The 57671-nt window shown below is 73.4% G+C and carries 29 protein-coding genes and 1 pseudogene (1 of these 30 running past the window's edge); 16 read left to right on the top strand and 14 right to left on the bottom strand.

The annotated features are described in order from the left end of the window. The 7 genes from ccrA to pssA all read left to right on the top strand — a co-directional run. Positions 1–527: the 3' portion of a crotonyl-CoA carboxylase/reductase gene (gene ccrA, locus IEY91_RS03765; RefSeq protein ID WP_189172837.1), read on the top strand. 811 nt of this gene lie to the left of the window's left edge; only the last 527 of its 1338 coding nucleotides appear in the window; its start codon lies off the left edge, out of view; its stop codon occupies positions 525–527. 17 nt (positions 528–544) lie between these two features. Next, entirely contained in the window at positions 545–2596 is a 2052-nt protein-coding gene (locus IEY91_RS03760; RefSeq protein ID WP_189172836.1) for an ethylmalonyl-CoA mutase, read from the top strand. After that, positions 2593–3576, top strand: a complete 984-nt coding sequence (locus IEY91_RS03755) for an HpcH/HpaI aldolase/citrate lyase family protein (RefSeq protein ID WP_164318761.1) — start codon at positions 2593–2595, stop codon at positions 3574–3576. Before IEY91_RS03760 ends, IEY91_RS03755 begins: the two co-directional genes overlap by 4 nt. A 5-nt stretch (positions 3577–3581) precedes the next feature. After that, the gene (locus IEY91_RS03750; RefSeq protein WP_164318763.1) at positions 3582–4136 is read left to right on the top strand and encodes a MaoC family dehydratase; all 555 of its coding nucleotides are present in this window, start codon (positions 3582–3584) and stop codon (positions 4134–4136) included. Beyond that, on the top strand, positions 4133–5338 hold the full coding sequence (locus tag IEY91_RS03745; protein WP_189172835.1) for an acyl-CoA dehydrogenase family protein: 1206 nt from the start codon (positions 4133–4135) through the stop codon (positions 5336–5338). Before IEY91_RS03750 ends, IEY91_RS03745 begins: the two co-directional genes overlap by 4 nt. Before the next feature lie 182 nt (positions 5339–5520). Continuing rightward, positions 5521–6177, top strand: a complete 657-nt coding sequence (locus IEY91_RS03740; protein ID WP_078621543.1) for a phosphatidylserine decarboxylase — start codon at positions 5521–5523, stop codon at positions 6175–6177. Next, positions 6164–7030 carry a CDP-diacylglycerol--serine O-phosphatidyltransferase gene (pssA, locus tag IEY91_RS03735; protein WP_164318767.1) on the top strand — a complete coding sequence of 289 codons (867 nt, stop codon included), beginning with the start codon at positions 6164–6166 and terminating at the stop codon, positions 7028–7030. Before IEY91_RS03740 ends, pssA begins: the two co-directional genes overlap by 14 nt. Positions 7031–7152: 122 nt before the next feature. Here the strand turns inward: pssA and IEY91_RS03730 are convergent, their stop codons facing one another. Further along, positions 7153–8274 carry a glycerate kinase gene (locus IEY91_RS03730; RefSeq protein WP_164328054.1) on the bottom strand — a complete coding sequence of 374 codons (1122 nt, stop codon included), beginning with the start codon at positions 8272–8274 and terminating at the stop codon, positions 7153–7155. Positions 8275–8577: 303 nt separating this feature from the next. Here IEY91_RS03730 and IEY91_RS03725 point away from each other — a divergent pair, with 303 nt between their 5' ends. The 6 genes from IEY91_RS03725 to IEY91_RS03700 are packed head-to-tail and all read left to right on the top strand — an operon-like array spanning position 8578 to position 18358. After that, a complete protein-coding gene (locus tag IEY91_RS03725) occupies positions 8578–9675 on the top strand; it encodes an ADP-ribosylglycohydrolase family protein (protein ID WP_189172834.1) in 1098 nt (365 codons plus the stop codon). Positions 9676–9723: 48 nt separating this feature from the next. Next, positions 9724–10164: a CU044_2847 family protein gene (locus IEY91_RS03720; RefSeq protein WP_189172833.1), complete on the top strand. Its 441-nt coding sequence runs from the start codon at positions 9724–9726 to the stop codon at positions 10162–10164. A gap of 2 nt (positions 10165–10166) precedes the next feature. After that, positions 10167–12629: a VMAP-C domain-containing protein gene (locus IEY91_RS03715; RefSeq protein ID WP_189172832.1), complete on the top strand. Its 2463-nt coding sequence runs from the start codon at positions 10167–10169 to the stop codon at positions 12627–12629. Beyond that, positions 12626–13786: an AAA family ATPase gene (locus tag IEY91_RS03710; protein ID WP_189172831.1), complete on the top strand. Its 1161-nt coding sequence runs from the start codon at positions 12626–12628 to the stop codon at positions 13784–13786. The genes IEY91_RS03715 and IEY91_RS03710 overlap by 4 nt, the downstream gene beginning before the upstream one ends. A gap of 20 nt (positions 13787–13806) precedes the next feature. Next, on the top strand, positions 13807–17838 hold the full coding sequence (locus IEY91_RS03705; RefSeq protein ID WP_189172830.1) for an SAV_2336 N-terminal domain-related protein: 4032 nt from the start codon (positions 13807–13809) through the stop codon (positions 17836–17838). A 25-nt stretch (positions 17839–17863) separates the two neighbouring features. Beyond that, positions 17864–18358: an NUDIX domain-containing protein gene (locus IEY91_RS03700; protein WP_189172829.1), complete on the top strand. Its 495-nt coding sequence runs from the start codon at positions 17864–17866 to the stop codon at positions 18356–18358. A 55-nt stretch (positions 18359–18413) separates the two neighbouring features. Here IEY91_RS03700 and IEY91_RS03695 read toward each other — a convergent pair whose 3' ends face one another. The 7 genes from IEY91_RS03695 to IEY91_RS03665 form a co-directional block, all read right to left on the bottom strand. After that, the gene (locus IEY91_RS03695; protein ID WP_189172828.1) at positions 18414–18917 is read right to left on the bottom strand and encodes a methylated-DNA--[protein]-cysteine S-methyltransferase; all 504 of its coding nucleotides are present in this window, start codon (positions 18915–18917) and stop codon (positions 18414–18416) included. 42 nt (positions 18918–18959) lie between these two features. Then, positions 18960–20513 carry an AlkA N-terminal domain-containing protein gene (locus IEY91_RS03690; protein ID WP_189173121.1) on the bottom strand — a complete coding sequence of 518 codons (1554 nt, stop codon included), beginning with the start codon at positions 20511–20513 and terminating at the stop codon, positions 18960–18962. A 526-nt stretch (positions 20514–21039) separates the two neighbouring features. After that, complete coding sequence (locus IEY91_RS03685) at positions 21040–21582, bottom strand: O-acetyl-ADP-ribose deacetylase (RefSeq protein ID WP_189172827.1); 543 nt, start codon at positions 21580–21582, stop codon at positions 21040–21042. A 417-nt stretch (positions 21583–21999) separates the two neighbouring features. Continuing rightward, on the bottom strand, positions 22000–23412 hold the full coding sequence (locus IEY91_RS03680; RefSeq protein ID WP_164328056.1) for a phytoene desaturase family protein: 1413 nt from the start codon (positions 23410–23412) through the stop codon (positions 22000–22002). A 106-nt stretch (positions 23413–23518) separates the two neighbouring features. Further along, positions 23519–24373: an inositol monophosphatase family protein gene (locus IEY91_RS03675; protein ID WP_189172826.1), complete on the bottom strand. Its 855-nt coding sequence runs from the start codon at positions 24371–24373 to the stop codon at positions 23519–23521. Between the two features lie 145 nt (positions 24374–24518). Beyond that, positions 24519–26387, bottom strand: coding sequence for a gamma-glutamyltransferase family protein (locus tag IEY91_RS03670; RefSeq protein WP_189172825.1), 1869 nt, complete (start codon positions 26385–26387; stop codon positions 24519–24521). A gap of 9 nt (positions 26388–26396) precedes the next feature. Next, positions 26397–27311, bottom strand: coding sequence for a helix-turn-helix transcriptional regulator (locus tag IEY91_RS03665; protein ID WP_164318787.1), 915 nt, complete (start codon positions 27309–27311; stop codon positions 26397–26399). A 430-nt stretch (positions 27312–27741) separates the two neighbouring features. On the opposite strand from IEY91_RS03665, the gene IEY91_RS03660 reads away from it, so the two are divergent. Further along, entirely contained in the window at positions 27742–29196 is a 1455-nt protein-coding gene (locus IEY91_RS03660) for a hypothetical protein (RefSeq protein ID WP_189172824.1), read from the top strand. A gap of 133 nt (positions 29197–29329) precedes the next feature. Then, positions 29330–52573 carry a non-ribosomal peptide synthase/polyketide synthase gene (locus IEY91_RS03655; protein WP_189172823.1) on the top strand — a complete coding sequence of 7748 codons (23244 nt, stop codon included), beginning with the start codon at positions 29330–29332 and terminating at the stop codon, positions 52571–52573. Positions 52574–52647: 74 nt separating this feature from the next. Here the strand turns inward: IEY91_RS03655 and IEY91_RS03650 are convergent, their stop codons facing one another. Next, on the bottom strand, positions 52648–53103 hold the full coding sequence (locus IEY91_RS03650; RefSeq protein ID WP_229696690.1) for an SsgA family sporulation/cell division regulator: 456 nt from the start codon (positions 53101–53103) through the stop codon (positions 52648–52650). Positions 53104–53290: 187 nt separating this feature from the next. Here IEY91_RS03650 and IEY91_RS03645 point away from each other — a divergent pair, with 187 nt between their 5' ends. After that, entirely contained in the window at positions 53291–54517 is a 1227-nt protein-coding gene (locus tag IEY91_RS03645; RefSeq protein ID WP_164318795.1) for a cytochrome P450, read from the top strand. A gap of 20 nt (positions 54518–54537) precedes the next feature. On the opposite strand, the gene IEY91_RS03640 is transcribed toward IEY91_RS03645, so the two are convergent. The 5 genes and pseudogenes from IEY91_RS03640 to IEY91_RS42285 form a co-directional block, all read right to left on the bottom strand. Further along, on the bottom strand, positions 54538–55821 hold the full coding sequence (locus IEY91_RS03640; protein ID WP_189172822.1) for a cytochrome P450: 1284 nt from the start codon (positions 55819–55821) through the stop codon (positions 54538–54540). Then, positions 55818–56435, bottom strand: coding sequence for a GTP-binding protein (locus IEY91_RS03635; protein ID WP_164318800.1), 618 nt, complete (start codon positions 56433–56435; stop codon positions 55818–55820). Before IEY91_RS03635 ends, IEY91_RS03640 begins: the two co-directional genes overlap by 4 nt. Further along, positions 56416–56772 carry a DUF742 domain-containing protein gene (locus IEY91_RS03630; protein WP_164318802.1) on the bottom strand — a complete coding sequence of 119 codons (357 nt, stop codon included), beginning with the start codon at positions 56770–56772 and terminating at the stop codon, positions 56416–56418. The genes IEY91_RS03635 and IEY91_RS03630 overlap by 20 nt, the downstream gene beginning before the upstream one ends. After that, positions 56769–57215 carry a roadblock/LC7 domain-containing protein gene (locus IEY91_RS03625; protein WP_164328057.1) on the bottom strand — a complete coding sequence of 149 codons (447 nt, stop codon included), beginning with the start codon at positions 57213–57215 and terminating at the stop codon, positions 56769–56771. The genes IEY91_RS03630 and IEY91_RS03625 overlap by 4 nt, the downstream gene beginning before the upstream one ends. A 175-nt stretch (positions 57216–57390) precedes the next feature. After that, positions 57391–57671: pseudogene (locus tag IEY91_RS42285) on the bottom strand (hypothetical protein); the annotation flags it as partial.

The raw sequence follows: 57671 nt of genomic DNA, 5'->3' as shown, positions 1-57671 counted from the left end.
ACGCGATCATCGACCGCAACGCCGAGGGCTACAAGTTCTGGAAGGACGAGCACCACCAGGACCCCAAGGAGTGGAAGCGGTTCGGCAACCGGATCCGTGAGCTGACGGGCGGCGAGGACGTCGACATCGTCTTCGAGCACCCAGGGCGCGAAACGTTCGGCGCGTCCGTCTACGTCACACGCAAGGGCGGCACGATCGTCACCTGCGCCTCGACGTCCGGGTTCCAGCACGAGTACGACAACCGGTACCTGTGGATGTCGCTGAAGCGCATCGTGGGCTCGCACTTCGCCAACTACCGCGAGGCCTGGGAGGCCAACCGGCTGGTCGCCAAGGGCAAGATCCACCCGACGCTCTCCAAGGTGTACTCCCTGGAGGACACCGGGCAGGCCGCCCACGACGTGCACCGCAACGTCCACCAGGGCAAGGTCGGCGTCCTCGCGCTCGCGCCCGCCGAGGGGCTCGGCGTGCGCGACCACGAGATGCGGGCCAAGCACCTCGACGCCATCAACCGCTTCCGCGACATCTGAGGGGCGAGGGCCCATACATGACTGAGCGTCAGAAGGACCGGCCGTGGCTGATGCGCACCTACGCCGGTCACTCCACGGCGGAGGCGTCGAACGAGCTGTACCGGCGCAACCTCGCCAAGGGCCAGACCGGCCTGTCGGTCGCCTTCGACCTGCCGACGCAGACGGGGTACGACCCGGACCACATCCTCGCGCGCGGGGAGGTGGGCCGGGTCGGCGTCCCGGTGTCCCATCTCGGTGACATGCGGCGGCTGTTCCAGGACATCCCCCTGGAGCAGATGAACACCTCCATGACGATCAACGCGACCGCCATGTGGCTGCTCGCGCTGTACCAGGTCGTCGCCGAGGAGCAGGGCGTCGACATCACCCAGCTCCAGGGGACGACGCAGAACGACATCGTCAAGGAGTACCTGTCGCGCGGCACCCACGTCTTCCCGCCGGGGCCGAGCCTGCGACTGACCACCGACATGATCACGTACACGGTGGCGCACATCCCCAAGTGGAACCCGATCAACATCTGCAGCTATCACCTGCAGGAGGCCGGGGCCACGCCGGTGCAGGAGATCGCGTACGCGATGAGCACGGCGATCGCGGTGCTCGACGCGGTGCGCGCCTCCGGGCAGGTGCCCGAGGAGAAGTTCGGTGACGTCGTCGCGCGCATCTCCTTCTTCGTGAACGCCGGTGTGCGGTTCATCGAGGAGATGTGCAAGATGCGGGCCTTCGGGCGCATCTGGGACCGCGTCGCGCGCCAGCGGTACGGCATCACCAACCCCAAGCAGCGCCGCTTCCGCTACGGCGTGCAGGTCAACTCCCTCGGCCTGACCGAGGCGCAGCCGGAGAACAACGTCCAGCGCATCGTCCTGGAGATGCTCGCCGTCACGCTGTCGAAGGACGCACGCGCGCGTGCCGTGCAGCTGCCCGCGTGGAACGAGGCGCTCGGCCTGCCGCGCCCCTGGGACCAGCAGTGGTCGCTGCGCATCCAGCAGGTCCTCGCGCACGAGAGCGACCTCCTGGAGTACGAGGACATCTTCGCGGGCTCCCATGTCATCGAGGCCAAGGTGGACGCCCTCGTGGAGGAGTCCCTGGAGGAGATGGACCGCATCGAGCAGATGGGCGGCGCGATGGCCGCCGTCGAGTCGGGCTATCTGAAGGCGGCGCTCGTGTCCTCGCACGCCGAGCGCCGGGCGCGCATCGAGGCGGGCGAGGACAAGATCATCGGTGTGAACGTCTTCAAGACGACGGAGCCGAACCCGCTCACCGCCGACCTCGACACCGCGATCATGACGGTCGACCTCAAGGTCGAGGCGCGCGTGGTGGAGGCCATCGGTTCGTGGCGCACCACCCGCCAGGAGTCCTCGGACCGCCAGGGCATGGGCGACCCGTTCCACTTCCCGACGGTCGGGCAGGCGCTCGACCGGCTCAAGGAGGTCGCGGCCGGCACCGGCAACCTGATGGAGGCCACCTTGGAGTGCGCGCGCGCCGGTGTGACGACCGGGGAGTGGGCGGGCGCGCTGCGGGAGGTCTTCGGGGAGTTCCGGGCGCCCACGGGCGTCTCAGGGGCGCCGGTGGCCGTCACGGCGGAGGCGGGCACGCCGCTCGCCGCGGTCCGCGAGAAGGTCGAGAAGACCGCCGCGGACCTCGGCACGGGCAAGCTGCGCTTCCTCGTCGGCAAGCCGGGCCTGGACGGGCACTCCAACGGCGCCGAGCAGATCGCGGTGCGCGCGCGTGACGCCGGGTTCGAGGTCGTCTACCAGGGCATCCGGCTCACGCCCGAGCAGATCGTGGACGCGGCGCTCGCGGAGGACGTGCACGCCGTGGGCCTGTCGATCCTCTCCGGCTCGCACGCGCAGCTCGTGCCGGACGTCCTGGTGCGGCTGCGCACCGCGGGCGCGCACGACATCCCCCTGATCGCGGGCGGCATCATCCCCAGCAGCGACGCCGAGGACCTGAAGGCGGCGGGTGTGGCCGCCGTGTTCACCCCCAAGGACTTCGGCATCACGGAGATCATCGGCCGTATCGTCGACGAGATCCGGAAAGCGAACCACCTCGACCCCCTGGAGGTCCCCGCATGACCCCGTCCCAGCAGCAGTCCGGCGCCGTGAACCGGCTCCGCCCGCGCCGCTCCTGCCTCGCCGTGCCGGGCTCCAACCCGCGCTTCCTGGAGAAGGCCCAGGGCCTGCCCGCCGACCAGGTGTTCCTCGACCTCGAGGACGCGTGCGCGCCGCTCGCCAAGCCGGAGGCGCGGCACACCATCGTCAAGTTCCTCAACGAGGGCGACTGGACGGGCAAGACACGGGTGGTGCGCGTCAACGACTGGACGACGCAGTGGACGTACCGCGACGTCGTGACCGTGGTCGAGGGCGCGGGCCCCAATCTTGACTGCATCATGCTGCCCAAGGTCCAGGACGCCCAGCAGATCGTGGCCCTCGACCTGCTGCTTACGCAGATCGAGAAGACGATGGGCTTCGAGGTCGGCAGGATCGGCATTGAGGCGCAGATCGAGAACGCCAAGGGTCTTGTCAATGTTGACGACATCGCCGCCGCCTCGTCACGTATTGAGACGATCATCTTCGGCCCGGCCGACTTCATGGCGTCGATCAACATGAAGTCGCTCGTCGTGGGCGAGCAGCCGCCCGGCTACCCGGCGGACGCGTACCACTACATCCTGATGCGCATCCTGATGGCGGCGCGCACGCACGACCTGCAGGCGATCGACGGCCCGTACCTCCAGATCAAGAACGTCGACGGCTACCGCGAGGTGGCGGGCCGCGCGGCCGCGCTCGGCTTCGACGGCAAGTGGGTGCTGCACCCGGGGCAGGTGGAGGCCGCCAACGAGGTGTTCTCGCCGTCGCAGGAGGACTACGACCACGCCGAGCTGATCCTGGACGCGTACGAGTACTACACGTCCGAGGCGGGCGGCAAGAAGGGCTCGGCGATGCTCGGCGACGAGATGATCGACGAGGCCAGCCGGAAGATGGCGCTCGTCATCTCCGGGAAGGGCCGTGCGGCCGGCATGCGGCGCACCGGCAAGTTCGAGGCTCCGGAGGCGTAGGGATCATGCAATTCGGCCGCACCTATGAGGAGTTCGAGGTCGGCGCCGTGTACAAGCACTGGCCCGGCAAGACGGTCACCGAGTACGACGACCACCTCTTCTGTCTGCTCACCATGAACCATCACCCGCTGCACATGGACAGCAACTACGCGGAAGCCACGACGGACTTCGGGAAGAACGTCGTCGTGGGCAACTACGTCTACTCGCTGCTGCTCGGCATGTCGGTGCCGGACGTCTCGGGCAAGGCGATCGCGAACCTGGAGGTCGAGTCGCTCAAGCATGTGGCGCCGACGTTCCACGGGGACACGATCTACGGCGAGACGACGGTCCTGGACAAGACGCCGTCGAGGTCCAAGTCGGACCGCGGCGTCGTGTACGTGGAGACCAAGGGCTACAAGCAGGACGGCACGCTGGTCTGCGTGTTCCGCCGCAAGGTCATGGTGCCCACGGAGACGTACATCAAGGAGCGCGGGGGCGAGCAGCCCGGCCGCCCGGAGTTGATCGAGCCCGCGGCGAGGAAGTCCGCGCCCGCGGCGCAGAAGACGGAGAAGCAGTCATGACGCGACTCGCGCAGACCGCCGGTCTGACCGACATCCAGCGGGAAATCCTGTCCACCGTCAGGGACTTCGTCGACAAAGAGATCCTGCCGGTCGCGACCGAGCTCGAGCACCGGGACGAGTACCCGCAGGCGATCGTGGACGGCCTCAAGGAGTTGGGCCTGTTCGGCCTGATGATCCCGGAGGAGTACGGGGGTCTGGGCGAGTCGCTGCTCACGTACGCGCTGTGCGTGGAGGAGATAGCGCGCGGCTGGATGTCGGTGTCCGGCATCATCAACACCCACTTCATCGTGGCGTACATGCTCAAGCAGCACGGCACGCAGGAGCAGAAGGACCACTTCCTGCCGCGGATGGCGACGGGTGAGGTGCGGGGCGCGTTCTCGATGTCGGAGCCGGGGCTCGGCTCGGACGTGTCGGCGATCACGTCGAAGGCGGTGCAGGACGGCGAGGAGTACGTCCTCAACGGCCAGAAGATGTGGCTGACGAACGGGGGGTCGTCAACTCTGGTCGCCGTGCTCGTCAGAAGTGACGAAGGACACCCTGAGGGCACCGCCCCGCACAAGTCGATGACGACGTTCCTGGTGGAGAAGGAGCCGGGCTTCGGCGAGGTGCGTCCGGGTCTGACCATCCCCGGGAAGATCGACAAGATGGGTTACAAGGGTGTCGACACCACCGAGTTGATCATGGATGGCCTGCGCATTCCGGCCAATCGCGTCCTTGGCGGGGCAACCGGCCGAGGGTTTTACCAAATGATGGACGGGGTCGAGGTCGGCCGCGTGAATGTGGCCGCGCGTGGCTGTGGTGTCGCACAGCGTGCCTTCGAATTGGGTGTCTCGTATGCCCAGCAACGTCACACTTTCGGCAAGCCGATCGCCCAGCACCAGGCAATTCAGTTCAAGCTGGCCGAGATGGCTACCAAGGTCGAGGCCGCCCATGCGATGATGGTGAACGCAGCACGCAAAAAGGACTCCGGGGAGCGAAACGACCTCGAGGCAGGGATGGCGAAGTACCTGGCATCCGAATACTGCAAAGAAGTCGTAGAGGACGCGTTCAGGATTCACGGCGGGTACGGCTTCTCGAAGGAGTACGAGATCGAGCGTCTCTACCGAGAGGCGCCCATGCTGTTGATCGGTGAAGGAACCGCCGAGATCCAGAAAATGATCATTGGCCGACGACTCCTCGAAGAGTATCGATTCCAGGGCTGAATGTCTGACTTGGGGTGATTCCTTCGAGATTTATTCGAGAAGAAGATCACACCCAGTCAGCACGCCCCTGCGGCCGACTCGGCTTCCTGGCTTGCCCAGTTGTGGCTCGCAACCGATACGATCCCGGGAAAGCCGCCGTCCCCCCGTATGCAGTGCGGCATCATCCGCTACGAAGGTCATCCATGCCCCACAGCCAAACCTCTGCACCTCGCGTCAGCTTCCTTGGTGGACGCCTCGCGCGCGGAGCATCGCCGTGGCTCCTGCCGACCGTCGCCACCGCGGCCCTCAGCCTGGCCAGGTCGCGCCGCTCCAAGGGCGCGGCCGCGATCGCCGTGCCCACCACCGCGCTCGCGGCGGGCATGCTGTGGTTCTTCCGCGACCCCGAGCGCGAGATCACCCGGGGCCGGGTCATCTCGCCGGCCGACGGTGTCGTACAGAGCATCATGCCGTGGAAGGACGGGCGCACCCGCGTCGCGATCTTCATGAGCCCGCTGAACGTCCACGTCAACCGCGCGCCGCTGGCCGGCACGGTGACGTCCGTCGAGCACATCCCGGGCGGTTTCGTCCCGGCGTTCAACAAGGAGAGCGAGAACAACGAGCGCGTTGTCTGGCACTTCGACACCGAGCTCGGCGACATCGAGATGATCCAGATCGCGGGCGCCGTCGCCCGCCGCATCGTGCCGTACGTCCCCCAGGGCACCAAGGTGGAGCAGGGCGAGCGCATCGGCCTGATCCGCTTCGGCTCGCGCGTCGACATCTACCTGCCGGAGGGTGTCGAGGTGGACGTCGAGGTGGGGCAGAAGACCGTGGCTGGGGTGACTCGCATTGACCGTGACTGATCCTGAGACACCGGCGGGCTGGGTGCCCGAGTCCGTGAACAACGCAGACCACGCCGACGACGCCGAAGAGGACATGCCGCTGTCGCTGCGCCTCTCGATAGCGGACACCCTCACGCTGGGTAACGCCACGTGCGGCTTCATGGCGGTGTACTTCACCACCACCGGCATCCTCATCCCGCACCTGTCGGGCGACGAGTCGGGCATGGCCCGCAACAGTGCCGCGACCGCGGTGATACTGATGCTGTGCGCGGCGGTCTTCGACCTCTTCGACGGCCTCGTGGCCCGCAAGCTGCGGTCGTCGCCGATGGGCGCGGAGCTGGACAACCTCTCCGACCTGATCAGCTTCGGCCTGGCGCCGGCGTACTTCGTGCTCGTGTACGGCATGGTCGCGAGAGACGCGCATGAGCGGGTCGCGGCGGTGGGCGCCATCGTGGTCCTGCTGGCGGTGGTGCTGCGGCTTGCGAGATTCTCCTGTGTCACGGTGCCGGACGGCACGTTCCAGGGCATGCCGTCGCCGTTCGGGGCGCTGACGGTGGTCTCGATCGTGCTTCTGGAGCTGCCCTTCGTGGCCACGCTCCTCGCGATCATCGGCACGGCCTGGCTGATGGTGAGCCGGGTCGAGTACCCCAAGCCGCGCGGGCCACTGGCGGTGGCCATGCTCGCCTGGATCGTCTCCGCGATGGGGCTGCTCGCCGCCTGGGCCTTCGACGCCCCCGGTGGCCAGCTGCTGCTTCAGACCGGCTGCGCGCTGCAGCTGGTGCTCGGCGCGGTGATCCCGCTGTTCGCCACGGCTCGCCGGGTGAACAACTTCCGGGACAACCGGCGTGAGGCGCGGGCCACGCAGTTGCCGTAGCGGATCTTGTACGTAGCGCTGAGGGCCCGGACCAATTGGTCCGGGCCCTCTGGCGTGCGTGGACAGCTCAGTTCAGCTGAGTTCAGCTCAGATCAGTTCAGCTCGGATCAGGTCACGCCAGGTCACGTCAGGAAGTCCGTGGCGATCTTGGCTGAGAGGCGCTCCAGGAGCGGCCCCGCCTCGGCCACGCAGCGGGCCACGTCGGGCTCGATGTCGGTGAGCGCGTACGCCCTGCGGATCCCGGCCGTGCCGAGCGCGGCGGGCGGCAGCGCGAGCCGCCCGCACACGGCGACGACCTCGACCCCGGCGGCGCGGGCCGCCGCGGCCACCCCGGCGGGCGCCTTCCCGTGCAGGGTCTGCTCGTCGAGCGAGCCCTCGCCGGTGATGACGAGCGTCGCCCCGGCCAGCGCGGGCGCGAAGCCGAGCACGTCCAGCATGACGTCGATACCGGGCCGGAACGACGCCCCGAGCCCCACAAGGGCCCCGTAGCCGATGCCGCCGGCCGCACCCGCGCCCGGCGCCTGCGCGTACTCCAGGGCCTGCGGCCCGACGTCCCGGGCGAGCACCCGCGCGAAGTGCGCGAGCGCGGCGTCCAGGGCTTCGACGTCCTCCGGTGTGGCGCCCTTCTGCGGGCCGTACACGGCGGGCGCCCCCTTGGGCCCCGTCAGCGGATTGTCGACATCGCTGGCCAGGACGACGTGTACGTCGCCGAGCCGCGGGTCGAGCCCGGTCAGGTCGGCGGACGCCAGCTCCCGCAGCGGCCCGCCGCCGGGCGCGACGGGTTCCCCGTCGGCGTCCAGGAACCGCGCGCCGAGTGCGGCCAGCATGCCCGCGCCGCCGTCGGTCGTGGCGCTGCCGCCGACACCGAAGACGACGGTGCGCGCGCCCGCGTCGAGGGCCGCGCGCAGCAGCTCTCCGCTGCCGTACGTCGTCGCCGTGAGCGGCGCGAACGTCCCTTCGGGCAGCAGTTGCAGCCCCGAGGCCTCGGCCATCTCCACGACGGCGGTGCCGTCCCGCAGCGCGTACGCCGCCACGACCTCGGCGCCGAGCGGCCCGGTGACCCGCACCTCCCGGCGTTCGAAGCCGGCCGCCACGGCGGCGTCGACCGTGCCGTCGCCGCCGTCCGCCACGGGCAGCGCCCGCACCGGCAGGTCCGGCGCCACGCTGTGCAGGCCCGCCGTCACGCGCTCGGCCACCTGCACGGCCGTGAGGGATCCCTTGAACTTGTCCGCGGCGATGAGCACATGGCCGCGGCCCGTGCCCCCGGCGCCGTGCCCCGCGCCGTCTCCCGCCGTCACTGCAGCGTCCGCCACCTTGCATTCCCCTTGCTTTCCGGGCCTTGCTCGCGTCAAGGCAGTCGCGCCGCTGCGACCATAACCGCAGGAGGGGGCCGCTGCCCATGGTCGGCTGCCGCACACCTTGATCACTTGCACCGACATATACGGTCATGTCGTGTGATATCGCCGAGGTCTGCGGCCAGGAATGATCGATCACCCGGGTGTGGAGGAGCCCGCGCGTCGGCGCCCGGATTTCGGTAGACCGGACGTATGACGTCGACGGCACCGGACTCCCGGCCCACGGAACCTCCGCCCACGGATCCCCGGCTCGCGGACCGCGTCCACGGCGGCTGGCTCGGCCGGATCGCCGGGAACATGCTCGGCAAGCCCGTCGAGCGCGGCGACTACTGGACCCGCGACCGCATCGACCGCTACCTGCGGCTCAGCGACGCGCTCCCCCTCACCGACTACCTGCCGGAGCCCCCGACGGGAGCGACGGACTTCGAGCTGCGCCCGGAGTGGCGTTCCTGCGTGCGCGGCCGCGTCGACGGGAGCTGCCGCGACGACGACGTGGACTACGCGATCCTCGGCCTGGAGCTCCTGGAGTCGCACGGTTTCGGCTTCAGCACCGAGGAGGTGGGCCGGCTGTGGCTGGAGCGCCTGCCCTATCTCCAGACGTTCACGGCGGAGCGGGCGGCGTACCGCAATCTCACGGCAGGACTCAGCCCGCCGCTGACGGCGACCTACGACAACCCTTACCAGGACTGGATCGGGGCGCTGATCCGCGCCGACATCTTCGGCTGGACCAGCCCCGGCGACCCGCGCCGCGCCGCGTCCCTCGCCCGCCGCGACGCGGTGCTCTCGCACACCGGCAACGGCGTGTACGCGGCGATGTGGGCGGCGGCGCTGATCGCGGCGGCCTTCACCGCGGGCTCGCCCCGGGACGCGCTGGAGGCCGGGCTCGGGGTGATCCCGGCGGGCTGCCGGATCGCGCGGACGGTACGCCGGGTGATGTCGCTGTACGAGGCCTCGCTGAGCTGGGAGGACACCCTGGACACGGTGGCGGACGAGACGGCGGGGCTCGGCTGGATCCACGCCGTGCCGAACGTCGCCGTCCTCACCGTCGGACTCCTGTACGGCGGCGGGGACTTCACGCACACGATCGCGCTGACGGTGCGCGGCGGCCTCGACACCGACTCCAACGGCGCGACGGCGGGGTCGGTGGCGGGCGTGCTGTGCGGGGCGTCGGCGATCCCGGCGCAGTGGCGGGAGCCGCTTCGGGACCGGGTGCGCAGCGCGGTGTTCGGGTACGACGGGGCCAGGATCAGTGAACTGGCGGCGCGGACGGTGCGGTTGATGGAGGGGTGAAGTGGCGAACCGTGCCGATGAGGGCGTGGTGATCGGCACAATGGGCGCATGCCCGAGTACCTGGAACTCGACCTGGCCGGCGCGGCGTTGCGCGTGGAGCTCGCCGACGTCGGTGACGCGCCCCCGAGCACGCCCCTGAGCACGCTCCCGGGCGGCGCCCCCGACGAGGACGGCCTGCCCGCGGAGTTCGGTGTGCCGAGCCCCGTCTCCGGCGGTGGCTGTCGCGCCGCCACCCTTGCCGCCGACACGCTGCGCGCCACCCTGCGGCCGCTCGGGCCGCTGCTCGACCAGGTGCACGCGTCGGTGGCGGGCGCCGAGCACCCGCCCGAGGAGTTCGGGGTCGAGTTCGGCATCGAGGTGGGCAAGGACCTCAAGCTCGGCATCGTAGGGGTGAAGGGCACGGCCACCATGACGGTGTCGGCCACGTGGCGGCGTAACGAAGTAGACGAAGTACGCGACGGTCGAGACGCCGCGGGCACCGGGAGCTGAGCGTGGACCGAAGGCCGCACTCGCCGCACGGCGCGCCCTCGGTCGTCGCCGTGCTCGCGCGGGCGGGCGAGGCGGCCGCCGGGGCGGGCGCGCTGCTGTCCGCGCACCGCGTCCTGACGTGCGCACACGTCGTCAACGAGGCGCTCGGCCTGGCCCCGCTGAGCGAGACGCGGCCCGTCGACGACGTCGTCCAAGTGAGCTTCGAGCGGCGGACGGTGCGGATCAAGGCGCAGATCGAGGTGTGGGTGCCGCCGCGCCGGGGCGGGGGCGCCGCGTGGCACGGCGATCTGTGCGTCCTTTCACTCAGTGAGCCCGCGCCGCCTGCCGTGGCGCCGGTCGCCTGGACGGAGATGGTGGAGGGGCAGCGGCTGCGGGCCTGGCACGGGTTCGGCGATCCGATCGGGTTCGCGGACACGCGGTTGAAGGTGCTGGACGGCCCGCTGGGCTATCTGGACGGGGAGTTGTCGGGTGCGGCGATCGGCCCGGGGTTCAGCGGTGCGCCGTTGTGGACGGAGTGCGGGACGGGGGCGGCGGGGCTGGTTGTGGGGCGGCTGGGGCATCCGGAGCGCCCGGTGAATTCGGGGTATTCGGGGCATCCGGGGGCCGGTGGTGGCGGTGGTGACAGTGGCGGCGGCGGCAGTGGTGGTCACAGTGGGCACTCCGGTCCCACTGGTCCCACTGGGCACCTCGGTTACGCCGCCCACTCCGGGCAGACGCTGCGCCGCACCTGGGCGCTCTCGTGGCAGGCGATCCGCGAGCAGTTGTACGCCGCCGGGGCGGGTGCCGTCGTCGACGAGTGCCGTACGGCGCGGCCGCCGCGGTCCGACGATCCGCTCGCCGTCGAACTCGTCGGCCTGCTGCGGTCGTTGCTGCCCGACCCGGCCGTGCGCGCCGACCATGTGCGCAGGCTGGACGCCGAGTTGGGGCGGGCTGCCGGTCCGACCGCGTACGGGGCACCCGCGCCGCCGTCCGTCGAGGCGCTCGCCGCGGATCTCCTCGCCACGCCGAGGGCGCTGCCCACGCTGAGCGAGTCCCTGGTGGCGGCCGGGCCGTACGGGGCGCGGCCCGAGCAGTTGACGCCGCTGCTCGCCGTCGGCCGGGCCGTCGCTGCGGCCGGGCTCCTTTCGTACGCCGAATTCGCCTTCCTGGAGCGTGTGTTGAGCCAGGTCGTGGTGGCCGACGCGACGCTGCCCGCGCGGGCGGCACGGGAGGCGCTGCGGTTCACGCCGCTGCCGCAGCCGCTGTGCACCGCGCGGCTCGGGGAGCTCGCGGTGGCGCGGGTCATCGGGGAGCTGGAGGACTTCCACGATCCCGTGCGGGACTCGGGCTCGCCGCCGGTGCCCTCGCTCGTGCATCTGGTCGAGTTCGTCGCGGCGGCCTGCGGCACCGATTCGGGCGAGGAGTTGCGCGGCTGGAGCGACCGGGTGTGCGCGCGGCTCGGCGTGCACGCCGCGGCCCGTGACCAGCGGCGCGCCGACGCCGCGCGCTGGGCGGCGTCCCGGGCGGCTCCCGTGGTCCGGCTGCTCGCGGAGCTCACCCGGGACGGCACGCCGGGGCCCGAGCGCTACCGCTGCCGGCTGTGGCAGCGGCTCGCGGACGGTGGCGTACGCCGTGTGGAGACCGGCACGAACGACGAGGCGCTCGGCCCGGAGCAGGTGGGCGCCCTCATCCGTGAGGCCGCGGACCTCTCCGCGCCCGCGGGCACCCCGCTGGCCGTGGACGTCGCCGTGGACCGCGCCGACCTGCACCTGCCCGTCGACGAGTGGGAGACGGGCAGCCCGAACGAGTTCGAGCCGAGCCTCCCCCTAGGCGTGCACTACCCGCTGACGCTGCGCTGCCCGGAGATGAGCCGACGGGTGCCGAAGCGCGAGGCCGAGCACCGCCGCCGCTGGGCCGACGGACACGGCCGCCCGCTGGTCGTCGACGCCGCGCAGGCCGACGGCCGGCAGGTCACCGCGCTGCTGCGGGCCGGTCACCACGACACCAACCAGGTCGTCCTGCACGGCCCGCCCGAGGTGCGCGCCAGGCTCCTGGAGATCTGCCTCGCGCTCGGCGTGCCGGTCGTGCTGTGGGACCGCGACGCCCGCGACCACGGCGACGCGGCCCGCCTCGACGCACTCCACCCCACGGGGCTCATGCCTCAACTCCCGGACCGGGTATGGGAGTTCCGTGGGCAGGCACTCACCTCGGAGCGCGCGCCGCGCCCCGGGCGCCCGGCCCTCGTGTGGGAGGAGCCGGCCGCCTGGGGCGGCGATCACGCCCCGGCCGCGTGGGAGACCGCGGCGGCCTGGCAGGGCCCTCGTACGGAACTGACGGATCCGGATGTACCACCGCCACGCGCGTATCCGGACGCACCACCGCCCTTGACGGATCCGGACGCACCACCACCGTGGGCCGCCGCCGGCCCCGTCCGGCCCGCGGCGGCCCCGAGCAGCACCCCCGCCCAAGGAGCAGGCACCGTATGACAGAGCAGAGGGATAAGCAGCCGCGGCCGACCGGGGGCGCCGAGCGGGCGTCCGGGGACTGGCGGCTGTTCCGTGGGGACGGCGCGACGCGCCATGTGACGTTCCCGGAGGCGCCGCCGTGGCGCCGCTTCACGCCGGAGCCGGAGCCGGATTCGGCGCCCTCGCCGGGCGGGGGCGCAGGTGTGGCCTCGTCGGACGCGGCCGGTCAGGGCACGCGGGCGGCCCGCCCCTACCTCATCGGCCCGGACGAGTCGGAGATCGTCAACGCGGCGCTGCTGCTGCGGCGCCCGCTGCTCGTCACCGGCCACCCCGGCACGGGCAAGTCCTCGCTCGCGCACGCGATCGCGCACGAGCTGAGCCTCGACCGCGTCCTGACCTGGCCGGTCAACAGCCGCTCCACGCTGCGCGAGGCGCTGTACGGGTACGACGCGATCGGGCGGCTGCGGGAGTCCAATCTGCGTACGGAGCGGGAGGGGCAGGAGGGGCAGGAGGGGCGGGAGGGACATGAGGGAGCGGAGACGGGGGCGACGGACCGGTCCGACGGGGACGCCCCCACTCGCACACCGGGTTCCCCGAGGGCTCACGGCACCGACATCGGTTCCTACGTACGTCTCGGGCCGCTCGGCACCGCGCTCGTCCCCGGTGAGCGGCCGCGCGTCCTGCTCGTCGACGAGCTCGACAAGGGGGACGTGGACCTGCCGAACGACCTGCTGACCGTCTTCGAGGAGGGCGAGTTCGAGATCCCGGAGCTGGCGCGGCTGCCGGAGGAGGAGTCGCGGGTCGAGGTGCTCACCGCCGACCCGCAGGTCAGGGCGCCCGTGGTGCGCGGGCGCGTGCGCTGTACCGAGTTCCCCGTCGTCGTCATCACCAGCAACGGCGAGCGCGAGTTCCCGCCCGCGTTCCTGCGTCGCTGCGTACGTCTCGATCTCGCGGAGCCGGACGAGCAGCGGCTGCGCGACATCGTCGAGGCCCACCTGGGGGACGCGGCCCTGGACGGGGTCGACGACCTCCTGCGCACGTTCCTCGCCCGCCGCGCCCCCGGCGAACTGGCCACGGATCAGCTCCTGAACGCCGTGTTCCTGCGCAAGGGCGGCGTGGACCTGCCGCCCGGCGCCCTCCTGGACGCCGTGCTGCACCGGCTGGGCGGGGCGGTTTAGGGGTGGGCCTTGAGGTGGGGGTGGGGCCGCCCGAGGACGCGGCCGGTGACTCGGCCGAGGGCGGGGCGGAGGGCTCGGCCAGGGCTCCTTCCCCTCTCCACGACGTCCTCTCCGCCCTCGCCGCGAGCGGTGTCGAGCTCTCCCGTGAGGAGCTGGTCGACGCCCTGTGGCTGGCGGCTCGGCTGCCCGCGGACGCGTCGGCGCCGCTCGCGCGGGCGACGGGGCTGACGGCGCCACCGGCTGCGGACTCGGCGGAGGACGTCGAAGACTGCGCGGACTTCGAGGACTTCGAGGACTGCGACGAGGCGGCCTGTGCGGACGAAGCGGAGGACTTCGAAGCCGAGCGGCGGTCGGCGCAGGGCTCCGCCGCATATGGCACCCTGCACGGCACGGTGAGTGTGGCGGCAGACGCCGCGCGGACGTCCGCCCCGTCGTACTCGATGCCGCGCGGCCCGCACGCCGCATCCCAGCACCGGGACGACGCCCCCGCCCAGGCCGCCCGCATCGCCACCACCCCGCTCTACGCGGGCGCCGTCGCCCCGCGCGTCGCCCCGTCGGCGGCCGGACGCGTCCGGCCGGTCCGCACTCCCGGCGCGAAGGCCCTGGGTGCCCGGCAGCTCCAACTGGGGCGCGCGCTGCGCCCGTTGAAGCAGAGCCGCCCCGACCGCCGCCGGTGGGAGCTGGACGAGGTCGCGAGCGCCGACTCGGCCGCCGAGAGCGGGCTCGCGGACGCCGTGCTGCGGCCGGGCCGCGCGCGCTGGCTGGATCTGGCGCTGCTCGTGGACGACGGCGTGTCCATGCTGCTGTGGCAGCGGCTCGCCGCGGAGACCCGGCTGCTGCTGGAACGCAGCGGCGCGTTCCGCACCGTGCGCGTACACGGCCTTGACACCCGCAGCGCCGCCGCGCCCCTGCTCGGCCGCGCCTACAGCCCCGGCACGGCCGTGCTGCCGCCCGCCACCGTCACCGACCCCGGCGGCAACACCCTCGTCCTCGTCGTCAGCGACGGCGTCGGCGCGGCCTGGCGCGACGGGCGGATGCGTACGCTCCTCAAGCAGTGGGCGCGCTGCGGCCCGACGGCCGTGCTGCACGCCCTGCCCGAGCACCTGTGGGACGGCTCGGGGCTGCGCGCCGAACGGTGGCAGGTCACCACGCGGCGCCGGGGCGCGCCCAACCTCACCTGGGACGTGGCCGATCCGGTGCTGCCGCCGGAGCTCGCGGCGTTCGACGGCATCCCGGTGCCGGTCCTCGCGCCGGAGCCGGACGCGGTCGGCGCGTGGGCCGCGCTGGTCGCGTCGCCGGGCACCAGCGCGGTGCTGCCGCTGCTTGCGGCGCCGGACCCGGTCGCGGCGCGCGCGTCGCGTACGGACGCGGGAGCGCGGCCGCGTACGGCGGCATCCGGCGTTCCGTCCGGGGCGTCCCGTCCGTCCTGTCCGTCAGGCGAGGGCGCCGCGAACGCGGTGCTGCGGTTCCGCGACACGGCGTCCCCGCAGGCGTACCGCCTCGCCGCTCAACTGGCCGCGCTCGCACCGCTGTCCGTGCCGGTGATGCGGCTCACGCAGGGTGCGCTGGGCCCGGATGTGACGACGGGTCACCTCGCGGAGGTGTTCCTGAGCGGGCTGATGCATCGTACCGACGGCACCTGCTCTGCGGCCGAACTCCCTCCGCAGCACCGGGGGTTCGACTTCGACGACCAGGCGCGGGAGCTGCTGCTGAGTGCGGCGCCGGTGCCGGAGCTGGTACGCACCGGTCGCGCCGTGAGCCGACGGCTCGCCGAACTCGCGGGCCGTTCGGCGGACTTCCCCGCCTGGATGGCGCATCCCGCGGGCACGGAGTGGGCCGACGCGGGGGCGCGGCCGTTCGGGTGGGTGGACGAGCGGATGCTGCGGCGGCTGGGGGTGGGCGGCGCTCCGGCTTCGTCCGCGCGCGGCGGTCGGCCCGTCGCGGCGCCCGGGGCCGCCGCGGCCAAGGGTGTTCCGGTCGAGGATGTCGCGGTCGAGGACGTTCCCGCGTACGTCGACGCGCCCGGGTCGGACTGGCGGTCGCTGGTGTCCGGGAATCCGCGGTGGGCGGGGCCGTGGCGGCTGTTCGCCCAGCACGACACGGCGCGCACGACGAGCGGCCTCTTCCTCGGCCGGCTCGACGGCACGGGCGATGTCGCGGCGCTGCGCCTGACCCGGCCGGGGTCGGTCGCGCGGATGTCGCTGCCCCGGCAGGCGGCGGCGCTGCGCTCCCTCGGCGGTGAGCGGGCCCCCTTCCTGGTCGCGCTCGACCCGGCGGAGGAACCGGCGTGGATCGCGACGGGCATCACCTGGGCGGATGGCCGTCCCGCGCCCGACCTGGGGCGGCACGTGGCGGCGTCGGGGCGCATCGACGACGCCGCGGAGTTCGCCCGGTTCGGGCGGCGCCTCGCGGGCGCGCTGGCGTGGGCCCACTCGCGGGGGATCGCCCACGGCGACCTGGTGGCGCGGCGGATCCTGGTCGCGGACGGCGACGTGTGCGTGACGGGGTGGCGCGTGGAGGAGCACGCGGACGGGGCCGCCCACGACGTGAGCAAGTTGGGCGAGGTGCTGGCGTCCGTGGCGGGCCAGGGCCTGCCGCTCGCGTACCACGACCTGCTCAACCTGTGCGGCAGCCCGCTGCTGCACGTGAGGCCCTCGGCCGCCCAAGTCTTCGCACACTTCGATGAGTTCATCCGCGACGGCGTGGGGAGGCTCGCGCTCCGCGCGAGGGTGGGTCGGACGGTCACCGCCGGGCACATCAGAACCGAACTCGTCCTGGACTTCGACAGCATGGGACCGCACGGCGGCATCCGGGGCACCCCGGACCAGCAGGCCGCGGTACTCGAGACGCTCGTCCGCGACATCGGCACCCACCGCTCCCCCACCGACGTACAGATCGTCCTGGTCGGCGAGGCCACCCGGTGTGTGAGCCCGCGGACGGCGGCGAGTCTGCCCCATGTCGTCCTCGCGCCCCACACCCCCGACGCGACCCATGCCCTCTACCTGGAAGTGCGCCGCCGCCGGACCCGTGCCGACGAGGCACGGGACGCCGGGGCGCCCCCGCCCGCGGAGTCCCGTCTGATCGCCGTCCTCGGCCGGTCGGCGGCCGAGGAGGTGCGGAGCTGGCCGGTCCAGGTACACCACGGACTCGGCGTGCACCTCGTGTTCCTCGACCCGGACCTCATCGCGCACAGCGCGGACGTCCTCGGCTTCGTGATCGACGCCGTCGACATGGGGCACCTGGGAGGGCAGGGAGTCCTGCGGCACGCGGGCGAGGCCACGCACTTCACCCTCCTGCCCACCCCGCCGCTGCCCCCGCCCACCGAAGCACCCCCCGTCACCGCCCCCTCCATCGAGCCCACCCGCCAGGCCCAACTCGTCGTCGAAGCACGCAACGCCGTGGCCGTGGGCCGCGCCGGGCACCCCGAGCAGGCCCTCGCGGACCTGGTCCACATCGCCGAGAACCAGCGGCTGCTGCTCGGCCCCGACCACCCGGAGACCCTCGAAAGCGTCTACGAACTGGCCTCCCTGCACGCCCAGTTGGGCAGGCAGCCCGACGCGCTAGCCCTCTCCACCGACACCGCCGAGCGCCGCGCCCGCGCCCTCGGGCCGCGGCACCCCGACACTCTCACCGCCCAGCAGCAGTGCGCGTTCGTCCTCGGGCAGCTCGGCCGCCACGAGGAGTCGTACGCCGCCTACCGCCGCGTCCTGTCGTCCTGGGAGGCCACCCGCGGCCCGGCCCACCCCAGCACGCTCCTGTGCCGCCACAACCTGGCCGTCGCGCTGATCCTGCTGCGCCGGTACGAGGAGGCCGCCGATCAGGCGCGCCTCGCGCACAGCGGCCGCGTCCTCGTCCGCGGCGCCGAGCATCCGGACACGCTCGCCAGCGCGCACGAACTCGCCGTCGCGCTGCGCGGGTCGGGGCACGACGCGGAGGCGTACGCCGTGGCCACGGACGTACACGCCGCGCGCCTGCGCGTGCTCGGGCGCGACCATCCGGACACCCGCGCCACCCAGGCCCTGCTCACCTCACCGAAGCGCCCCGGCGGGTGATCCACCGGAGGTTACGCTTCCTGCCGTGACCACTCTCGACTACGCCACCTACATCGCGGGCCTGCCCCGCGTCCTCGCCGGGGCCGCCAGCGTCATCCGCGACCGCGCCGGGCGTGTCCTGCTCGTGCAGCCCAACTACCGCGAGGGCTGGGCCCTTCCGGGCGGCACCGTCGAGTCGGACGAGGGCGAGAGCCCCCGGCAGGGCGCCCGCCGCGAGACCGTCGAGGAGATCGGCCTGGACGTCGCGCCGGGCGGGCTGCTCGCCGTGGACTGGGTGCCGGGCACCGCGTCTCGGCCTCCGCTGGTGGCGTTCCTGTACGACGGCGGGGTGCTCGCCGACGACCGGTTCGAGGAGATCCGGCTCCAGGAGGACGAACTGCTCGCCTGGCGCCTCGCCACCCGCGAGGAACTGCCGGAGTACCTGTCGGCGCCGCTCGCGCGCCGGGTCCTTGCCGCGCTCGACGCGCTGGACGCGGGCACGGGCGCCGTGGAGCTGGAGAACGGCCGCCGGGTCGGCTGACGACGCCGTCGGCGGGGCCGGAACAGGGCGGCGGGGCAGGAACAGGGTGGCAGGGTCAGAACAGGGTGGATTCGCTCTCCGGACCGGTGCCGCCCTCGAAGACGAGGAGCCGCTTCTTGCGGTCGAGGCCGCCGCCGTATCCGGTCAGGCTGCCGCCCGCGCCGATGACGCGGTGGCAGGGGACGATGACGCTGATGGGGTTCTTGCCGTTGGCGAGGCCGACGGCGCGCGACGCGGCGGGCTTGCCGAGGGCCTCGGCCAGTTCGCCGTACGTACGGGTCTGCCCGTACGGGATGTCCAGGAGCTGTTGCCAGACCGAGCGCTGGAACGGGGTGCCGTCCAGGCGCAGCGGCACGTCGAACTCCTTGAGCGCGCCCGCGAAGTAGGCCTCCAACTGGTCGATCGCCGGGCCGAAGGGCGCCGGGTCGCGGTCGCCGAAGGTCTCCTCGGCGGGGCGGTGACGCTGCTCGGTCATGTAGAGGCCGCTGAGGGTGCCGTCGGTGGCGACGAGGGTGAGCGGCCCGTAGGGGCTGTCGATGACGGTGTGCTGACGATGCATGGTGGACGCCTTCGTACGGTGAATGCCCTGGGGTGAACGCCCTTAGGCGGGGAGGTTGTTGATGGCGTGGTCGTCGGTGGCCCACAGGTACTGGACGGCGTAGGCGCGCCAGGGGCGCCAGGCCGCGGCGCGCGCGGTGAGGGCGGCGGGGGTGTGCGGCAGGCCGAGTGCCTGGGCGGCGCGCCGGATGCCGAGGTCGGAGGGCAGGAACGCGTCCGGGTCGCCGAGGGCCCGCATCGCGATGACCTCCGTCGTCCACGGTCCGAAGCCCGGCAGGGCGGTGAGCTGGGCGCGGGCCCGCTCCCAGTCGTTCTCGACGCCCAGTTGGAGCGTGCCGTCGGCGAGGTGGCGTACCAGTGTGGTGAGGGTCGTGCGGCGGCTGCGGGGCAGCGCGAGGGACTCGGGGTCGAGGGCGGCGAGGGCCTCCGGTGCGGGGAAGAGGTGGGTGAGGCCGCCCTCCGGGTCGTCGACGGGTTCGCCGTGGGCGGTGACAAGGCGTGCGGCGTGGGTGCGGGCGGCGGCCGTGGACACCTGCTGGCCGAGGACTGCGCGCACGGCGAACTCGTCCTCGTCCACGGTGCGCGGCACCCGCCGCCCCGGCGCCTTCGCGACGAGCGGGGCGAGCAGCGGGTCGTCCGCGAGCAGCCCGTCCACGGCGACCGGGTCGGCGTCCAGGTCCAGCATGCGGCGGCAGCGGCTGATGGCGAGGGTGAGGTCGCGCGGGTCGGTGAGGGTGAGGCGGCAGCCGATGTGGTCGGGATGCGGGGTCAGCGCGACGATGCCGTGCCCGTAGGGCAGCCGCAGCGTGCGGCGGTACGCGCCGTCGCGCCACTCCTCCACCCCCGGCACGGCGGTGGCGACGAGGTGCCCGAAGAGGTTGTCGGGGTTGAGGGGGGCGCGGAAGGGGAGCCGGAGGGAGATGGTGCCGAGGGTGGGGGTGGGGGCGGCGGTGCTGTCGGGGGTTGCGGCGGGAGTGCTGCCGGGGGCGGGCGGGGTTGTGTACGCGGGTGGGTTCCTCCTGCTCCCGCCCCGCTTGGCCGCCCGGGTGCGGAGTTCGCCGGGGGCGAGGGCGAAGACCTCGCGGACGGTGTCGTTGAACGCACGGATCGAGGAGAAGCCCGCGCCGAAGGCGATCTGGGCCATGGGCAGGGTGGTCGTCTCGATGAGCAGCCGGGCGGTCTGGGCGCGCTGGGCGCGGGCGAGGGCGAGGGGGCCCGCGCCGAGTTCGGCGAGAAGCTGCCGCTCGACCTGGCGGGTGCTGTAGCCGAGGCGGGTGGCGAGGCCGGGGACGCCCTCGCGGTCCACGACGCCGTCGCCGATGAGCCGCATGGCGCGGGCGACGAGGTCGGCGCGCTCGTTCCACTCGGGCGAGCCGGGGCTGCTGTCGGGGCGGCAGCGCTTGCAGGCCCGGAAGCCGGCCTGCTGGCAGGAGGCCGCGCTCGGGTGGAAGGTCATGTTCTCGGGCTTGGGCGGCACGACGGGGCAACTGGGCCGGCAGTAGATCCGGGTCGTCAGCACCGCGGTGAAGAACCACCCGTCGAACCGGGCGTCCTTGGACTGCACGGCACGCACACAGCGGTCGAAGTCCCCATGCATCCCTGCGGGCGCGGCTGCTCGACCGGGGCCTGGGCTCGGGTCCGGCTGCCGTGCGGGGCGCGACGCCGTCCGGCCGGTGGCCTGCGGCTCCGCCTGCCCGGCGGGGTGGGGCTCCGCCGGGCCGGTGCCGACGGGCCCCGCCGGGCGGGTGCTCTCGGGTGCCGCCGGGCGGGTGCCTTCCGGCTCCGCCGGGTGGGTGCTGGCACGCCCTGCCGAGCCAGTGCTCTCCGGCCCCATCGAGCGGGTGCCTTGCGGCGCCGCCGCTGGACGGGTGCCTTCCGGTGCCGTGGGGCGGGTGCCGCGCGGCGCCGTCCGGCCGATGGCCTGCGGCTCCGCCTGCCCGGCGCTGTCACGGCCGGACCGGTCGGCGCCGGTCGGCCCCGCCGGGCCCCTGCTCTCCGGCCCCGTGCCCGCGGCCATGCGGGGAGTGGCCGTGGCCTCCGGGGTCCGGGACGTGGTGTGCGAAGCGGTCTGCATGGTTCAAGGATCCGGTATCCCGACCCCGGGGGCTGGCGAGAATGCGACATCAACCTGTGGCGGCCAGGGCCTCCTCGAACACCTCGTACGCCGCCTCGTCGAACAGGACGAAGCGGACCTCGTCCGGGGCGAGGGCCGGGCCCGGGGCCGCCGTCAGGGCTTCGCGGACGGCGCGTACGGCGATGTGCGCGGCGTCGGCGAGGGGCCACCCGTACGCGCCCGTGGAGATCGCCGGGAAGGCGACCGTGCGGGCGCCCAGGTCGGCCGCGACGCGCAGCGACTCGCGGTAGCAGGAGGCGAGCAGCGCCGACCGGTCCTCCGTCGCCGACCACACCGGCCCGACCGTGTGGATGACATGGTCCGCGTCCAGGCGTCCGGCGGTCGTCGCCACGGCCTGACCCGTGGGCAGCCCCTTGCCGTGGTGCGAGGCCCGCAGGGCGCGGCACTCGGCGAGGATGTCGGGGCCGCCACGGCGGTGGATGGCACCGTCGACGCCGCCTCCGCCGAGCAGCGAGGAGTTCGCCGCGTTCACGAGGGCGTCGGCGCGCTGCCGGGTGATGTCCCCCTGGACGAGGGTGATGCGGGCGGTCATGCGTCCACCTCCTGGAAGAGCACGGTCATTCGGGCCTCGGTCCGCAGCGGTGCGGTCCCTTGGAGCGCGGTCCCTCGGGGGTGTGGTCCCAGGGGGGTGTGGTCCCCCGGGATGCGGTCCCTCGGGGGTGTGGTCCCTCGGGATGCGGTCCCCTGGGGCGCGGGCCCCAGAGCTCGGTCGCCCGGCACGCAATCCCCCGGGGCACAATCCCCCGAGATGCGCCCCCTGGAAGCGCGGTCTCCCGGAGCACGGTCCCTGGGGCTGCGGCTCCTGAGGCTGTGGTCCCCTCGGCCCCTGAAGATGCGGTCCCTAGGGGCGCGGTCCCCCGGAGCACAGCCCCTGAAGACGTGGCCCCTAGGGGCGCTGCCCCCGGGAGCACAGCCCCTGAAGACGCGGTGCCCCAAGCCCAACCCGCCCTCACGCCCCCTCCCGCAGCCGTCTCCACACCGCCTTCGCCGCGTTGTGCCCGGACATGCCGTGCACGCCGGGGCCCGGCGGGGTCGCGGAGGAGCAGAGGAAGACGGCCGGGTGGCGGGTGCGGTAGGGGAAGGCGGTGAGGCGGGGGCGGAGGAGGAGTTGGAGGCCGCTGGCGGCGCCGCAGGCGATGTCGCCGCCCACGTAGTTGGCGTTGCGGGTGGCGAGCTGGGGCGGGCCCGCGGTGGCGCGGGCGAGGACGCGGTCGCGGAAGCCGGGCGCGAAGCGTTCGAGCTGGCGCTCGACGGCGTCGGTGAGGTCGCCCTGCCAGCCGTTCGGCACGTGCCCGTACGTCCAGAAGACCTGCTTGCCGTCGGGCGCACGGGTCGGGTCGACGACGCCGGGCTGCACCGAGATCAAAAACGGCGCGTCCGGCGCCCGGCCCTCGCGGGACGCGGCCCGCAGCGCGGCGCCGATCTCGCGGCTGCTCGCGCCGACCTGGACCGTACCGGCGACGCGGGCCTGCGGCGCCGTCCACGGCACCGGTCCGTCGAGCGCGTAGTCGATCTTGAAGACGCTCGCGCCGTACCGATACCCGTCGTAGTACCGCCCGAGCCCCGCGATGCGGGCCAGCGCGGTGGGCGAGGTGTCGAAGACGTACGCCCGCGCGGGCGGCAGGTCGTCGAGCCGCTTGACCGTGTAGTCGGTGTGGATGATGCCGCCGAGGTCCGTGAGGTACGCGGCGAGGGCGTCGGAGATCGACTGCGAGCCGCCGCGCGCGACGGGCCAGCCGCGGGCGTGCGCGGCGAGCGCGAAGACCATGCCGACGGCGCCCGTGGCGAGGCCGCTCAGCGGGGCGATGACATGGGCGACGAGCCCGGCGAACAGCGCCCGCGCCGGCTCGTCGGAGAAGCGCCGCATCAGCCACGTCGACGGCGGCAGACCAGCGAGCCCGAAGCGGGCGAGCAGCACCGGGTCGCGCGGCAGCGCGGTCAGCGGCAGCGACATGAAGTCCCGCACCAGGGTGTCCCAGTGGGGCAGGAAGGGCTCGACCAGCCTGCGGTACGCCCCGGCGTCACGCGGCCCGAAGGAGGCCGCCGTCTCGGCGACGGAGCGGGCGAGCACGGCGGCGCGGCCGTCGAGGAGCGGGTGCGCCATGGGCAGCTCGGCGTGCAGCCACCGAAGGCCGTACCGCTCCAGAGGCATGGCGCGGAACGCGGGTGAGTTCACCCCCAGCGGGTGCGCCGCCGAGCACGGGTCGTGCCGGAAGCCGGGGAGGGTCAGCTCCTCGGTGCGGGCGCCGCCGCCGACGGTGCTCTCGGCCTCGAACACGGCCACGGAGAAGCCGCGGCGGGCCAGCTCCACGGCGGCGGTCAGACCGTTCGGTCCCGCCCCCACGACGACGGCATCGAGCATCGACGGCACCTTCGGACTCCTTCGTCAGCCGATGGCCAGTGCCGCACAGGATATGCCGGGGCGCCGGCAACAACCGGGCCCCGGCCGTCCGTGGCAGTGCGCGCGGTCAGACCGCGCCCGCGAGCGCCCCCGCGATCCGGTGGGCCGTGGCCTCGTCCCGCGCCGCGGTGAACGGCAGGGCGTTGCCCCCGGTGACGGCGAACGGCACGCCGTCACGGGTGGCGTGCGCGCCGCCCGCCTCCTCGACCAGGAGCAGGCCCGCGGCGTGGTCCCAGGCCAGCTCCCAGCTGAAGGCGACGGCGTCGAGGGCACCCCGGGCGATGGCCAGGTACTCCAGGCCCGCCGAGCCGCACGGGCGCGGCGCGAAGCCCTCGCCGTACACCCCGAGGAGGGCGCGCTTCTGGTCCTCCGTCGTGAAGTCCGGGTGGGACGTGGCCACCGTCAGGGGGCGGCCGGGCTCGGGGGTGCCCGCACGCAGCGGCGTGCCGTTCAGCGTGGCGCCCTTGCCGCGGACCGCGATCGCGAACTCGTCGAGCGCGGGTGCGTACGTCCAGGAGGCGAGGACCACGCCGTCCAGGGCGAGCGCGACGAGGGTGCAGAAACCGGGGTCTCCGTGCACGAACTGGCGTGTCCCGTCGACGGGATCGACGATCCAGACGGGGGCAAGGCCCGATATCGCCTCGTACCTCGACGGGTCCGCGTGCACCGCTTCCTCGCCGACGACGACCGAGCCGGGCAGCAGTGCCGTGAGCTCGCGCGTCAGGAACTCCTCCGCGAGGCGGTCGGCGACGGTCACCAGGTCGTGCGGGCCGCTCTTCTGGACGACGTCGCCCTCGGCGAGCTGGCGGAACCGGGGGTTGATCTCTTCCGCGGCCGCCTTGCGGATCACGCTCTCCACGTCAGCGGTCTGTCGTGCGAGAAAGTCGTCGATGCTTTCCTTGATTGCCTGTGTTTCGATCATGCCTCCATGAGAGCACGTACCACTGACATCGCGGACTCGCGGGGTGAACAACGGATGGAATCCGGATGAAAGGGGACACCCGGATCGCCGGAATCCGCCACTCCGGAACCTGTGCCCCCGGTCCCCCGCCACCGGCCCCCAGCCCTCACCGCCCCACCGCGTACCCCTGCATCCCCCGCGGATTCGCCGCCGCCGAGAGCACCCCGGTCCGCGGATCCCGCGCCACCGCGCACAGCCGCCCCTCCGACCAGGCGCCGCCCACGGTCACGTCGTGGCCGCGCCGCCGCAGCTCCGCCACGACCTCCGGATCCATGCGGGACTCGACGACCACGCGTCCGGGCCGCATCCCGCGCGGGTAGAACGACTCCGGGAAGGACTCGGTGTGCCAGTTGGGGGCGTCGACGGCGCCCTGCAGGTCGAGTCCGCCGCGTACCGGCGCGCGCAGCGCCACCGCCAGGAAGAAGTGGACCTGCCACTGGTCCTGCTGATCGCCGCCCGGGGTGCCGAAGGCCATGACCGGTGTGCCGTCCCTGAGCGCGATGGACGGCGTCAGGGTGGTGCGGGGGCGGCGGCCCGGGGTGAGCGTGTTGGGGAGCCCCTCGTCCAGCCAGGCCATCTGCAGCCGGGTGCCGAGCGGGAAGCCGAGCTCGGGCACGACGGGGTTGGACTGCAGCCAGCCGCCGGACGGCGTCGCCGCGACCATGTTGCCCCAGCGGTCGACGACGTCGAGGTGACAGGTGTCGCCCCGGGTCGAACCGTCCGCCGCGACCGTCGGCTCCCCCGCTCCCGCGACCGTCGACGACCCCGCGCCCGCCACCGTCGGCTCCCCGGCCCCCACGGCCACCGCCCGCTCGGGCACACCCGCCCCGGCCTCCCCCGCGGCAACAGCCCGCGCGTGAGCGGAAAGCCGCGCCTCCCGCCCGCCCGGCCGCCCCGGCCGCAGCTCGAACGAGGCCTTCTCGCCGATGAGTTCGCGCCGCCGCGCGTTGTAGCTGTCCGAGAGCAGTGCGGCGAGCGGCACTTCGGCGGCGTCGCCGTACCAGGCCTCCCGGTCCGCCATGGCGAGCTTGCAGCCCTCGATCAGCAGGTGCGTGTAGGCGGCGGAGCCGGGGGCGGGCACCTCGCCGGGGAGCAGGGCCAGTTGCTGGAGGAGGGTGGGGCCCTGGCTCCAGGGGCCCGCCTTGCACAGGGTCCAGCCGTTCCAGTCGTACGTGACCGGGTCCTCGTACGTCGCGGACCAGCCCGCGAGGTCGGCGGCCGTGAGGGTGCCCGTGTGGTGCTCGCCGCTGGTGTCCAGGGTGGGCCGCGCGGACTGGCGCACCAGCGCCTCGGCTATGAAGCCGGTGCGCCACACCTCGCGGGCGGCGTCGATCTGCGCTTCGCGGTCGGCGCCGCCCGCGGCTTCGGCCTCGGCGATGAGGCGCCGCCAGGTGGCGGCCAGGCGCGGATTGCGGAACAGCTCGCCGGGCGCGGGCGGCCTGCCGCCGGGGAGGTACACCTCCGCCGACGAGGCCCATCCCGTCCCGTCCGTCGCGAACAGCTCCCTGACCGTCTCGACGGTCTCCGTGACGCGTTCCACGGGCGGGTGCCCGTCCTCGGCGTACCCGATGGCGTACGTGAGGACCTCGGCGAGCGTCTTCGTGCCGTGGTCGCGAAGGAGCAGCATCCACGCGTCGAAGGCGCCCGGCACGGCGGCGGCGAGCGGCCCGGTGCCGGGCACCAGGCCGAGGCCGAGCGTGTCCCGGTAGTGGGCGGCGCTCGCGTCGGCGGGCGCGACGCCCTGACCGCACAGGACACGTACGCCGCCGCCCGCCGGCGCGAGAACGATCGGCACCTCGCCCGCGGGCCCGTTCAGATGGGGCTCGACCACGTGCAGCACGAAGCCCGCCGCGACGGCGGCGTCGTAGGCGTTCCCGCCGTCCTCCAGGACGGCCATCGCGGACTGCGAGGCGAGCCAGTGGGTGGACGACACCATGCCGAAGGTGCCCTGGAGCGTGGGGCGCGTCGTGAACATGACCGCAGGCTAGCCCCGGGCCCCGCCCCCTGTACCACCCCCCGCGTGCGCCCCCGCGGGCGCGGGGATCAGGCCGTGCGTCTGCGCGCGCAGCACGGTGGTGACGCGGTCCCGGGTGCCGAGCTTCCGGTAGATGCTCTGGATGTGCTTCTGCACGGTGTGCACCGAGATGCCGAGGCGGCGGCCGATGACCGCCGCGGTGAGGGCATCGGCGAGCAGGGTGAGAACGGTCAGCTCCCTCGGCGTGAGGTCGCCGAAGACCTGCCCCTCGGGGTCCGGGGCGGCCTCGGCACGCGCGACCGGCGGGTTCGCCGCCCGGCCGGACCCGGCCCGCTGGGCCGGCAGTCCCGCCGCCGCCTCGCGCCGCCACCGGCTGAGCAGTTCGGCCTGCTCGTCCACGCCCACGAGCAGCGGCTGGATACGGCGCGCGTAGGCGAGGTGGGCCGCGGTGAAGTCGGCTCCCGAGCGGCAGATGAGGAAGTACCGGCGCGGCCCCGAGGCGTCCGGCAGCGGCAGCACCAGGAGGTGGTCCGTGCCGAGGGTGCCGCGCAGCAGTTCCGCCGTCCGGCTGCCGTGCCACGCACTGTCCCCGAGGATCTCGGCGGCGGTCCGCGGGGTCCGGTCGCCGGAGGAGGCGAAGTAGTCCCCGAAGGGCTGGCTGCGGCGGATGCCGTCGCGCAGGTTCTCGTCGAGCCGGTGGTCGGCGGCCCCGTCGGCGGTCCAGAAACGGATCGGGCCCCCGTCGCCCGACCGTTCGTCCCGCTCCGGGAATTCGTCCTGCTTCAAGAAAAGAAACTCGCCCCCGCAGGCACTGAGTAATTCCGTCGCCACCGGCGGCCACAGCCGGCCGGGATCCGGCTCCCGGAGCGCCTTGATCGCGAGGTCGAGCATGCGCTCGTAGTGACGCACGGATATTGCGGACATTCCTAGCACTGAGTCTCCCCGTTCTCCCCGATTTTTTTGTTGTGCCCTTAACGCTCATCCCCGAGGCCGGTACGCACTTTTACCCATACCACTGGGCGACCGGAGTGAGCGAGTCTGGAGCTACCCAACCGGCACAGGGGCACGCGCCTTCCCCCGCCAGGCGGGTGAACGACGTCGAGAAAATCGGGAAGGGCCGCCCCACCAGCCAACTTCCACGGCCGGGCGGCAAGTTCCCCGCCGGGAGACACAACATCGGGCATTCCGACGCCAGTTGTCCCGTCGACATGACAGGCAACCCTTCAGTTTATCGCTGCGGCCCACATCTCACTAAGACGTACGAGATCCATATACGGCGTACGACAGACGACATCGACGACCATTCGGGCAACGGCCCCCAATGGCGCGTCAATCGCCCTTGAGGGAGAGTCTCTTGGACCTCACGACTGCCGCCGATCGCACTGCGGCACACGACCCCCACACCCCTCACCACGCCACCACTGCCACTGCCGCCGCCGAGGCCTCCGAGGCCTCGGCGCGCAACGAACGCGGCGTCATCGCCGAGCACTACTACGCGCTGCAGAGCCTGCGCGCCATTGAGGACGCCCGCGCGGAGACGACCGTTGAGCCGGTCACCCCCGAGGCGCTGCTCGTGGGGCTCTACCAGTCCGCCGAGATCGCCCTGCACAACCTCAGCGACCTGCTCGACCGCGCGAGCGGGCACCTGGAGCGGCGGGACGTCGACCGCTGCGTGACGGCCCTGCACTGGGTGCGCAGCTTCCACCGCGTCCTGGTGCGCCTGAGCGTCGCCGCGCTGCGCGTCAGCGGCGGCCTGCGGGACGACACGCCCCGCTGGGACGTCGAGGCGACCCCCGCCTTCGCCGAGTTCGCCCCAGCCCTGCGCCGCTTCGACCGGCAGCTCACCACCCTCGCCGAGCAGGGCGGCGTCGACGTCGACCGAGTCATCGCCGAACGCGGCCTGGAGGACAGCTGGTTCGGTGTCCTGCACTGTGTGCGCGTCGCCAACCACGACGCCCGCGTGTGGAGTTCGAATCTCGCCAAGTCCGCGCACCCCGCGCCGGACGTCGCACCGGAGAAGCTGCTCGCGAGCGGACGGTTGCGGCACGCCGTGCACGAGCACCACCTCGCGGGGGACACGTACTTCACGCAGTTCCGGGCCCTGCACCAGATCCCCGAGCTGCTCGTGCGGGAGATCAACGACCGCATCGAATCGGCCATCCTCAGCGCCCGCGAGGGCGACGTCGCGCTCGCCGTCGATGCCCTGGACGGCGCCGCGGAGCTGTTCGACCCGGTCGAGGTGTGCCTGCCGCCGATCGTCGACAACCTCAGCACCCACGACTACCACCAGATCCGCGAGAACCTCGGCCTGACCAGCGGCAGCCACTCGGTCAGCATGCGCTTCCACCTCTTCACGGACCTGTACGAGCAGTTCGCACAGGAACTGGCGCGGCTGCGGGCCGAGAACGCAGGCCATCCACTGCTCTCACGGCTCGAACGGCACGGCGTGGGCCTGCGGGTGTTCATCTTCGCCTGGCGCGACATGCACCTGCACCTGCCGCGCAACAACCTCGGCGGCATGGAGACCAAGTCGCTCACCGGCGCGCCGGACGCCATCCGCACCGTCCGCAAGATGCGGGACAACGCGGCCCAGTCCGACGCCATGGCGCGGCACGACGTCGCCGAGCACGTCCCGATGAGCACGGCGGGGCCGCTGATCGGCTACCTCGACGGTCCCGAATCCTCCGACGGCATGCTGCTCGCCGCGACCGGCGCGTCGACGCAGACCAACTTCCGTGACGTGCAGGAGCGGCGCGACTTCTTCTCGCAGGCCTGCCCGTTCGCGAGGCCGCCGCGCCGCGTCGTCTAGCAGGACGGCGACCCGCCGCCCTTGACCCGCCGCGGTCACGGGCGGCGTACGGCGTTGTGGCACGGGCCGCCGCCGCACGGAACCCCACGATCCGTACGGATCCGCACGCGCTGTTCGACCTTCTGGAGCCTTCGTGACCCACCTTCAGGAATCCTCCTCCGCCGACCTCTTCGCGGGTGATCCCCGCGCCTTCGCCACGTTCCCCGGCCTGTTCCAGGACCGGGTCGCGGCGGCGCCGGACGCGCCCGCCCTGGTCGCGGGCGAACTCACTTGGTCGTACGCAGAGTTGAACGCGCGCGCGAACCGGATCGCGCACTGGCTCATCGGCCGCGGTGTCGGGCCGGAGCGGCTGGTCGGCGTGGCCATGCCGCGCTCCGCCGAGCAGGTGGCCGTACTCCTGGGGATCCTGAAGGCGGGCGGCGCGTATCTGCCGATCGATCCGGACTATCCCGGGGAGCGGGTCCGGTACATGGCGGCGGACGCGGCGCCCGCGCTCGTCCTCACGACGCGGGCCGTGGCCGGCGGGCTTGCCGCGGAGCTGGGGGCGGCGGCGGGCGGGGCCGCGGTCCCTGAGCTCGTGGCGGTCGACGAGGCCGCGCTGCGGCGGGCGTGGGGGCGCGGGCCCGTCACCGACCCCGATGCCCACGACCACCGTGGCGGCCACCGCGATCCCGACGTCGCGGAGCGCCGTGCCCGGCTCGTCCCCGCCCATCCCGCGTACGTCATCTACACCTCGGGTTCCACGGGCCGCCCCAAGGGCGTCACCGTCACCCACACGGGCATCGCCGCCCTGCGCGCCGTCCACCTCGACCGCTTCGACCTCGCCCCCGGCTCCCGCGTCCTGCAGTCCGCGTCGCCCAGCTTCGACGTGTCGGTCTGGGACCTGATCATGGCCCTCACCACCGGCGCCACCCTCGTACTTCCCCACCAGCAGCGCCTGGTCGGCGACGAACTCGCCCGCACGCTCGCCCAGCAGCACATCACGCACGCCACCCTGCCACCGTCCGTCGTCGGCACACTCCCCGCCGACGCCGCCGAAACGTTGACCGACCTGCGGGTCCTGTCCCTGGCCGGTGAGGCCTGTCCGCCCGACCTCATCTCCCGCTGGGCGCCCGGCCGAGCCGTCATGAACGCGTACGGCCCCACCGAGACCACGTGCGCGGCCACCGTCGCCCCGCTCGCTCCCGCGCCCCGCGTCCCCATCGGCACCGCCGTTCCCGGCACGTCCCTGTACGTCCTGGACGACCGGCTCGTCCCCGTACCGCAGGGGACGCCCGGCGAGCTGTACGTGGCGGGGCCCGGCCTCGCCCGCGGCTACCTCGGCCGGCCCGCCACCACCGCCGAACGCTTCGTCGCCAACCCGTACGGCCCGTCCGGCGACCGCATGTACCGCACCGGCGACCTGGTGCGGTGGGCCGCCGACGGACAGCTCGAATACCTCGGCCGCACCGACGACCAGGTCAAGATCCGGGGCCTGCGCGTCGAGGTCGGCGAGATCGAGGCGGCGCTGGCCTCGCATCCGCGGGTGGCACAGGCCGTGGTGACGACCCACGCGGGCCGGGGCGGCGGCAAACAGCTCGTCGGGTACGTGGTCCCGGCCGACGTGGGCGACGCCGGGTCCCGGGCGGGCGGAACGGGCTACCTCGACCTGAGTTCGGGCTTCGGGCCCGGGGAGCTGCGGACGTTCCTGGCGCGGCGCCTGCCCGACTTCATGGTGCCCGCGACCGTACTGGTCCTCGACCGGCTGCCGCTGACGCCGAACGGCAAGGTGGACAAGCAGCGGTTGCCCGAGCCGGAGTTCAGGGGCGGGGTGTACCGGGCGCCGCGTACGCCCGAGGAGGAGGTCCTGGCGGCCGCGTTCGCGGCGGTCCTCGGGCTCGACCGGGTGGGCGTCGACGACGACTTCTTCGCCGTCGGCGGTGACAGCATCCAGTCCCTCCAGGTGGTCACGCGCGTACGCGCGCGAGGTGTCGCGATCGGCGCGCGGGACGTCTTCGAGTGCCGCACGGTGGCCCGGCTGGCCGAGGTCGCCGTCGGCGGCGGGCGGGCCGGTGCGGCCGGTGCCGCCGCGCACGCGCCCGCGCTCGCGGAGTTGGAGGGTGGTGGCACCGGGTGGATGCCGTTGCTGCCGGTGGCGCGGTGGCTGCGGGACCGGGGGCCCGGTTTCGAGCGGTTCCTTCAGGCGATGGTGCTCGATCTGCCCGCGGGCATCGACCGCGAGGGCCTGGTCGCCACGCTGGGCGCGGTCGTCGACCGTCACGACCTGCTGCGCGCACGGCTCGTGTCCGCCGACGGCGGCGGCCTCGACGTCGCGCCCTCGGGCTCGGTCGACGTGGACGCGCTCGTACGGCGCGTGGCGTGCGACGGGGACTGGGGCGGGGAGGGGTGGCAGGCGTCGCTGACGAGGGAACTCGACGCCGCGGCGGGGAGGTTGGACCCGGGGGCGGGGGTTGTCGCGCAGTTCGTGTGGTTCGATGCGAGCGGTGCGGGGTCGTCGGGGGCGGGACTTTCCGGTGCGGACCCTTCCAGTGCGGGCTCGTCCGGCACTGGCCCCACCGACACACCCCCCTCCCCCACAACCACCCCCGGCCGCCTCCTCCTCGTCCTCCACCACCTCGTCGTCGACGGCGTGACCTGGCGCGTCCTGATGCCCGACCTGGCCCTCGCCTGGGAGCGGGTGCGGGACGGGCAGGTGGCCGAACTGCCGCCCGTGGGAACGTCGTTGCGGCAGTGGGCGCACACCCTGGCCCAGGAGGCCGTCGGTGGGAAGCGGGTGGTGGAGCTCGCGCTGTGGGAGTCCATCGTCGACGGTCCCGACCCGGTGCTCGGCGCCCGCCGCCTGGACCCGGCCGTCGACGTGATCGCCACCCTCACCGAGACCCGCGTCGACCTCCCCGCCGACGTGACGGACGCCCTGCTCACCACGGTCCCGGCCGCCTTCCACGGCGAGGTCAACGACGGCCTCCTCGCGAGCCTCGCGCTCGCGCTGGCCACCTGGCGAAGGAACCGCGGCACCGACGAGCCCTCCGCCCTCATCCGGCTCGAAGGCCACGGCCGCGAGGAGGCCGCCGCCCCCGGCGCCGATCTGTCCCGCACCGTCGGCTGGTTCACCAGCGTCTTCCCGGTCCGCCTGGACCTCACGGGCGCCGACCTCGACGACGCCCTCGCGGGCGGCCCCGCCGCCGCACGCGTCATCAAGACCGTCAAGGAACAGCTGCGCGCCATCCCCGACAAGGGCATCGGCTACGGCCTCCTGCGCCACCTCAACCCCGAGACCGAGGCCGTCCTCGCGCAGCACGGCCACGGCCAGGTCGGCTTCAACTACCTCGGCCGCTTCTCCACCGGTGCCGACATGCCCGCCGAACTGCACGGCCTGGGCTTCACCCGGGTCACCGGCATCACCGCGCTCGACGCCCTGGACGCCGCGCAGGACCCGGCGATGCCCGCGCTCGCGGAGGTGGACATCAACGCCTCCGTCACGGACACCCCCGAAGGCCCCCGGCTCGGCGCCCTGTTCACCGCCCCCTCCGGCGTGCTCACCCAGGACGAGGTGCGGGAGCTGGCCGACCTGTGGTGCCGCGCGCTCAAGGGCCTGGCCCGGCACGTCACCGCCGGGCACGGCACCCGCGGCGGCCTCACCCCCTCCGACCTCCCCCTGGTCTCCGCCACCCAGAGCGACATCGAGGCCTGGGAGGAGCGGTATCCCGGCCTGTCCGACGTATGGCCGGTGTCGCCGCTCCAGTCGGGGCTGCTCTTCCACTCGGCGATGGCCGCCGAGTCCGACTCGGCGTTCGACGCCTACCAGGTGCAGTACGTCCTGCACCTGACCGGGCCCGTGGTCCCGTCCAGGATGCGCGCGGCCGGGCAGGCCGTCCTCGACCGGCACCCCGCGCTGCGTACCGCGTTCGTGAACGGCGGTGACAGCGACGGCATGGTCCAGCTCGTCGTCGACGGCGTCGAACTGCCGTGGCGGTACGCCGACTTCAGCACCGAAGAAGACTTCGAGAGCTTCGAGGGCTTCGAGGACTTCCTCGCCGAGGACCTCAAGGCCCACTTCGACCCGGTCGAGCCCCCGATGCTGCGCCTCTCCCTGGTCAAGCGCGGCGGCCTCAAGCAGGACGAGGAGCGGTACGACCTGGTCCTGACGGCCCATCACGCCCTGTTCGACGGCTGGTCGCTGCCGCTGCTCACGCAGGACCTGCTGCGCTGCTACGCCGACACCGAAGGCGGTACAGGGTCGATACCGCCGCCCTCGCGGACCTACCGCGACTACCTGCAATGGCTGTTCCAGCAGGACGACACCGAGTCCGCCCAGGCATGGCGCGCCGAGCTCGACGGCGTGGACGAGCCGACCCTGCTGGCGCCCGGCGTCCGGGCGGGAGCCGACAGCGCGGGCATCGGCCAGGTGGCCGTGCCGCTCCCCGCGCCGGAGGCCCAGGAGCTGGCCCGCCGCGCCGCCGACCTCGGGGTCACACTCAACACCCTGGTCCAGGGTGCCTGGGGCATTCTCCTCGGCCAGTTGACCAACCGTCAGGACGTGGTGCTGTCCGCCACGGTCGCCGGGCGTCCGGCCTCGCTGCCGGGCGTGGACTCCGTCGTCGGAATGTTCCTCAACACCGTCCCCGTACGCGTCCGTTGCGCACCCGGCGACACCCTCACCGACCTCCTCAGCGGCCTCCAGAAGCGGCAGGCCGCGCTGCTCGACCACCACCACTTCGGCCTTCCGGGCATTCATGAGGCCACCGGCATGAAGGCGCTGTTCGACAGCATCATCGGGTTCGAGTCCTTCCCGATGGACCGGTCGGGCATCGCGGAGGCCGGTGCGGCGGCGGGGATCGCTGTCACCGGGATCCGCGCCTTCACGGCGAGCCACTACCCGGTGACGGTGTTCGTCTACCCGGACGGGCCGCACCCGCGCCTCGACGTGCAGTACCAGCGGAACGTCTTCGACCGGGCGACCGCCGACGACCTCGCCGCCCGGTTCGCGCGCGTCCTGCGACAGCTCTCGGCGGACCCCGCGAGGACGGTGGCGGACGTCGACATCCTGGAGCCCGCCGAACGCCGCCAGCTCCTGGAGAGCGGCCACGCCGCCGCCGTGCCGGTGCCCGCCACGACGCTGCCGGGGCTCGTCGCGCGGCAGGCGGCACGGACTCCCGAAGCGGAGGCGGTCGCGTGCGGCGAAGTGTCGTACACATACAGGGACTTGGAGGCGCGGGCGAATCGCCTCGCGCGGGAGCTGATCGGCCGGGGCGCGGGCCCGGAGACCGTCGTCGGCCTCGCCCTGTCCCGCTCGGCCGATCTCGTCGTCGCCCTGCTCGGCATCCTCAAGTCCGGCGCCTGCTATCTGCCGATCGACCCCAAGTACCCCAGCCACCGCCTGGACTTCGTCCTCTCGCAGGCGCGCCCGGCACTCATCCTCACCGACGCCGCCTCCGCCGACGTACTGCCGCGCACGGATGTGCCGAGTCTGCGGATCGAGGACATCGACCTCGAACCACCCGCGTACGAAGCAGAGTTGACGGACGCCGACCGGCTCGCGCCCCTGCGCCCGGACCACGCGGCGTACCTCATCTACACCTCCGGGTCCACCGGCACCCCCAAGGGCGTCGTCATCACGCACGCCAACGTCGTCAACGGTGTGACGCAGCTCGCCGCGCGCGTCGGCGGCGCGGGTCCCGGCTCACGGATGCTCGCGGGCACGTCGGTGAACTTCGACGTGTCGGTGTACGAGACGTTCACGACGCTCGCCACCGGCGGCACCGTGGAGGTCGTCCGGGACGCGCTGGCGCTCGGCGAGCCCGGCGCGCCCGCGGTGAGCGTACTGAGCACCGTGCCGTCGGTGTTCGCGGAGCTGGCCGACCGGCTCCCGGACGCGGCAGGACCGGACACGCTGGTGTTCGCCGGTGAGGCACTGCCCGCGTCCCTCGTGCGGAGCGTCCGCGAGGCCATGCCCGGGGTGACGGTCGTCAACGCCTATGGCCAGAGCGAGAGTTTCTACGCCACCGTGTTCGCGCTCGCGCCCGGCGAGGAGTGGCTGGGGGTGGGCAGCACACCCATCGGCACGCCGCTCGGCAACATGCGCACGTATGTCCTGGGGCCGGGTCTCGCGCCCGTTCCGCCGGGCGTGGTGGGCGAGTTGTACGTGGCGGGGAACATCGGCCGCGGCTATCACGGCCGCGCGGGCCTGACCGCGGACCGCTTCGTCGCGGACCCCTTCGGCCCGCCCGGCGCCCGCATGTACCGCACCGGCGACCTGGCCCGCTGGAACGCCGACGGGCAGTTGGAGTACCAGGGGCGGGGCGACGCGCAGGTGAAGGTGCGCGGCTTCCGCATCGAACCGGCCGAGGTCGAGGCCGCCCTCACCGCCCACCCGGACGTGGCGCGGGCGGCGGTGGTGGCCCGCGACGACGGCGGTCCCGCAGGGCGGCGCCTGGTGGCGTACGTGGTGCGCGCCGACGGGGGCCTCGGCACGGCGGGGCTGCGGGACTTCGTGTCCGCACGGCTGCCGGACTTCATGGTGCCGTCGGCGTTCCTGGCCCTGGAGCGGCTGCCGCTGGCGCCCAACGGGAAGCTGGACCGCCGGGCGCTGCCGGAGCCGGAGTTCGCGGGGGCCGCGTACCGGGCGCCGCGCACCGCGCGCGAGGAGGCTCTGTGCGCCCTGTTCGCGGAGGTGCTCGGCCTGGAGCGGGCCGGGATCGACGACGACTTCTTCGACCTGGGCGGGCATTCGCTGCTCGCCACGAAGCTCATCAGCCGCATCCGCTCCACGCTGGGCGTCGAGGTGCCGCTGCGCACGCTGTTCGCCCATCCGTCGGTGCTGCGCCTCGCCCCGGCCCTGGCGGACGGCTCCGATCCGGGCGAGCGGGCGCCGCTGGTTCCGGTCGGGCGTCGGCCGGAGCGGCTGCCCCTGTCGTACGCCCAGCAGGGCCTGTGGTTCCTGCACGCCCTTGAGGGCCCGTCGGCGACGTACAACATGCCGTACGTACTGCATCTGAACGGCGAACTGGACGTTGCCGCACTGGAATTGGCGCTGAATGACGTCGTCACCCGTCATGAGCCGCTGCGCACCGTGTACCCCACGGCCGACGGCAGGCCCCATCAGCGCGTCCTTCGCCCGCGCGAGGCCGTGGTGGGCCTGCCGGTGCGGGAGGTCCGGGAGGACGAGCTGGGCGCGGCCGTCGCCGGTGTCGCGCGGCACGCGTTCGATCTGGCCACCGAAGTCCCCGTGCGGGCCCACCTGTTCACCCTGGGCCCGGAGCGTTCGGTGCTGTCCCTGGTGTTCCATCACATCGCCGTCGACGGCTGGTCCCTTGCCCCGCTCACCCGGGATCTGAGGACGGCGTACGCGGCGCGGCGCGCGAGTGCGGCACCCAACTGGGGGCCGCTGCCGGTGAGTTATGCCGACTACACGCTGTGGCAGCGCGATCTCCTCGGTGCCGCCGACGACCCCGGCAGCCTCCTCGGCAGGCAGCACGCGTACTGGGCCGAGCATCTCGCGGGCCTGCCCGAGCAGGTCACCCTCCCCTCGGACCGGCCGCGGCCCGCAGCCCTCGCCCGTACCGGTGACACGGCGGAGTTCGCCTTCGACGCGGCGCTGCACCGGGGGCTCGTCGAGCTGGCCCGGTCTGCGGGCGCCACGGTCCACATGGTGCTCCAGGCCGCCGTGGCCGCACTGCTGACCCGCCTGGGCGCGGGGACGGACATCTCCGTCGGCAGCGGTGTCGCGGGCCGGCCGGACGACCGGCTCACCGACCTGGTCGGAATGTTCGTGAACACGCTCGTGCTGCGTACGGACACGTCGGGCGACCCGGCGTTCGCGGACCTCCTCGCCCAGGTGCGGGAGACGAGCCTGGCCGCCTACGGCCACGACGTGCCGTTCGAGAGCCTCGTCGAGCGCCTCAACCCGTCCCGCTCCGCCTCCCGGCACCCGCTGTTCCAGGTCGCCCTCGCCCTGCAGAACAACGAGGAGGCCGACTTCGACCTGCCCGGCCTGCGCGTCCGCGCCGAGAGCGCGACCACGGGCACGTCCCGCTACGACCTCCTCCTCAGCGTGTCCGAGGCGTTCGAGGACCGTGGTACGCCCGCGGGCGTCACCGTCGAGGCCGAGTACTCCACGGAGCTCTTCGACCGCGGGACCGTCGAGGCGTTCGTCGGCCGCTGGCGCCGCTTCCTGACGGCCGTCGTCGCCGACCCGGCGCGGCGCGTCGGCGCCGTCGACCTGCTCAGTGCCGAGGAACAGCAGCGGCTGCTGCCGCCTCCGGGCGAGGCGGCGGAGCCCGTCGTAGCGACGGCGACGCTGCCGGAGCTGGTCGAGGCCCGCGTCGCGGAAACCCCGGACGCCCCGGCCGTCACCGATGAGCGGTACACCTGGTCGTACGCGGAGTTGAACGAGCGGGCGAACCGGATCGCGCACTGGCTGACCGGCCGCGGCGTCGGGCCCGACCGGCCCGTAGCGGTGGCCCTGCCCCGCTCCTGCGAGCAGATCGCCGCCGTCCTCGGCATCACCAAGGCGGGCGCCGCCCATCTGCCCGTCGACCCCGACTACCCGGCGGACCGCCTCACGTTCCTCGCCGAGGACGCCCGCCCCGCGCTGATCCTCACCGACCGGGCCACGGCTCCAGCCTTCCCGCCGGAGCTGTCCGACCGTCTCGTCGCCGTCGACGCCCCGGACGTCCGGGCGGCGTGGGAGCAGGCCCCCGCCACCGACCCGACGGACGCCGACCGCGCCGCTCCTCTGCTCCCGGAGCACGCGGCGTACGTCATCTACACCTCGGGTTCCACCGGACTCCCGAAGGGCGTCACCGTCACCCACACGGGCATCGCCGCCCTGCGCGCCGTCCACCTCGACCGCTTCGACCTCGCCCCCGGATCCCGCGTCCTGCAGTCCGCCACGCCGAGCTTCGACGTGTCGGTCTGGGACCTGATCATGGCCCTCACCACCGGCGCCACCCTCGTACTTCCCCACCAGCAGCGCCTGGTCGGTGACGAGCTCGCCCAGGTCCTGGCCGAACGGCACATCACGCACGCCACGCTGCCGCCTTCCGTCGTCGGCACCCTCCCCGCCGACGCGGCCGAAACGTTGACGGACCTGCGGGTCCTGTCCCTCGCCGGTGAGGCCTGTCCTGCCGACCTCGTCTCCCGGTGGGCGCCCGGCCGCCTGGTCATGAACGCGTACGGGCCCACGGAGATCACCTGCGCGGCCACGGTGGCCCGGCTGCTGCCCGCGCCCCGCGTGCCCATCGGCACGGCCGTGCCGGACACCCGGCTGTACGTCCTCGACGACCGGCTCTCCGTCGTGCCCCCGGGAACGCCCGGCGAGCTGTACGTCGCGGGGCCCGGCCTCGCCCGCGGCTACCTGGGCCGCCCCGGCACCACCGCCGAACGCTTCGTCGCCAATCCGTATGGCCCGTCCGGCGACCGCATGTACCGCACGGGCGACCTGGTGCGGTGGGCCGGCGACGGGCAGCTCGAATACCTCGGCCGCACCGACGACCAGGTCAAGATCCGCGGCATCCGCATCGAACCCGGGGAGATCCAGGCCGCGTTGGCGGAGCACCCGGGGGTGGCGCAGGCCGTGGTGGCGGTGCGGGACGGGCACGAGGGCGGGGGCGAAGGCGCGGGCGGAGGCAGAGGCGGCAGGCGATTGGTGGGGTATGTGGTTCCGGTCGGCGTGAAGGGGGACGATGCCTCTCGGCTCCAGGACCCCGACGTGCCTCAAGGCTCCGGCCAGGACCGGAGCCCCGGCGCCCTCAGTGACCTGGACGTCGACCTTACCGCCGTCGTCTCGCCGCGCGAGCTGCGCCGCTTCCTCGCCGCGCGGCTGCCGGAGTTCATGGTGCCCGGCGTGTTCGTGATCCTCGACGGGCTGCCGCTGACGGCGAACGGCAAGGTGGACCAACGGGCCCTGCCCGAGGCGGAGTTCGCGGGTGGCGAGTACCGGGCGCCGCGCACCGCCGAGGAGCGGGTCCTCGCCGGGGTGTTCGCGGAGGTCCTCGGGCTCGGCCGGGTCGGTGTCGACGACGACTTCTTCGCGGTCGGCGGCGACAGCATCCGGTCGATCCAGGTGGTGTCGCGGGCGAAGGCCCAGGGGGTCGGGATCACGCCTCGGCAGATCTTCGAGTGCCGCACGGTGGCGGAACTGGCCGCGGCCGCTGTATCGGACCGCTCAGGCTCCGGTTCGGGCGCGGCCCTGGAGGAGCTGGAAGAGCTGGAGGGCGGGGGTGTCGGCTGGATGCCGCTGCTGCCCGTGGCCCGTTACCTGACGGGCGAACTCGGGGCGCACATCGGCCGGTTCTCCCAGTCCACGGTCCTCGATCTGCCGGGCGGCATCGACGAGGGGGGCCTGGTCGCGACGCTCACGGCGGTCGTGGACCACCATGATGCGCTGCGCTCGCGGCTGCTCGCCGAGGGCGGCGAGGGGACGGGCGAGGGCGGCCTGGAGGCCGCCGCCCCCGGCACGGTCGACGTGGCGTCGCTGGTGCGCCGGGTGGAGTGCGACGGCGACTGGTCGTCGGAGGCGTGGCAGCGGCTCGCCGCCGCCGAACTCGACGCGGCCACAGGGCGGTTGGACCCGACGGCCGGGACGATGGCCCAGTTCGTATGGTTCGACACCACTGCCGCGGAGGGCACAGCGGGCTCCCCCAACCGCGCGAGGCCTCCCGCCCGTCTCCTCGTCGTGCTCCACCACCTGGTCGTGGACGGCGTCTCCTGGCGCATCCTCGTACCCGATCTCGCCACCGCCTGGGAGCAGATCACGGCAGGCAGGACTCCGGTACTCGCACCGGTCACCACCTCCCTGCGCCGCTGGTCCCACGCCCTCAAGGACGAGGCCGACAGCGAGACCCGCACCGCCGAACTCCCCCTCTGGCAGCGGATATTGGACGGCCCCGACCCCGACCTGGGCGCCCGCCCCTTCGACGCGGCGGTGGACGTGTCCGCCACGGTGGAGCACCTGTGGGTGGAGCTGCCGACGGCGGTCACCGAGTCGCTGCTCACGACCGTCCCTGCCGCCTTCCGCGGCGGCGTCAACGACGGCCTGCTCGCCGCCCTGGCGCTGGCGGTCACGCGCTGGCGGGGCGAGCGCGGAGTGGCGGAGTCCTCGACGCTGGTCCGCCTGGAGGGCCACGGCCGCGAGGAGCACATCGCGCCGGGCGCGGACCTGTCCCGCACCCTCGGCTGGTTCACCAGCGTGTTCCCGGTGCGCCTGGACGTGGCCGGGCACGACGTGGACGAGGCGTTCGCGGGCGGCCCCGCGGCCGGTGGCGTGGTCAAGGCGGTCAAGGAGCAGCTCCTGTCCGTACCGGACAAGGGCATCGGCTTCGGCCTGCTGCGCCACCTCAACCCGCTGGCCTCGGCAGCCCTGGAGGGCCGCGCCACCGGGCAGATCGCCTTCAACTACCTGGGCCGGTTCTCCGCCGACGACCTGCCCGAGGAGCTGCGCGGCCTCGGCTGGAACGTCGCCCCCGGCACGGAGAAGCTCATCGCCGAGCCGGACGCGGGCATGCCCGCCCTCGCCACCGTCGAGCTCAACGCGTACGTCACGGACGGGGCTCAAGGGCCCCGGCTGAGCGCCCGGTTCGGCTTCCCCACGGGGCTGCTGTCCGGTGTTGAGGTGCGGCGCCTCGCCGGCCTGTGGCGTACGGCGCTCGAAGGCCTCGCCCGGCACGCGGCCGAGCCCGGCGCGGGCGGCCTCACGCCGTCCGACGTACCGCTCGTCCAAGTCACCCAGCCCACCATCGACGCCTGGGCGGAGAAGTACCCGGGCCTCACCGACATCTGGCCCGTGACCTCGATGCAGTCGGGCCTGCTGTACCAGAGCATGCTCAGCGGCAGCGAGGAGCACGACGCCTACCAGGTCCGGCTCGTCCTGCACCTCACCGGACGGGTCGACCCCGGGCGCATGCGGACGGCCGGGCAGGCGCTGCTCGACCGGTACGCGAACCTGCGGGCCGCCTTCGTCGACGACTCCGCGGGCGAGCCGCACCAGTTGATCGTCGACGGCGTGGAACTGCCTTGGCGACACGTCGACTTGAGTGATCTGTCGGAGGACGAGCGCGCGGCGGCGTTCGCTCGGCTGCTCGCCGAGGACCAGGCCGACCACTTCGACCCGGCCGTGCCCCCGCTGCTGCGGATGTGTCTGGTCACGATGGACGACGGCCGCTCCGAACTCGTCTTCAGCGCGCATCACGTGCTGTACGACGGCTGGTCCTTCCCCACGCTCATCCAGGACCTGCTGCGGCTGTACGGCACCCACGGCGACCCGGCCGACCTGCCCCGTGTCCGCGGCTACCGCGAGTTCCTGGCCTGGCTCGCCCGGCAGGACCACGAGGAGGCGGCCCGCGCCTGGGCCCGGGAGCTCGACGGCGTCGAGGAGCCCACCCTGCTGGCCCCCGGCACTCCCGAAGCCCCGAGCCGCGCCGAACCCGGCATGGTCGAAGTGCCGCTCCCGGCCGAGGAGTCCCGCACCCTGTCCCGGCGCGCCGCCGAACTGGGCATCACCCTGAACACCCTCGTACAGGGCGCCTGGGCCCTGACCCTGGGCCGGTTGACCGGCCGTCAGGACGTGACGTTCGGCGCCACGGTGTCCGGGCGCCCGCCGTCCGTCACCGGCGTCGACGCCATGGTCGGCCTGTTCATCAACACCCTGCCGGTTCGTGTCGCGACCCACCCCGGCCAGAGCCTCGCCGAGCTCCTGACCACGCTCCAGGACCGCCAGGCCGCCCTCCTCGACCACCAGCACCACGGCCTCGGCGAGATCCAGCGGGCCGCAGGCCTGACCTCCCTCTTCGACACGATGGTCGGGTTCGACTCCTATCCGGTCGACACCGTGTCCCTCGCCGACGCGTACGCGGCCGCGGGCGTCGCGGTCTCCGGCATCAGCGCGGTGAGCGGGACCCACTACCCGCTCACGGTGATCGCCGACGCCGAGCCGCAGTTGCGCCTGATCCTCCAGTACCAGCACCACGCCTTCGACCGCGCCGCCGTGACGGCGGTCGCCGGGCGGTTCGCCCGCGTCCTTCGGCAGCTCGCCGCGGACCCGCACGTGCCGGTCGGGCGCGTGGACACGCTCACGCCGGGCGAGCGGGAGCAGGTCCTGCACGGGTTCAACGGCACCGTCATGCCCACGCCGGAGCGCACCCTGCCCGAGCTGTTCGAGCGGCAGGCGGCGGCCACACCGGACGCGGTCGCCGTCGTGCACGGCGACGACTCGTGGACGTACCGAGAACTGGACGCGCGGGCCAACCGCGTCGCCCACTGGCTGCTCGCGCAGGGCATCGGCGCCGAGCAGCTCGTCGGCACCGCGCTGCCCCGCTCAGCCGACCTGGTCGCCGCCGTCCTCGGCATCGCCAAGGCGGGCGCCGCCCATCTGCCCCTCGACCCCCAGTATCCGGCCGACCGCATCACGTACCTCACCGGTGACGCGCGCCCCGCCCTCACCCTCACCACCCGCGAGACCGCCCGCCGTCTGCCCGACCACCTGCCCACGCGCCTCGTCACCATCGACGCGCCGGACGTCCGGTCGGCGTGGGAGCAGTCCGCCGCGACGGCTCCCACCGACGCCGACCGTACCGCCCCGCTCACGCCCGCCCACACGGCGTACGTCATCTACACCTCGGGGTCCACGGGGCAGCCGAAGGGCGTCACCGTCACCCACGCCGGTCTGGCGGGGCTCGGCTCGGCCCTTGCCGCTCGGGCGCGGGTCACCCCGGACAGCCGCGTCCTGCAACTGTCGTCGGCGAGCTTCGACGCGTCGGTCCTCGAATACGCGATGGCTCTGTGCGCGGGTGCCGCCCTTGTCGTTCCGGGCCAACCACGGCTCGCGGGCGCCGAGTTGGCGACCGCCCTGGCCGAGCACCGCATCACGCACGCCTTCATCCCGCCGTCCGTCCTCGCGACCCTCCCGCCCGACGCCCCCGACTCCCTCACCGACCTGCGCGACCTCATGGTCGGCGCCGAGGCCTGCCCGCCCGACCTGGCAGCCCGCTGGGCTCCGGGGCGACGGCTCCTCAACGGATACGGCCCCACCGAGATCACCGCCCTGGCCACCATCAGCCACCCCATGACCGACGGCCAGGTCCCGATCGGCGTCCCCCTGCCCAACTCCCGTCTGCACGTGCTCGATCAGCACCTCAACCTCACGCCTCCGGGCGCACCCGGTGAGCTGTACGTCGAGGGCAGCGGCCTTGCCCGCGGCTACCTCGGTCGGTCCGCGCTCACGGCCACCCGCTTCGTCGCCAACCCTTATGGCGAGCCCGGCTCGCGCCTCTACCGCACCGGCGACCTCGTCCGCTGGGCCGACGGCCAGCTCCACTACCTCGGCCGCACCGACGACCAGGTCAAGATCCGCGGCTTCCGCATCGAACCCGGCGAGATCCAGAACGCGCTCACCGCCCAACCCGGCGTCAGCCAGGCTGTAGTGACGGCACGCCAGGACGGGACGGACGGCCGGCGTCTCGTCGCCTACGTCGTGCCCGCCGCGCCCGGCGAACTCTCCCTGCCCGCCCTCCGCAAGGCCCTCCACGAGCGCCTGCCCTCGTACATGGTGCCCGCCGCCTTCGTCACCCTCGACGCGATCCCGCTGACGACGAACGGCAAGGTCGACCGCCGCGCCCTGCCCGCCCCGGACCGGGCGGCGGGCGGCGCGGGCCGGGCGCCGCGCTCCTCGCTGGAGGAGACGCTGTGCGCGCTGTACGCCGACACCCTGGACGCGGCCGTCGTGACCGTCGACGACAGCTTCTTCGACCTGGGCGGGCACTCGCTGCTCGCCACGAAGCTCATCAGCCGGATCCGCACGGCCCTGGGCGTCGAGGTGTCGCTGCGCACGCTCTTCACGCATCCCACGGTCGCCGGGCTCGCCGCGCATCTGGACGGTCCGTCGGTGACTCAGGCGCCGCTGGTGCGCGTGGCCCGGCGGCCGGAGCGGCTTCCGCTGTCGTACGCCCAGCAGCGACTGTGGTTCCTGCACCGCCTGGAGGGGCCTTCGGCGACGTACAACATGCCGTTCGTGCTGCGGCTTTCGGGGCGGGTCGATGTCGCGGCCATGGAGGCGGCCGTGCACGACCTCGCCGTCCGGCACGAGACGCTGCGCACCGTGTTCCCGATGGCCGACGGCAAGCCGCATCAGCGCGTCCTCGGCCCGGACGAGGCGCGGCAGCCGCTGCGCGTGCGGCGGGTGCCGGACGGCTCGGAGCTGCGCGACGCCGTCGACGGGGCCGCGCGGTACGCCTTCGACCTGGCATCCGAAGTGCCCTTGCGGGCCTGGCTGTTCGAGGCGGGCGACGACGAGTCCGTGCTGGTTCTGGTGGTCCATCACATCGCCGGTGACGGCTGGTCCCTCGCACCGCTCGCGCGGGACCTCGCGGCCGCCTACACCGCCCGGTGCGCGGGGGCGGCACCCGACTGGGCGCCCTTGCCGGTGAGTTACGTCGACTACACGTTGTGGCAGCGTGAACTCCTCGGCTCCGACGACGATCCGGGGAGCCGGTTCAGCGAGCAGTACGCCTACTGGGCACGGCAGTTGGCCGCTCTGCCCGAGCAGGTGTCGATCCCCGCGGACCGGCCGCGCCCGGCCGCCCCCTCCTATGAGGGCGGCCTCGTCAGGCACTCCCTGGACGCCGGGCTCCACCAGGGCATCACCGACCTCGCGCGGGCCGCCGGGGCCACGCCGTTCATGGTGCTGCAGGCCGCGATGGCGGCGCTGCTCACCCGGCTCGGCGCGGGCACGGACATTCCCGTCGGCAGCGGTGTCGCCGGGCGCACCGACGAGGGCCTGAAGGACCTGGTCGGTCTTTTCGTCAACACGTTCGTGCTGCGTACGGACACCTCGGGCGACCCCTCGTTCGAGGAACTGCTCGCGCGGGTGCGGGAGACGAGTCTGGCGGCGTACGCGCACCAGGACATTCCCTTCGAGGGCCTGGTGGAGCGGCTCAACCCGCAGCGCTCCACCTCCCACCACCCGCTGTTCCAGATCGCCCTGGTGCTGCAGAACAACGAGGAGGCGCGCTTCGAGCTGCCGGGCCTTCGCGTGCGCACCGAGACCACCGGCACCGGCACCGCCCGCCACGACGTGCTGCTCAGCCTCTCCGAGACATTCGGGCCCGCCGAGAACTTCGGGCCCTCCGAGACCTTCCGGGACCGCGCCGCGCCCGCCGGTGTCACCGTCGACGTCGAGTACGCCACGGACCTCTTCGACCGCGGGACCGTCGAGGCGTTCGTCGCCCGCTGGGAGCGGCTGCTGCGGGCCGTGGTGGCCGACCCCGGGCTGCGCGTCGGCGCCGCCGAGCTGCTCACCGGGGCCGAGCGCGAGCAGCTCCTCCAGGTGCGGGGGCGGGCCGACGAGGACGTGCCGACGGCGACCTGGCCCGCGCTGTTCGAGGCCGCCGTGCGCGCGGCCCCGCACGCGCCCGCCGTGGAGTCGGCCGAACTCACGTGGTCGTACGCGGAGTTGAACTCCTACGCGAACCGGATCGCGCACTGGCTCATGGGCCGGGGCATCGGCCCCGAGCAGCTCGTGGGCGTGGCGCTGCCGCGTTCGTGCGAGCAGGTGGCGGCCGTGCTCGGCATCACCAAGGCGGGCGCCGCCTATCTGCCCGTCGACCCCGACTATCCGGCGGACCGCGTCGCGTACATCGCCGAGGACGCCCGTCCCGCGCTGATCCTCACCGACCGCGCCACGGCCCGGAGCCTGCCCGAGGGGCTGCCGCTGGTCGCCGTGGACGCGCCCGAGCTGCGGGCGGCATGGGTGCGGGCGGCCACCACCGACCCCACCGACGCCGACCGCACCACCCCGCTCACGCCCGCCCATCCCTCGTACGTCATCTACACCTCGGGCTCCACGGGCCGCCCCAAGGGTGTCGCGCTCACCCACGCGGGCCTCGCCCCGCTGCGCGCCACGCAGCTCCGGGACCTGGCGCCGGGGCTCGGCGCGCGGGTCCTCCAGTCGGCGTCGACCAGCTTCGACGTGGCGGTGTGGGACCTGCTGATGGGTCTCACCACCGGCGCCACCCTGGTCCTGCCCGAACAGCGGCGGCTCGCCGGGGACGAGCTGGCCCGCACGCTGGCCGAGCGGCGCGTCACGCACGCCACGCTGCCGCCGTCCGTCGTCGGCACGCTCCCCGCCGACGCCCCGCGGACGCTCACCGGGCTGCGGGTCCTCACGGTGGCCGGTGAGGCCTGCCCGCCGGAGCTGGCCGCGCGGTGGGCGCCGGGCCGCCGCCTCATGAACGGATACGGGCCCACCGAGATCACCTGCGACGCGACCATGGCTCAGCTCACCGACGGGTCCCGGGTCGCCATCGGCACTCCCGCCGTCGACACGCGTCTGTACGTCCTCGACGAGCGGCTCGGCCTCACACCGCCCGGGGCGCCCGGTGAGCTGTACGTCGCGGGGCCGGGGGTCGCCCGCGGCTATCCGGGCCGGGCGGGGCTGACCGCGGAGCGGTTCGTCGCCGATCCGTACGGGCCCGCGGGCTCCCGCATGTACCGCACCGGCGACCTGGTGCGGTGGGCGGCCGACGGGCAGCTGGAGTACCTGGGCCGCGGCGACGAGCAGGTCAAGATCCGCGGCTTCCGGGTCGAGCCGGGCGAGGTCCAGGCGGCCCTGACCGACCAGCCCGCCGTCGCCCGTGCCGTCGTCACCACCCACGACGCGGGCGACGGCGACCGGCAGTTGATCGCGTACGTGGTGCCCGCGGCCGACGAGGCCTCCGCCGACCGGCACGTCACCGAGTGGCAGTCCATCTACGACTCCGTGTACGCCGAGACGCCCGCGCTGCCCCTCGGCACCGACTTCCACGGCTGGAACAGCACGTACACGGGCAGTGCGCTGCCGGAGGCCGAGATGCGGGAGTGGCGCGACGCCACCGTCGCCCTCATCCGCGAGCAGCGGCCCCGCGACGTCCTGGAGATCGGGGCCGGTTCGGGCCTGCTCCTCGGTCCGCTCGCGCCGACCGTGGCGTCGTACTGGGCGACCGACCTGTCCGCCGCTTCCGTGGACCGGCTGACCGCGCAGACCCGGCACTGGGACCACGTCCATGTGCGCCATCAGCCCGCGCACGACTTCACCGGGCTGCCCGAGGGCCACTTCGACACGATCGTCCTGAACTCGGTGATCCAGTACTTCCCCACACGCCGCTATCTGACGGACGTCCTGGACCAGGCCCTCCGGCTCCTCGCGCCGGGCGGCCGCGTCATCGTCGGCGACGTACGCCACCACGGCCTGCTGCCCGCCCTGCGCACCGCCGCCCACGCACCCCGGTCCACCGTCACCACGACACCGGGGCTGTACGACACCGTCCAGCACGCCGTGCTCACCGAGGAGGAACTCCTCGTCCACCCGGCCTACTTCACCGACCTCGCGGCCCGCGACGCGGCCACCACGGGCGCCGACATCCGCCTCAAGCACGGCGCCGCCCACAACGAACTCACCCGCCACCGCTACGACGTCGTCCTGCACACCGCGCCCCGCCCCGCCGACCTCGGCACCGTATTCGCCGTCCCGTGGCCCGAGGAGTGCGGTCCCGACGACCTGGCCGCCACCCTGACCGCCCTGACGGCCACCGCCCGGGGCCCGCTGCGGGTCACCGGCATCCCGAACGCCCGCCTGACCCGCGAGGTCGCCGCCCACCGAGCCGCGGCCAATCACACCCCGCTGGACCACATCCGCCGCCTCCTCGCCCACGCCGACCCCGCGGCCGTCGACCCCGAGGCCGTCCACCGGTGGGCGGCGGCGCACGGCCACGCGGTGCGCACCACGTGGGACGCGCAGGGTCTGGACGCCTTCGACGCGCTGATCCTTCCGCCGGGCGACGGCGAGCCCGGTGCGTACGTCGGCACGTACGACTCCCCCACCCGGCCGGCCGCGTTCACCAACACGCCCGCGGGCACTGCGGCGACGGCGGGTCTGCTCAGCACCGTGCGCCAGAGCCTGCGGGAGCGGCTTCCGGCACATCTGGTGCCGTCGGCGCTGATCCCCATCACGGAGGTGCCGCTCACCCCCAACGGGAAGATCAACTACCGTGCCCTGCCGGGGCCCGACCACCGCTCGTCCGGGGACGGCCGTGCGCCGCGCACCCCGCGCGAGGAGATCCTGTGCGCGCTGTTCGCCGAGACCCTGGCCCTGCCCGCACCCGCGACCATCGACGACAACTTCTTCGACCTGGGCGGCCATTCGCTGCTCGCCACGAAGCTCATCAGCCGCATCCGCGCGAGCCTGGACGCCGAGCTGCCGCTGCGGCTGCTCTTCGCCCACCCCACGGTCGCCGGTCTCGCCCCGCACCTCGACTCGGCCGCGCACGCCCAGGCCCCGCCTACCCCGACGGATGAGCGGCCCGAATGCCTGCCGCTGTCGTTCGCCCAGCAGCGCCTGTGGTTCCTGCACCGCCTGGAGGGCCCGTCGGCGACGTACAACATGCCGTTCGTGCTGCATCTGAACGGTGAACTCGACGTGGCGGCACTGGAGTCGGCGCTTGCCGACGTCGTCGCACGCCACGAGACCCTGCGCACCGTCTTCCCGGTGGCCGACGGAACGCCGTACCAGCGCGTCCTCGACCCGCGGGAGGCGGGCGCGGGCCTCGAAGTGCGGCGGATCCGCGAGGACGAACTGGCCGGGGCCGTCGCCGCCGCCGCGCGGCACGCCTTCGACCTCGCCGCCGAACCACCGCTGCACGCACGCCTGTTCACGATCAGCCCGTCCCGGTCCGTGCTCGCGCTCGTGCTCCATCACATCGCCGCCGACGGCTGGTCCCTGACCCCGCTCACCCGGGATCTGACCACCGCCTACACCGCGCGGCTCGCGGGCGAGGAACCCGACTGGGCGCCACTGCCGGTGAGTTACGCCGACTACACCCTGTGGCAGCACGGGCTTCTGGGCGACGACAAGGACCCGGACAGCGTCATCAGCGCCCAGCACGCCTACTGGGCCGAGCAGCTCGCCGGACTGCCCGAGCAGGTCACCGTCCCCGCCGACCGGCCTCGTCCGGCGGCGCCCGCCCACACCGGCGACTTCGTCCGGTTCGACCTCGACGCCCAACTCCACCAGGGTGTGGCCGACTTGGCCCGCTCTTCGGGCGTCACCGTGCAGATGGTGCTGCAGGCCGCGATGGCCGCGCTCCTGACCCGGCTCGGCGCGGGCACCGACATCGCCATCGGCTCGCCGATCGCGGGACGCACCGACGCGAGCCTCGACGACCTCGTCGGGTTCTTCGTGAACACGCTCGTGCTGCGCACGGACACCTCCGGCAACCCGGCCTTCACCGAGCTGCTCCAGCAGGTGCGCGAGACCAGCCTCGCCGCCTACAGCCACCAGGACGTGCCGTTCGAGAGCCTCGTCGAGAAGCTGAACCCGCCGCGCTCCGCCTCCCGGCACCCGCTGTTCCAGGTCGCCCTCGCGCTGCAGAACAACGCGGAGGCCCACTTCGACCTGCCCGGCCTGCGCATCCGCACGGAGGGCGCGGCCACCGGCACGTCCCGCTACGACCTGCTGCTCACGCTCGCCGAGACCTTCGAGAACGGCGCCGACGGCGTGGCCGCGCCCGCCGGTCTCACGATCGGCGTCGAGTACTCCACCGAGCTGTTCGACGCGGCGACCGTCGAGGCGTTCGTCGGCCGCTGGCGGCGGCTCCTGGCCGCCGTGGTCGCCGACCCGGCGCTGCGCGTCGGCGCCGCCGATCTGCTCACGGCGGCGGAACGCGACCAGCTCCTCTCCGGGCAGGTCCGGCCGGACGGGGACAGCGAGGACAACGCCCCCGAACCCCTGACCCTGGCCGCCCTGTTCCAGGCCACGACCCATGCGGCACCGGACGCGTGTGCGGTGACCGACAGTCAATACACGTGGACGTACGCGGAGTTGAACTCCCACGCGAACCGGATCGCGCACTGGCTCATGGGCCAGGGCATCGGACCCGAGCAGCTCGTGGCCGTGGCCCTGCCCCGCTCCTGCGCGCAGGTCGCCGCCGTCCTCGGCATCGCCAAGGCGGGCGCCGCCCACCTGCCCGTCGACCCCACGTATCCGGCCGACCGCATCACGTACCTCACCGAGGACGCCCGGCCCGCCCTGATCCTCACCGACCGGGACACGGCCCGCGGCCTCCCGCCGGGGCTGTCCGGCCGTCTCGTCGCCGTCGACGCGCCGCAGGTGCGGGCCGCCTGGGCACAGGCGCCCGCCTCCGACCCCACCGACGCCGACCGCACCACCCCGCTCACGCCCACCCACACGGCGTACGTCATCTACACCTCGGGCTCCACCGGGCGGCCGAAGGGCGTCACCGTCACCCACACCGGACTCGCCGGACTCGGTGCCGCGCTCGTCGAGCGCGCCCGGGTGACCGCGGGCAGCCGCGTCCTGCAGCTGTCCTCGGTCAGCTTCGACGCGTCCGTACTGGAGTACGCGATGACGTTCCGCGCGGGCGCGATGCTCGTCGTACCGGACCAACAACGCCTGGCAGGCGCCGAGTTGGCCGACGCCCTCGCCGAACACCGCATCACGCACGCCTTCATCCCGCCGTCCGTCCTCGCCACCCTCCCCCCGGACGCCCCGGACACCCTCACCGACCTGCGCGACCTCATGGTCGGCGCCGAGGCCTGCCCACCCGACCTGGCAGCCCGCTGGGCACCCGGACGACGGCTCCTCAACGGATACGGCCCCACCGAGACCACCGCCCTGGCCACCATCAGCCACCCCATGACCGACGGCCAGGTCCCCATCGGCGTCCCCCTGCCCCACACCCGCCTGCACGTCCTGGACGAACACCTCGGCCTGGCACCGCCCGGCATCCCCGGTGAGCTGTACGTCGAGGGCGCCGGGCTTGCCCGCGGCTACCTGGACCGGTCCGCGCTCACCGCCACCCGCTTCGTCGCCAACCCCTACGGCGAGCCCGGCTCGCGCCTCTACCGCACCGGCGACCTCGTCCGCCGGGCACCCGACGGCCAGCTCCACTACCTCGGCCGCACCGACGACCAGGTCAAGATCCGCGGCTTCCGCATCGAACCCGGCGAGATCCAGAACGCACTCACCGCCCAACCCGCCGTCAGCCAGGCCGTGGTGATCACACGTCAGGACGCGGTGGGCGACCGGCGACTCATCGCCTACGTCGTCCCGGCCACGCCCGGCGAACTGCCCCTGCCCGCCCTCCGCAAGGCCCTCCAGGAGCGGTTGCCGTCGTACATGGTGCCCGCCGCCTTCGTGCCCCTCGACGAGTTCCCCCTCACCCGCAACGGGAAGGTCGACCGCCACGCCCTGCCCGAGCCGGGGCTTCCCGCGAGCACGGGCGGGCGGGCGCCGCGTTCGCCGCGGGAGGAGATCCTGTGCACGCTGATCGCCGAGGTCCTCGGCGTCGCTGAAGTCGGCGTCGACGACAGCTTCTTCGACCTCGGCGGGCACTCGCTGCTCGCCACGACCCTCATCAGCCGCATCCAGGCCACCCTGGGCGCCGAGATCCCGCTGCGCGCCGTCTTCGCGCACGCCAGCGCCGCCCGGCTCGCCGACTATCTGGCCGACGGGACGGACGGCGACAGCTCCCTGGACATCCTGCTGCCGCTGCGCACCAGCGGGGAACTGCCGCCGCTGTTCTGCGTGCACCAGGGCGGCGGCGACTGCTGGAGCTACGCCAACCTGCTGCCGCTGCTCAGCTCCGACTTCCCCGTGTACGGGCTGCAGTCACGGATGCTGCGACAGCCCGACGCCGTGCCCGGCAGCATCGACGAGATCGCGGCGGACTGCGTCGAGCAGATGCGGCGCGTCCAGCCCACGGGCCCGTACCACCTGCTCGGGCACTCCTTCGGCGGCATCGTGTCGCACGCGATGGCCGCCCTGCTCCAGCGGTCCGGCGAACACGTCGAGGTCATCGTGTCCCTTGACAGCGAGCCCGCGCGGCCGGTCCCGGCCGGGGAGCTGGAGCAGATGGACGACACCGGGCGCATCTACGCGACGCTCCTGGAACTGATGGGCGCCGACCCGGGCGTCGAGCGGCTCAGCTACGAGGAGTTCACCGAGGTCGCGCGGACCACCGGCACGGCGCTCGGCTCGCTCTCCGAGGAGGAGGTGGCGGCGCTGGTGCGGCGTACGGGGCACTTCGTGCGCCTCGCCGGGCTGCACCGGCACGAACGGGTCGCCACGGACATGCTGCTGTTCGCGGCGACCGACCGGGAACCGCCGCTCATCACGGCGGACATGTGGCGGGGTCACGTCGACGGGGAGATCACCCGGCACCTGGTGCGGTCCAAGCACCACACGCTCGTCACACCGGACGTGCTGCGGACGCTGGTGCCGGTCATCGAGGAACGACTGCGCAGGCCGTCCGGAACAACTCGCTCCGGAACAGCTCGCCGAGAACCCGGCCCACGGCAGGGACCACCCCGCCTCCGGCCCACGCCCCGGTGACCGCCGGTCCCGGCGACTGCGCCGCGTACTCCCGTCCTGGCAGGACCACGCCGCGTCCTCCCGTCCCGGCGGGACTACGCCGCGTGCTCCCCGTACGTGCTCTCGTCCTGCCCCAGGCAGTCCAGGAGTTCGTCCAGGCTGACCCGCTCCTCGCCGGGCGGCACGACCGCGTGGGCGGTGGCCAGGAACGCGGTGAGGTCGGCCGCGGCGGCGTGCAGCACGGCGTGGCTGCGGCCCGCCGGGCCCGGGGTGCCGAGCAGTTCGATGCGTACGCCGTCGCCGCGCTCCGGGTCCGAGGTCGGTGCGACGCGCACGTCGCCCTCGCCGGCCGGGCGTGCGCAGCCCACGGTGAGCAGGTCCCGGTCCAGGCGCCAGCGCGTCACCTCGTCGCCGTCGCAGTAGAACGTCATGGTGACCGCGAAGGGATCCGCGGCCGCGTACGCGAAGTCGGCGGACAGGGGCGCGCGCCCGCCGCCCTGCTCGCCGGTCTCGAGTTCCATGAACACCGTCGCTCTGACCTCGGCCTCCACGGCGTGCCTCCAGTGGTTGGGGGTGTGAACCCCGTATGCCCCGGGCGACGCCGGAGATGCGGGGGAATGACAGGGGGAAAGCGGGGGGGAACAGGTGGGACACAGGAGGCGGGCTACGCACCCTGTCGGTTCTTTTCCTTGATCAATAGGCTGGGCCGGCCAGGCAGTCGCCCTCCGAAGGAGCCCCGTGTCCACTGCTCAGCCGATACCGGACATTCTCTCGCCCGAGTTCGCGGCCGATCCCTACCCCGTCTACCGCGCCATGCGGGAACACACCCCGCTGCTGTGGCACGAACCGACCAAAAGCTACATCGTGTCGCGCTACGAGGATGTCGCCCGCGTTTTCAAGGACAAGGAGTCGCAGTTCACCACCGAGAACTACGACTGGCAAGTGGAGCCCGTCCACGGTCGTACGATCCTCCAGCTCAGCGGGCGCGAACACGCCGTGCGCCGCGCCCTGGTGGCCCCGGCCTTCCGCGGCAGTGAGCTGCAGAACACATTCCTGCCGGTGATCCGCCGCAACTCCGAGGAACTGATCGACGCGTTCCGCGACCGCGGCTCCGCCGACCTCGTCGCCGACTACGCCACCCGCTTCCCGGTGAACGTGATCGCCGACATGCTGGGCCTGGACAAGGCCGACCACGCCCGCTTCCACGGCTGGTACACCACCGTCATCGCCTTCCTCGGCAACCTCGCGGGTGACCCCGAGGTGACCGCGGCGGGCGAGCGGACCCGGGTGGAGTTCGCCGAGTACATGTTCCCGGTGATCGCCCGGCGCCGGGAGAACCCCGGCACCGACCTGCTGTCCACGCTGTGCGCCGCCGAGGTCGACGGGGTGCGGATGAGCGACGAGGACATCAAGGCGTTCTGCAGCCTGCTGCTCGCGGCGGGCGGCGAGACCACCGACAAGGCGATCGCCGGCATCTTCGCGAACCTGCTCACGCACCCCGAGCAGCTCGCCGCCGTGCGCGAGGACCGCTCGCTGATCGAGCGGGCCTTCGCCGAGACGCTGCGCCACACCCCGCCGGTCCACATGATCATGCGTCAGACGGCGGCCGAGGTGGAGCTCGCGGGCGGCACCCTGCCCGCCGGGGCCACCGTGACCTGCCTCATCGGCTCGGCCAACCGGGACGGCGAGCGCTACAAGAACCCGGACCGCTTCGACATCTTCCGGGACGACCTGACGACGACCACCGCGTTCTCCGCGGCGGCCGACCACCTCGCGTTCGCCCTCGGGCGGCACTTCTGCGTGGGCGCGCTGCTGGCCCGTGCCGAGGTCGAGACGGGCGTCGATCAACTCCTGGACGCCATGCCGGATCTGCGGCTCGCCGACGGGTTCGTCCCCTCGGAGCAGGGCGTGTTCACCCGGGGACCGGCGTCCCTGCCCGTGGTGTTCACGCCCGTACCGCGCTGAGCAACGCCGTGCCGCCGCCGTCACTGCGCCACGGGCGTGAACTGCACCGGAAGCGCCGTGAGGCCGCGCATCCAGATCGACGGCCGCCAGGTGAGCTGTCCCGGGTCGACGGAGAGGACCAGGTCCGGAAGGCGCTCCAGGAGCGTCTCGACCGCCGTGCGCGCGATGACGTCGGCGAGCAGCGGCGCCGGGTAGGGGCAGCGGTGTTCGCCGTTGCTGAAGGACAGGTGGGCCGAGTTCTCGGAGCCCACCTGCGCGCCCGGCCAGATCTGCGGGTCGGCGTTGGCGGCGGCGAGGCCGAGGACGAGGCAGTCGCCCGCGCGGATGCGGCGCCCGCCGAGCTGGGTGTCGCGCACGGCCCAGCGCCCGATGAAGTTCTGCGTGGGCGTGTCCAGCCACAGGACCTCGTTGAGTGCCTGACTGACGCTCAGCCGGCCGCCGGAGACGTTGAGGGCGAACCGTTCGTCGGTAAGCAGCAGCCGCAGCGCGTTGCAGATCCAGTTGGCCGTGGGCTGCTGGGCGGCGGCGATGATCGAGATCAGGTCCTGGACGATCTCCTCGTCGGAGAGGCCCGCCGGGTGCTCCAGCATGCGCGAGGTGACGTCGGCCCCGGGGTTGCGCCGCCGCTCCTCGACCAGGTGGTGGACGCGCTCGCCGACGCGGACGTACGCCGCCACCGGGTCGTCGCCCTCGGCCGCGTCGAGGGACATCCGCAGGTCCTCGACGAGGGCCTCGGTGTCGGCGGCGCCGGGCGGCATGCCGACCATGTGGACGGCGGCGCGCATGGCGAGGGGGTGGGTGTAGACGCTCATCAGCTCGGCGTTGCCGCGCCCGGCGAAGGACGCGATGAGCTGGTCGGCGATGTACGCGCACTCGCGGCCGAGCTCGAACTGGTCGACGCTCTCCAGGGCTTCGGTGATGACGCCCGCGCGGCGGCGGTGCTCGGCGCCCTCGGTGAACAGGACGGAGGGCTGGTAGCCGACGAACGGCATCAGCGGCCAGTCGGCGGGGATGTCGTCCCACTGGTTCCAGCGCCGCGAGTCGCGGGCGAACAGCTCGTCGTGCGCGGTGACGTACGACACCTCGGAGTAGCCGAGGACGAGCCAGGCGGGCACGCCGCCGTCGAGCAGCACGGGCGCGACGGAGCCGTGCCTGGCGCGCATGTCGCGGTACAGGTCGAAGGGCGTCTGCTGGTACTCCAGGCCGCTGAGGGGCACCGCGTCGGGGTGGGCCGCGTGGGCGGGGCAGCCGGGCGGCGGGGTGCTCGGCCGCTGCCCGGTCACGGGTCCTGTCGCTTCGGTCATGCTGTCAGTTCCCGTTCCCGTGCCAGGTGGTGGAGGTGATCGACGAGGGTGATCAGCACGTCCTTGCCGGACGAGCGGACCCGGGCGTCGCACTCGATGAGGGGGACGTGGTCCGGCAGCGCGAGCGCGGCGCGTATCTCTTCGAGGGAATGGCGGGCCGTGTCGTCGTCGAAGCGGTTCACGGCGACGACGAAGGGCGTGCCGTGGTGTTCGAGCCGGTCGATGGCGTACCAGGACTCGTCCATTCTGCGGGTGTCCACGAGGACGACCGCGCCGAGCGTCCCGGAGAACAGCCGGTCCCACAGGAACCAGAAGCGCTTCTGTCCCGGCGCGCCGAACAGATAGAGCACCAGGCGGTCGTTGAGGCTGATGCGGCCGAAGTCGAAGGCGACGGTGGTGGTGTTCTTGCCGGTGGACTCGGGTACGCGGTCGACGTCGGCGCCCGCCTGCGTCATCACCTCTTCGGTGTTGAGCGGGCGGATCTCGCTGACCGAACGGACGAGGGTGGTCTTGCCGACGCCGAAGCCGCCCACCACGACGATCTTCAGGCCGGTTTCGGCCGTGTCGCGCAGCGGTGTCCGGGACGAGGGCAGCTCAGAGGTTGCGGAGCCCATGGAGCACCTCCGTGAGAAGAGCGGAATCGGGGAGCGCGGCGGAGGCCGCCACGCGGGGATGACGAGGGGTGATGCGGCCGGTCGCCTGGAGGTCCTCCAGGAGGATGCGGACGACGGTGATGGGCAGCGAGAGCTCCGCCGCGATCTCCACGACGGCCGTCGGGTGCCGGCACAGTTCGAGGATGCGCCGGTGCTCGGACTGCTGGCCGACGGCCGGTTCGCACTCGGCGACGATCAGCGTCACCAGGTCGAAGGAGCTGCCGTCGGAGCGGCTGCGGCCCCCGGTGACCGTGTAGAGCCGGTCGGGTTCGCCCACGTCGACGGGCCGCCGCGTCACGAGGCCGTGCTCCCGGGGCTGCTGGGCTTGCCGGGGTTCACGGTGCCCTGGGCGCGCGGCTCGGCCCGCAGGTGCTCGCCGATCTGGGAGACGAGCTGGCTCATCTGGTGGCCCACCACGCCGGGGTCGGCGTCCTCGTCGGCGATGACCGCGAGGTGCGCGCCCTGTCCGGCCTCCACGACGAAAAGCAGTCCGCCGTGGAACTCGGTCATCGAGTGCCGTACGCCGCCCGTGCCGTCGCCGAACTCCATGGAGGCGCCCTGGGCGAGCGCCTGGATGCCGGAGCAGATCGCGGAGAGCTGGTCGGCCTGGTCGAGGCCGAGGCCGGGGCTCCAGCACAGTTTCAGGCCGTCCCGGGAGAGCACGAGGGCGTGCCGGGTGCCGGGGGTGCCGTCGAGGAGGGTGTCCAGAAGCCAGTTCAGGCTGTTGTCAGTGGTCTGCATGTCGGTTCGGGCGATCACCGGGTGCGCGAACGCCCGTGCCTCCCTTTCGGTTTCGGGGCGGGGGTGGGGTACGTCGGGTGCCCTGGGGACGCGGCGTACGCGAGGTGCGGGACGCGTGCGGCGTACGAGGCGTACGCGGCCCGGGCGGGCCGCACCCCGGACGGGCGGGGCGTGTTCACTCGGCCCGCGGCGGCTCGGTCCCGTCGGCGGCCTCTGTGTTTTCGGCGGACTCGGCGGACTCGGCGGACTCGGCGGCGCGCCGGGAGCGGTGGAAGGCCCCGAAGCGGGCGCCCAGGTCGCGGGGCGGGCGCGGGGCCCCGCCCGTGGTCGCGCCGTCCGCGCCACCCGTGTCGGGGGCACCGTCCCGGCCACCTGAGGCGGCCGACTGCCCGGCGGCCGCCGCGGCCTGACGCTGCTGCAGCTCGGCGTGCGCGGCGGCCATGGTGCGGCCGGGCC

Origin of the sequence: Streptomyces lasiicapitis (assembly GCF_014646335.1) — a bacterium.
GTDB lineage: Bacteria > Actinomycetota > Actinomycetes > Streptomycetales > Streptomycetaceae > Streptomyces > Streptomyces lasiicapitis.
The sequence above is the reverse complement of the archived record's forward strand: the minus strand, read 5'-3'. Positions and strand labels throughout refer to the sequence as shown.

Bases quoted from the DNA above. Each gene is read 5' to 3' on its own strand.
- IEY91_RS03760 (WP_189172836.1), top strand. From the start codon at position 545: ATGACTGAGCGTCAGAAGGACCGGCCGTGGCTGATGCGCACCTACGCC.
- IEY91_RS03755 (WP_164318761.1), top strand. From the start codon at position 2,593: ATGACCCCGTCCCAGCAGCAGTCCGGCGCCGTGAACCGGCTCCGCCCG.
- IEY91_RS03750 (WP_164318763.1), top strand. From the start codon at position 3,582: ATGCAATTCGGCCGCACCTATGAGGAGTTCGAGGTCGGCGCCGTGTAC.
- IEY91_RS03745 (WP_189172835.1), top strand. From the start codon at position 4,133: ATGACGCGACTCGCGCAGACCGCCGGTCTGACCGACATCCAGCGGGAA.
- IEY91_RS03740 (WP_078621543.1), top strand. From the start codon at position 5,521: ATGCCCCACAGCCAAACCTCTGCACCTCGCGTCAGCTTCCTTGGTGGA.
- IEY91_RS03725 (WP_189172834.1), top strand. From the start codon at position 8,578: ATGACGTCGACGGCACCGGACTCCCGGCCCACGGAACCTCCGCCCACG.
- IEY91_RS03720 (WP_189172833.1), top strand. From the start codon at position 9,724: ATGCCCGAGTACCTGGAACTCGACCTGGCCGGCGCGGCGTTGCGCGTG.
- IEY91_RS03710 (WP_189172831.1), top strand. From the start codon at position 12,626: ATGACAGAGCAGAGGGATAAGCAGCCGCGGCCGACCGGGGGCGCCGAG.
- IEY91_RS03695 (WP_189172828.1), bottom strand. From the start codon at position 18,917: ATGCATCGTCAGCACACCGTCATCGACAGCCCCTACGGGCCGCTCACC.
- IEY91_RS03690 (WP_189173121.1), bottom strand. From the start codon at position 20,513: ATGCATGGGGACTTCGACCGCTGTGTGCGTGCCGTGCAGTCCAAGGAC.
- IEY91_RS03685 (WP_189172827.1), bottom strand. From the start codon at position 21,582: ATGACCGCCCGCATCACCCTCGTCCAGGGGGACATCACCCGGCAGCGC.
- IEY91_RS03680 (WP_164328056.1), bottom strand. From the start codon at position 23,412: ATGCTCGATGCCGTCGTCGTGGGGGCGGGACCGAACGGTCTGACCGCC.
- IEY91_RS03675 (WP_189172826.1), bottom strand. From the start codon at position 24,373: ATGATCGAAACACAGGCAATCAAGGAAAGCATCGACGACTTTCTCGCA.
- IEY91_RS03670 (WP_189172825.1), bottom strand. From the start codon at position 26,387: ATGTTCACGACGCGCCCCACGCTCCAGGGCACCTTCGGCATGGTGTCG.
- IEY91_RS03665 (WP_164318787.1), bottom strand. From the start codon at position 27,311: ATGTCCGCAATATCCGTGCGTCACTACGAGCGCATGCTCGACCTCGCG.
- IEY91_RS03640 (WP_189172822.1), bottom strand. From the start codon at position 55,821: ATGACCGAAGCGACAGGACCCGTGACCGGGCAGCGGCCGAGCACCCCG.
- IEY91_RS03635 (WP_164318800.1), bottom strand. From the start codon at position 56,435: ATGGGCTCCGCAACCTCTGAGCTGCCCTCGTCCCGGACACCGCTGCGC.
- IEY91_RS03625 (WP_164328057.1), bottom strand. From the start codon at position 57,215: ATGCAGACCACTGACAACAGCCTGAACTGGCTTCTGGACACCCTCCTC.